This is a genomic window from Azospirillum canadense, assembly GCF_025961225.1.
In the GTDB taxonomy this organism is placed as follows: Bacteria; Pseudomonadota; Alphaproteobacteria; order Azospirillales; family Azospirillaceae; genus Azospirillum; species Azospirillum canadense.
In genome coordinates, this window is the sequence record NZ_JAOQNG010000003.1 from 1 (window position 1) to 56,036 (window position 56,036).

The window sequence follows — 56,036 nt, forward strand, 5'->3', positions numbered from 1 at the left end:
AAAACTCCAGCTGAGGCGCTGGACGAACTGTGCCAATCCATCGATAAGGGAGGGCACCAAGAGGCTGTTGCGACGACCGCTTGAATCCGCCTTCGGTCCCGCGGCTTGAATGAGTCCGAACCCGGCGATTGCGCAGGCAACAAACGCTTCGGTGTCGTTTACCAGGATTGCTGGCCGCATTTTGATGACACGATCGTCCCCCCCGTCGAGCATATGCCAGTCGATCGTACGCCGGCCCTGTCCAGAGAAATAAGTGACCGCCCTATGCGCCGAGAGATCGTCAAGGGACCGGGGAGTCCCGTGCTTGGCGAGGTATTCCGGTGACGCGCAGGTCACCATCGTCACGTGGGCCACAACGCGGCTGATCATGCTGCTGACGGGCAGAGCGCCGAGACGAAGGACGCAGTGAATCCCTTCGGCAAGGAGATTTGCCGGCTGATCGCTAACACCAGGATGATGTCAATGTCGGGGTAGGCGCGGCAATTCCGGCAGGTGAGGGATGATCAAGAGCCGGGCCAGGGCCACTGGAATGTCGACGCGAAGCCGGTCGCGTGGGGGCTTGACCGATCCTCCAAAGAGGTTTGGCTCTTGTCGGAAAGCGGGTTGGTGAGTGTCAGCGTGAGGACGAGCGACGTCTTCGGTTGACGTGAGGATCGCCCCTTGTCGTGGTTCTTGCGATGCCGTCGCCCCTTCTGGTGAACCTGACGTCCCTGCTGATCGTGCCCCGAGGCGTGGTGTCTGAGGGGGCCTCTGTGCTCTTCGGCGGGTTGAGGCCGCCGGTCTACTCCGCTGCGATGGACAGCGGATCAGGGGTGTGAGGGTGGCACAGCTCGGCCAGGCTTTCCATGGTCATGTAGCGCCGGGCCACCGCCCATTCATCATGCTGCTCCAGCAGCAAGGCGCCGACGAGGCGCACAACCGCCCCTTCGCCAGGGAAGATGCCGACGACGTTGGTGCGCCGCTTGATCTCGCCATTCAGCCGCTCCAGAGGATTCGTGCTGTGCAATTTGGTGCGCAGGTCCTTGGGGTACTTCATGTAGGCCAGCACGTCGAACTCCGCCTCGTCCATCAGCGCCGCCAGCTTGGAAAAGCGCGGCCGCAGGCTGTCGGCCACCCGGCGCCACTGCTCATGCGCCGCCTCAGCGGTCTCCTGGGCAAAGGCGGTGCGAATGGTGGCCGCGACCATCGTCTGGTGCGCCTTGCCGACGCAGGCGAGGAGATTCCTCATGCAATGAACACGACAGCGTTGAAGTGTGGCGCCCAGCACCTTGGAAGCGGCGGCCTTCAGCCCGAGATGCGCATCGGCGATCACCAGCTTTACGCCGCGTAGGCCCCGGCGGGTGAGGGTGCGCAGGAAATCGGTCCAGAAGGTCTCGGCTTCCGACAGCCCGAGGCCGAGCCCCAGCACCTCGCGCCGGCCATCGCTGTTGACGCCGATGGCCAGTATGGCGGCGAGCGAGACGATGCGGCCGTCCTGGCGCACTTTCACGTAGGTCGCATCCAGCCACACAAAGGGCCAGTCGCCTTCCAGCGGCCGGTTCAGGAACGCCTGCACGCGCTCGTCGATGTCCTGGCACAGGCGGCTGACCTGGCTCTTGGAGATGCCGGTCATGCCCATCGCCTTGACTAGATCATCGACGTTGCGCGTCGAGATGCCCTGCACGTAGGCCTCCTGAATCACCGCGATTAGCGCCTTCTCCGCGGTGCGGCGCGGCTCCAGGAAGGCCGGGAAGTAGGAGCCGCGCCGCAGCTTGGGGATGCGCAGGTCGATGGCCCCGGCGCGCGTCTCCCAGGTCCGCTCCCGGTAGCCGTTGCGCTTGGTCTGGCGGTCCTCGCTGCGTTCGCCATACCCGGCGCCGCACAGGCTCTCCACCTCCAGCTCCATCAGGCGCTGGGCGGCGAAGCCGACCATCTCGCGCAGAAAGTCGGCATCGGCGCTCTTCCCAATCAGCTCCTGAAGAGCGATCCTGTCCTCGGTCATCGTGGTCTCCGTCTTGGTTGATGGTCGTTAAGCAACCTCAACTTAGCCGAAGAACACGGTGACCGCCGCTCCCGAACGGCCGGCCCGCCTGCGCCAGCTATGGGGGAGCGCTCCGGCGGGCCAGCCTCACGCCTCAGACACCACGCGGTGGGACGCGATCTCCCTGCTCGACGACGCCAAGTGCTACGCGCTGGTGCGCCGGTTCTGTTGCAAAGTTCTGACGGAGACAAAATCGCTGTGGTTTTGCGCCGTTCTCAGGTGGCAACGTCGAACAACGCGTTCACGAAGGCAGCCTGGGCGACGATGTCGTCCCCAGCGATTGCTTTCACCTGCCCTTTTCTCATCGTCGCCAAAGTCTCATAGCCAACCAGGGTGCGCCACGCGGTTCGGAAGCTTTTGAAGCCGAGCCCTGGCCGGACCAGCCGCTTTATTCGCCGATGATCTTGCTCGACAATGTTGTTCAGATACTGAACCTGGCGCAGTTTGGCGAAGCGCCAGAGCCGCCGGTTCCGCTTCATATCGGCCACCGCCTTGGGGTAAGCGGCGTTCTTATCGACCGTGATGGTGCGGGGATTGACCGTGTTCGGCCGGGCCAGCGTTTTTTGGAAGAACCGCTTGGCGGCTGCGGCATCACGCCGGGCGCTGAGCCGGAAGTCGATGGTCTGGCCGCGGCCGTCGACCGCCCGGTACAGATAGACCCAGCGACCCTTCACCTTGATGTAGGTCTCGTCGACCCGCCACGAGCCGGTGGTCGGGCGCAGGTGCGGCCGCAGCCGCCTCTCCAGTTCCACCGCGTAGGCCTGGATCCAGCGGAAGAGGGTGGTGTGGTCGACCGACACGCCGCGGTCCCGCAGCATCAACTCGAGGTCGCGGTAGGAGATTGGAAACTGCAGGTACCAGCGCACCGCCCACAGGATCACCTCCGCGGTGAACTGCCGGCCCTTGAACGGCTTCTTCCCGCTGCCCATTACCCCGTCACCCCAGCTGCCGAAAGGGGTTGGGTTCTACCCGATCTCCGTGCCGTCGAAAACGCTGCAACAGAACCGCGCGCAGCACGTTGAGGGCGAAGGAAGGAATGCGGGCCATGCTGCCCGGCCGGTAGCGAATGCGGCTGGCCGTCAACGGCGCGCAAGGCTTTATCAGTTTGAGAGAGATCACCTGTTGGTGGTTCCAACCCTCATCCTTGTCCGGAAGGCCAAACCGGCCGTATGATTCGCTCTGCGTTGTTGATGCGGTGAACAGGTCCAGCTTACTGCCGCGTCGCCGAGCAGGGGCGATCCATATGGACGACGAACGCAAGACCAAGGCTCAACTCATCGACGAACTGGCCGACCTGCGCAGGCGCGTCGGCGCCCTGGAGGCATTCGAAGGCGAACGAGCGGCGATCCAGACCGAACTGAGCGGCACTCGCCAGCGACTCCAATACCTGCTCGCCGTCAGCCCCGCCATCATCTACACCACCCACGCCTCGGGCGACTACGCGTGCACCTTCGTCAGCGAAAATCTTCACACCATAATGGGTTACAGCGCAGAGGAGATGACCACCGACCCCAAATGCTGGCCCGATCGCCTCCATCCGGAGGACGCGCCGCGTGTTTTCAGCGAGTTGGCGCCGCTGATCGGACAGGGCGGCGGCAGCGTCGAATACCGATTCCGTCATCGTGACGGACATTACGTCTGTATTCAAGATACCTTCAAGGTGATCCACGACGCGACGGGGCAGCCCTTGGAACTGGTGGGTGCCTGGGCCGACATCACCGAGCGCAAGCGCGCCGAGGAGGAGGCGCTGCAGGTCAACGCTGAGATGCAGGAGACCAAACGCTATCTCACCCTCCTGATCCAAAGCTCGCCGGACGCCATCATCTCCACCGACCGCGCCGGAAACATCGTGCTGTTCAGCGAGGGTGCCGAGACCCTGCTGGGTTATCAAGCCGAGGAGGTGATTGGGCACGCCGTCTCGGCCCTTTACGGCAGCCAAGAGCGGGCGGACGAGGTCGTCCGAGAGATCCGCAAGCGGGGTGGCACCGTCGCCGGCTTTGAAAGCGTGCTGTGGGCGAAGGACGGCCGCAGCATCCCGGTGCTAATCTCGGCCTCCTGCCTCCTAGACGACGAACGGCGGGAGGTGGGGACGGTTGCCTTCCACACCGACCTCCGTGAGCGCAAGCGCGCGGAGGAGGCGCTGCAGCTGGGACGCGACGAAATGGAACGCCGCGTCGAGGAGCGCACGACCGAGCTGAAGGCGGCCCGCGAGCGCCTGCAATACCTACTTACGGTTACGCCCGGAATCATCTACACCAACCAGCCATCGGACTACACCTGCACCTTCGTCAGCGAAAACGTCGACCCCGTCATGGGCTTCGCACCCTGGGAAATGCTTGAAGACCGCGATTTCTGGTCCAAGCGCCTCCATCCCGAGGATGCCAAGCGCGTGTTTGAGGAAATGGCGCCGTTGATCGAACAGGGGGGTGGGGCGATCGAATATCGCTTCCGGCACCGTGACGGCCACTATGTGTGGATCCAGGACACCTTTAAGGTCGTCAGAGACGACGCCGGCCGTCCTCTGGAGATCGTCGGCTCTTGGGCGAACATTTCCGACCGCAAGCAGGCGGAACAGGCTCTCGGCGAGCGCATGGCGCTGATGAACGATCTCCAGAATCTCGTGGCTGCCAGCCCGGCGGTCATCTACACCACGAAGGTGTCCGGCGATTACGCCTGCACCTTCGTCAGCGAGAACCTGAAATCGACCATGGGCTATGCCCCTTGGGAAATGCGCGAAGATGCGACCTTCTGGTCGAAGCGGCTTCACCCCGACGACGCCAAGCGCGTGTTCAAGGAAATGTCCCCGCTGATCGAGCAGGGCGGCGGGGCGATCGAATACCGCTTCCGCCACCGCCGCGGCCATTACATCTGGATTCAGGACACCTTCAGCGTGATGTACGACGGCGATGGCAAACCCAGGGAAATTGTCGGCTCGTGGGCGGACATTTCCGACCGTAAGCGGGTGGAGACCGAACTGCAGCGGCTTGCCGACCAAGTGGAGCTGCGCAACCGCTTCATCCGCCAGACCTTCGGCCGCTACCTCACCGACGAGGTCGTTGCCACCCTGCTCGAGTCTCCGTCCGGCCTTCGAATGGGCGGGGAGAAGCGCAAGGTCACCATGATGATGGCTGACCTACGCGGCTTCACCGCGCTGTCAGAGCGAACGGCTCCGGAACGGGTCGTTACCCTGCTCAACCGCTATCTGACGACCATGGTCAAAATCGTCAAGGATTTCGAAGGCACCGTCGACGACTTCATCGGCGATGCCATTTTCGTCCTCTTCGGCGCTCCGCTGTGGCAGGAGGACGATGCGCAACGGGCGGTGGCTTGCGCCGTGGCCATGCAACAGGCCATGGCCGAGGTGAATGAGCAGAACTGGCGGGATGAACTGCCCGAGGTGGAGATGGGCATCGGCATCCACACTGGGTCTGTGGTCGTGGGGAACATCGGCTCACCCGATCGGACGAAATACGACGTGGTGGGAAGCCACGTCAATCTCACTTTTCGCATTCAATCCTACACGACCGGCGGGCAGATCCTAGTGTCCGATGCCACTTATCAGGAGCTGGATCGCATTCTCAGCGTCGGCCGGCAGATAGAGATCAAGGCCAAAGGGATCGAGCAGCCGGTGCTTGCCTTCGAGGTGCTGGGTATTCGCGGACGGTACAAGCTTTTCCTTCCCGAGACGGTGGAGGCCGTTCTCCCTCTCAGCGAAGAGATTCCGGTCACCTACGCGCTGGTAGACGGTAGCCATCTGACCGGCGAGGTGTTCAAGGGCGTCATCACTAAGCTTTCCTCCAGGGAAGCCGAGGCACATCTTGAAACTCCGGTGCCGAACTTGAGCAACCTGAAGATAAACCTGCTCGGCGCCGAGGGCCATGAACTTTCGGGCGCACTCTATGGGAAAGTGGTTGGCAGGGTGGAGGGCAGCAGCACGGCCTTTTCAGTCCGTTTCACCGCCATGTCGCCCGAGGTCGAACAGGCTTTTCGACAACATCGCAAGTCGGGGCGCTCTGCCGTGGCTCCCTGACAACTCGTTCTCAAGCTTGGAGTCACCGCAACACTGACGTGGAAGAATGCGTGTTCGTCTTCGGCCATCTGCCTCGTGGGCATCGTCACCTCAATGATGGTGGCCCGGCGGCTGTGACGGTATCCTCCTCGGATGTCGCCACTCTCGTTTGCCCGCCACCAATTCTCGCCCGCGATCATTCAGCATGCAATCTGGCTCTATCCCGGTTCACGCCGAGCTACCGGGATGCCGAGGAACTGCTGGCCGAACGCGGCATCGACGTGTCTTATACCAAGTCCTGCGGAGTACGACTCATGCGGCGATTCCCGCTGAGCCGGGCGGTGTGATTCACCGGAGGGACCACAGCGACGAGGTCCCCCTATGGCCGCTCCGGTCCCGCTGCGCAGCGATTACGATGCCGCCGCCCTGCGCCGGCTTGCTCGTTCCTCTCACGATCCCGGCCAAGCCCGCCGGCTCCTCGCCCTGGCAGCGATCTATGACGGCGAACCGCGATCGGCCGCGGCGCAGATCGGCGGGGTCGGCTTGCAAACGGTGCGCGACTGGGTGCTGCGCTTCAACGACGCGGGACCGGCGGGCCTGCTGACCGGCAAGGCGCCGGGCCCGCAGCCGCGCTTGGCCGAGCACCATCGGGCGGCCCTGCGGCAAGCCGTTGAAGATGGGCCGATCCCGGCGGTGCATGGGGTGGTGCGTTGGCGGATTGCCGACCTGCTGCACTGGCTCTGGGACGAGTTTCGCCTCCCGGTCTCCAAGCAGACGCTGAGCCGGGAACTGCGCGCTCTAGGCTTTCGCAAGCTGTCGGCCCGTCCCCGCCACCACGCCAAGGATCCCGACGCCGCCGCGGCGTTCAAAAAAACTTTCCCGCCCTGCTGGCGCAGGTCGCGGCGCACAAGGCTGCCGGCAAGCCCGTAGAGGTCTGGTGGCAGGACGAAGCGCGGATCGGCCAGAAGAACAAGATCACCCGCCGCTGGGCACGCCGCGGCACCCGACCGGCGGCGCCGCACGATCAGCGCACGCGCTCGGCCTATCTATTCGGCGCGATCTGCCCGGCTCAGGGCAAAGGCGCGGCCCTGGTGCTGCCGCGCTGCACGAGCGAGGCAATGGCGCTGCACCTCGGGGAGATCGCCCGCGCCGTGGCGCCCGGTGCCCATGCCGTCGTGCTGCTCGACCAGGCCGGCTGGCACACCTCGGCCAAGCTGCCGATCCCCGGCAACATCACCCTGCTGCCGTTGCCCCCGAAGTCGCCCGAGTTGAACCCGGTGGAGAACATCTGGCAGTACATGCGCGACAACTGGCTGTCCAACCGCGTCTTCGCCTCCTACCAGGACATCCTCGATCACTGCTGCTTCGCCTGGAATGCCCTCGTCGAGCAGCCCTGGACCATCATGTCCATTGGACTGCGCGACTGGGCTCATCGGTCATGATCCGTGAGTCTTGGTATTAGAACATGTTTGTAGCCGAGGCATCCCGGCCGGCGCGCAGCGGTATGCTACTTTCAGCTGAACAGGGTGGTGCGATGGCGGAGCGATCTGGTAGCTCTGCGGGCTTCGATCGGACCGCTTGGAAACGTAGTCTATGGGCACCGCCGTTCATCCCGCAAGCACCACGCCGGCCTCGTGGGACGCGTTCTCCGGCATCGACGCCTTCGTGGATGAGGTAATGACCGAGCTGGCGGCCATGGCTGCGGACAGCAGGAGGCCGACGCGGTCTGGACCGAAGCTGGCGCTGACCGGGGTGGCCTTGCGCAAGGCGATCATGGCCATCTGGTGTGTCGGTTACTGCGGCATGCAATGGCGGGCCATCGGCCAGCTCTCGGGCATCCCCTTTGGCACATTGTACACATTGTTCGCCCGGTGGACCCGCCTTGGGCTGTGGCGTCGGCTGCTCGACCGCTTGCGGCGGACCTGGCGCGTGGTCTGCGGCGACACGGCGGAGCCGAGCGCAGTGGTGATCGACAGCCGGACCTGTCGCTCGGCGCCGAGCTGCCCTCTGTGCCAACGTGGAGTGAGACAGCCGCCTCCTGAAATGATCGGTCGAGGGCGCTGTTGAGGACCCGATGAGCACACCGACACTCTCCCACGTTTCTACCGCCCTGTCCGCTCCCGACCCGGAGGTGAGCGAGCGCCCGCAGCGGCGCACCTTCAGCGTTTCCGACAAGCTGCGCGTGCTGGAGGAGATCGACCGCGCCCGCCCCAAGGAGGTTGGCGCCATCCTGCGCCGTGAGGGACTGTATTCCTCCAATGTCACCCGCTGGCGCCGCCAGCGTGATGCCGGACAGTTGGGCGGCCTCGCCCCGGCCAAGCCGGGGCCGAAGAGCCCGCCGGCCAATCCGCTGGAAAGCGACGTGGAGCGCCTGGAACGGGAAAACGCGCGCTTGCGTGATCAACTCTCCCGCGCCGAGGCGGTCATCGAGCTTCAAAAACGTATGGTCCGCCCCATCGGCAAGCGGTTTCTGATCCAGCGCTGAAAGTCTGCCCCAACGTATCCGGCCTCGGAGCACAGCTCCCGGCCCAGATGGAGATCCGCGCGGTCCGGTCCTCATAAAAGTCACGGCATCGACGCGCCGCATTTTGAACCAGGTTTCCGGGCCGCCGTTCGACTGTTCAGGCCATCTCGCTCAACCACCCGCAGACATCACCGTCCGGGACGATCGGCCCCGGACAATTCTATCCCTTCCGCCTGACCCCATCCGGCATCCGATGGTGGAACAGGGCGCCTGGAGGTCGTCCCTGGTCAAGCCCGCAGCCGCCGTAGGCGGTGGCCCGCTAGGGCCAGGCTTGAGGAGGGGCGGCCGAAGGCGGATCATCGCTTGCGGATGCCCGGTGGGCTGAAGGCGGCTCGGTTCATGCGTGTGCATGGTGCGCCTCATAGGTCGTCTGGCGCACCAGCACCGCCCAGGCGATCCGGGCCAGCTTGTTGGCGAGCGCCACGACCACCGTGTTGACGTGGGCGCGGGCGGACAGGGCGCGCAGCCAGGCACCAAGCGGTGTCGCCTTGCGACTGAGCGCCGGCAAGGCGGCCCGGGCGCCGTGGATCAGCAGGGTTCTGAGGTACACGTTGGGTCACGTCCGTCAAGGTGGTGGAAATTGGAAGGTGGTCATGTGCATCCGTCAGTCAGGCCGCCTTTGCTGAGGGAAGCGGTGTGATGGCGGGCTCGTCGGCGGCGGCGATTCCGGCCATGGTTTCGAGTGTCAAGTAACGGTGCTGGAGCTGCCAGTCATCGTTTTGCTCCAGCAAGATCGCTCCGACCAGCCTTCGAACACTTTCCTCGTTCGGGAATATCCCAACAACATCGGTGCGGCGTTTCACTTCCTTGTTGAGACGCTCAAGAGGATTCGTCGAGTGTAGTTTGGTGCGGTGCGCTTCGGGATAGTCCATGTAAGCGAGCACGTCGTGCTCAGCGTCGTCGAGCAGTACTGCCACCTTGGGAAAGCGCGCCCGCAGCTGATCGGCGACATGGCGCCAGACCGCACCGGCGCTCTTGCGGTCGGGCTGCACGAAGACTTGGCGCACGGCGGCCGACACCACGGTCTGCTGCCCCTTGGGCACGTGGCAGAGCAGTGAGCGAAGGAAATGAACACGGCACCTCTGCCAGGTGGCGCTCAGCACCTGACTGATCGCCGCCTTCAGCCCCTCATGGGCATCGGAGATCACCAGCTTCACCCCCTTCAGCCCGCGGCGCACCAGCGAGCGCAGGAACGCGATCCAGAAGATGGCCGCTTCCGACAGGCCGAGCCCGAGGCCGAGGATTTCACGGCGGCCATCCTGATTGACGCCGGTGGCGATTATCGCGGCGATCGAGACGATGCGGCCGTCCTGGCGGACCTTCAGGTAGGTCGCATCCAGCCAGAGGTACGGCCACTCGCCCTCCAGCGGGCGCTCCAGGAAGGACTGCACGCGGGTGTCGATGTCCTGGCACAGCGCCGAGACCTGGGACTTGGAGATGCCGGTCATGCCGAGTGCCTGCACCAGGTCATCGACCTTGCGCGTGGAGACGCCCTGAATCCACGCTTCCTGGATGACCGCGGTGAGCGCCTTCTCGGCGGTCTTGCGCGGCTCCAGAAAGGCCGGAAAGTAGCTGCCCTGGCGCAGCTTGGGGATCTTCAGGTCGAGCGTGCCGAGGCGGGTGTCGAGCTGGCGCGGCCGCGAGCCGTTGCGGTAGGTGGTGCGCGTGTCGCTGCGCTCGTGGCGCGCCGCGCCGATCAGCGCCTCGACCTCGAAGTCCATCAGCCGGTGTAACGTGTGCTCGGCGACGGCGCGCAGAAAATCGCCGTCTGTGCTCTTCTGGATTTGCTCGATCAGTGCCATTCTGTCGTCGGTCATCGTCGTGTCCTTGGTTGTGATCGCGTGTCGCAACTCGACCTTACCAAAGATGCGCGATGACCACCTCCTGCCGCCGAACACACCGCCTGCGGGGCGGAGGATCGGGCTGGGGCCGGGCTACGCTGTGTGGGAGCTTCGCCCGGCCCCAGCCCGATCCTTCATGGGCGCTTTTTCCACCACGCCCCTGGACGTTACCTACACGTTGCCTCGCTTGCTGATGCCCAGCAGCTTCGCCTTGCCTCCGGTTGTCCTCTGCCGGGGCACCAAGCCAAGCCACGCGGCGAAGTCGCGGCCGCGGGCGAAGGCGCTCGCGTCGCCCACTGCCGCCGCCAGCGCCGTGGCGTTCAGCACGCCGATGCCGGGAATGGTGGCCAGGCGGCGCGCGCTGTCATCGCTGCGGGCGCGTTCCGCGAACTCGTCATCGAGCGCAGCGATGCGCTGGTCGAGATCCTGCCATTCGGTTTGCATATCCACCAGCAACTGACGGATTCGGGGGCTGAGATCAGCCGTCTCAGTTCCGGTTAACAGCTCGGCCAGAGCTTGTTCGAACTGTCGCCGTCCCTGTGGGAACACGAGGCCGCGTTCAAGCAGCACCGCACGCAGCTGGTTGATCAGCGCCGTTCGCTCCCCCACGAGCCGCGAGCGGACCCGATGCAGGATTTGCGCGTCGAGCTGCGCTTCGGTTTTCAGAGGAACGAAGCGCATGGTCGGCCGCGTCGCCGCCTCGGCGATCGCTTCGGCGTCGCGGTCGTCGTTCTTCTGCGCTTTGACGTAGGGGCGCACGTACTCCGGCGACATCAGCCGCACGGTGTGGCCCTGCGCGGCGATCTCGCGTCCAACGTGGTGGGCGCCGCAGCAGGCCTCCATGGCGACGACGCAGGTCGGCAGCCCAGCGGTGAACCCGATCACGTTCGTCCGCGCCATCCGGCGACGCAGGACGACGCGCCCCGCCGCGTCCAGTCCGACCACACTGCACGTCCGCTTGCCAAGGTCGATCCCCAGTACGGCAATCTGCATGTCGCCCTCCTTTCTCAGCTCAGTCCGCCGCTTTTAACGGCGGAGCGTGAGGGGCGGGCCATTCCATAAAAGTCGCTCAATTGCTGGAGACCTCGCCGGACCGCAGCGAGCGCAGGTGATGGCCGCCATCGAGCAGGCGGCCCCCGCGGTGGACGTCGCCACCGCCTGCCGCGCCTTGGGCGTGCCGCGCGCCAGCTTCTATCGGCATCGCGACCGGCAGCGCCGGGTTGGTCCACCACGTCCACCCAGCCGTCGTCTCCCTCCACCACGCGCTCTGAGCGGCGGTGAGCGACATTGCGTTCTTGACCTGCTGCACAGCGAGCGCTTCGTCGATGCCGCCCCGGCCCAGGTCTACGCCACCTTGCTCGACGAGGGGCAGTACCTGTGCTCGGTGCGCACCATGTATCGCCTGCTGGCGGCCAATGACGAAGTGCGCGAGCGCCGCCAGCAACGCCGGCATCCGGCCTATGCCAAGCCCGAGCTGCTGGCCACCGGCCCCAATCAGGTGTGGAGTTGGGACATCACCAAGCTGAAGGGCCCGGTCAAGGGCACCTGGTTGTGCCTGTACGTCATCCTCGACATCTTCAGCCGCGCTGTGGTCGGCTGGACGGTGGCCTACCGGGAAAGCGCGGCTTTGGCCGAGCGGCTGATCCGGCAAACCGTACGCAAGCACGGCGTCGCGCGGGACCAGCTGACGCTGCACGCCGACCGCGGCGCGGCGATGAAGGCCAAGGCGGTGATCGAGTTGCTGGCCGATCTCGGCGTGACGCGCAGCCACAGCCGCCCGCAGCAGTCCAACGATAACCTCTTCTCCGAGGCCCAGTTCAAGACACTGAAGTACCACCGCGACTTCCCCGAGCGGTTCGGCTCGATCCAGGATGCCCGGGCCTTCTGCCGCGCCTTCTTCGCCTGGTACAACACCAAGCACCGCCACTCCGGGCTGGCGCTGATGACGCCGCATCAGGTCCATTACCCGGCGACACCGGCGCGATCCGCGCCGCCCGCCAGGCGGTGCTCGATGAGGGGCACCGTCGCCATCCTGAGCGCTTCGTGCGCAAGCCACCTGAGGCGCCGGCGCCGCCTGCCGCCCGCCGCCGTGTGGATCAACCCGCCGGCTGACCGGACGGTGAGCTGATGCCCAGTCCTGTCATCCCGTTGTTCGGCGGAAGACCGGCCATCCCGCTGTCCCGGCCTGTCATCTCTCACGCCGGCGCGCGAGAGGGCGGGCAAGGCCCTTCCCGAGGGACCCGCCCTCAGGGGCGGGACGGAAGGGCCTTGCGCGACCCGAGCCCGCCGGCATCCTGCAAGCAGACCGGCGCGGCGACCTCGGCGCGGGCACCTCTGATCACGGGAGCTTGCCGAGCCTGAACTCCAAACCCGGCTGTCTCATTCGCGTTGACACGTACCGCGTGGGCTCTGTGGAGGCGGCGATGGCGGCGCGCCCCGCCGGGGTGGTGCGGGCGTTGGGATGGATTTGGTCCATGGCCGTTCCTCCCGGCCGGGGCCGAACAGGCTCGGCGTCGCCGCCACGAGGGATGATGCCCGCCGCGGCCGGCCCGTCAACCCTGGCCCTGACGGGCCACCGCCGAAGGCGGCTGTGGGGTTGACCGGCCGTCGCGCGGCGGGCGCTTCTGGCTCGTCATGGCGACGACGGACGGGACTGCGCCGATCGCTTGTTTACTGAGGCGCAGGGCCCAGACGCCTTTCGATCCACCAGCCATGCTCTTGGATGGCCCAACACACCGGGGCCCAACAACGTTCCGCCATCACACAGGTACGATGGCGAGCCGGTCTATCGCGCCGTGATCGCCCACAGTCCTGACGCGGAAGTGATCATTCCGCCGCGCGCGACCGCCGTGCCGAGCGACACCGCCGGGAGCGCTCCCACACAGCGTGACGACCACATCCAGATGATCACCGAGCGTGGTCGGCTCGGCTGGCAGCGGGCGGTCCACTACGGCCGGCGCTCTCTCGGCGAGGTGGCGATGTTGCGGTACAAGACGCTGATCGGCCGCAGCCTGCGCGCTCGGACTCCGCCGGCGCAGAAGGTTGAAGCGGCCGTCGGCGGCAAGGTCCTCAATATCATGACCAGCTTGGGCATGCCAGTCTCCCGCAAGGTCGCCTGATCACCGATCGGACAGAGCCAACTCTGTCAGCGCGCCGAGTTGTGCACCAATGTCGCCCTTGGGGCTCGTTTCGGCAGGACGAAAAAGCGGCGTCCTAGGGCGGGAACCAGGACGCCGGGATTTATGGAGGATCCACTTCATGAAAGCGCATGAGTGGGGGCCTCATGCATCTCCATCAATACCACGCCCTTGCTGTTGGTGAGCCGGTTCACCCGGCGTATCCCACACGACGCGTCAGGGTATTGCGATGGGGGCGTGTCTTGGACGGGTATACCCAAGCAAGCCGTCTCAGCGAGACAGTCGAACCCAGGCTTTCCGCGTCCTATTGGGATTGCCTTTCCGATTTCGAGACAAGACCAGGGAGGGGTCTAAGCCCAAACGAGACGCAAGGGGGCGGACCATGGCGACTTACGGCTATGCGCGGGTGAGCACCAACGATCACGACCTTACGGTTCAGGTGGAAGCGCTGAAAGCCGTCCGGTCCGAACGCTCCGCCGTCGCGGTCGAAGAGCAGTGCGGGCAGCGCATGCGTCACCCCCAAAAGCGGAGGTGACCCTCTACGACAGCTCCAGTGCGACGATCAAGCTGGCGCGAGCCCTGACGGAACCGCCAAACACGCCTGCATCACCGTCGCCCGCTTGTAACTGGGCCGCCACTGCACGACCGCGCAGGAGATGGAGCACTGCATCCGCGCGGGATGCTCGACCACGGTGATGTAGATCGCGGCTCCCGTGAACAACGCCGTGGCCAACAGCGCCAGTTTCGCTGCCGTCATCGTCCCCTCCCTGCTCCAACCCCAAAAGAGAATACAAGGAGGCCAGCGAGGTTCCCGGTCGACCACCTGCCCCTTTCACCCCGACGGCGCCGCAGCGTGGAAGGACGCCGTGCGTTCCGCCATGATTTTTTGCCGACGACCGCCAGCAAAGAAAATCTGCCCGTCATGAAAAGGATTTAGACTCTTCACTGCTTGTTGACCAAAGCGTTATCTGCCCTTCCGGCCTTTCGTTACACTTTTGCCGATATCACCATTTCTATATTGCCGGAGCAGCAAGAGTTCAAATATCGTCCGGTGCAGCACAGCCCAAAGAGGAAACGCACACAGAAAAAGACGGGCTGAGCATCGGCAGATCGCCCCACTGAAGAATGCCGCCACCAAAAAAGCACAAGCACGCGGCGCCTCCATTCGGAGACCAAGAGCATCTTCAGCGGGGCTGATCTTTACGAAATTCATTCTGCATTCAACAGAATAATACGAATCACGAGGAAGGGGACGTCATGGCTCGAGTTGCAGTCGTCACGGGCGGAACGCGCGGTATCGGTGAGGCCATCTCCGTCGCGCTGAAGAACGCCGGTTACACGGTCGCCGCCAACTACGCCGGGAACGACGAAAAGGCGAAGGAGTTCTCCGCCCGCACCGGAATTGCCGTCTACAAGTTCGACGTCTCGGACTTCGACGCGGTGCAGGACGGCATCGCCACGATCACGGCCGAACTGGGCCCGGTCGACGTGGTGGTCAACAACGCGGGCATCACCCGCGATGGCGTGCTGCAGCGCATGACGCCGCAGCAGTGGAACGACGTCATCGCGACCAACCTGACCTCCTGCTTCAACCTGTGCCGCAACGTCATCGACGGCATGCGCGAGCGCGGCTTCGGCCGCATCGTCAACATCGGTTCGGTGAACGGTCAGGCCGGCCAGTACGGCCAGGTGAACTACGCCGCCGCCAAGTCGGGCATCCACGGCTTCACCAAGGCCTTGGCCCAGGAGGGGGCGGCCAAGGGCATCACCGTCAACGCGATCGCCCCGGGCTACATCGACACCGACATGGTCCGCGCCGTGCCGCCGAACGTGCTGGAGAAGATCGTTGCCCGCATCCCGGTCGGCCGCCTCGGCAAGGCCGAGGAGATCGCCCGCGGCGTGCTGTTCCTGGTCGGCGACGACGCCGGTTTCATCACCGGCTCGACGCTGTCCATCAACGGCGGCCAGCACATGTACTGAGCGCAAGGAGCACGCCCGCGAGCGTCGTTTGCAGGCAACGGCGCTCGCGGGCCGTGCTGTGGGGGAGATGCCTATGATCCTTGACGAGAACAGGTCGCCCGACCGGTCCCCCGCCCCTTCAGGCCGAGCGCTGTGGACCGACGACCTCCTGCACCTGCTCGGAGCGGCCCACGAATGTCTGGCGGGTACCGCAGTCCCGGACCTCGACGCCGAAATTGATCCGGCGCTGGCCTACTGCTGCGCCGGGTGATTGGAGGCTACGCCGGGAAAAGGTACGATTGAGTATCTTCCTGGCGCACCGGAGTATGGAGACGTCGCGGCCAGGGCGCCAGCGCTCGGCGTCATCAGTGATCGCTGCCGCGTTGTTCCGTAGGTCGGTGGGCAGCCCGGTCGCCGTCTGGACCAACTGCGGCAGACCGGGATGCCGGCTATCCAAGGCGGCAACCGTCACCGCCACGCCCTCGGTGCCGACCGTGGCCTCGCCGGCTTATGCATGCCGGAGCCGCCATGTGATGAAGGGATCACGTCAGCGTCTCGAGCATTGCCTGGGCATCTTGGACGTCGGGTGTCCAACACCCGTCGGCGAACCATGCGCGGACGGGCGCGAGCAGGGCACGGGCGTCCTCCCGCTTGCCCCGCTCCCGCCAGCACCCGGCCAGGCGTGTCGCGGCGCGCAGCTCAAAGGATTTCGCCCGTTGTCGGCGCGCGACGGCAAGCGCGTCGGTGAAGCACCGTTCCACCGCGGGCATGGGCGCCCCGGCAAGCCGGAGCAGATCGCCCTCGATCCGGTGCATGTCGGCTTTCCAGACCCGTTCGCCGCTCCGCTTGGCCCAGTCCATGGCCTCTTGGATCGTGCGAAGGCCCGCGGCGCTGTCGCCGCGCTCGGCATGCAGTGTCGCCAACAGGGCGAGGTAATGCGGGCGGTGAAAGGCGGTGCCGATGGCCGCGAGGTCCGCGATGCCCCTCTCCATAAGCGCAATCCCCTCCCGCAGCTGCCCCTCCTGGGCGCACACCCAGCCACGGATGATGCTGCTGTGCCCGCGCCACGAGGCGAGACGGTGCCTGTCGGCCCAGGCGATGGCCGCGTCCGCGTGCTCACGGGCGGCGTCGACGTCGCGCAGCAGCTCGGAGAGTTGCGCCCCCGCGTAAAAGCGGACGTGATTGACCGTGTTGGCGTGCTCCAGTTCGACCGCGCAGCGGAGGGCCTCAGCGGCCGTGCCCTTTGCCTGGTCGGGATAGCCCAACGCCCACAGCACCAGGGACAGGAAGGCCAGGCCGGATGCCCGTGGGTCCGTCACCGAGCGCGCGGCCAGCTCACGGTCGCGCTCCGGGTCGTAGAGCGCCGGGATCGCCTCGAATTCCCGTCGAGCGTGCGCGAAGGCGCCGGCCTGCATCAAGGCCGCGCCGGTGGCGCGATGGCTCAACAGCAGAGGCGCCGGCAACCCGGCCCTGAGGGCCAAAGCCCGGCACTGCTTGGCCAAGCGCAGCGCCACCAAGGTCTCCCCCCGCACCACGCGATTGCTGGCCAGGCCGAAGAGGGTCGGGATCAGGCGGTCGGTATCGCCGAGCTGCTCACACAGCCCCTTGGCCCGTTCGTAAGCCCTCGCCACCTGCGGGCCGGTCCACCCGGAAATGGAGATCAGCGGCGTCCCGAGCGCAAGCTGGAACTCGAGCTCCATCCGGTCGCGCTCAATCGAGGCCGGCCGGGCCATCAGGACCTCCAAGCCTCGGTTGAGTTGACGGACCGCCTCCCAATCGGCCGAGCGCTGCGCCGAGCGGCACCCAGCCTTCAACCAGTAGGCCGCCGCGCGCTCGGCCTGCCCCGCTTCCGTCAAATGGCGGGCGACCACCTCGGGTTCGACCTCCGCCTGCTCGGGAAACCGCTCGATCAGCGCCTGCGCGATGGCACCGTGGAGGTCCTGCCGGCGACCGTGCAACAACGTGCGGCACGCGGCGTCCTGAACGAGGGCATGCTTGAACAGAAAGCGCGCGTCCGGCGGTTCGCCACGGCCGAACAGGAGTTCGGCCTCGGTGAGCCGGTCCAACGCGTCCTGCAAAGCGGCGTCGGACCATCCTATGACCGACGCCAGCATGTCGTAGGAGAACTCCCGCCCGATGACCGCGCCGACCTGCGCGACCTCCTTCGCCGCGGGGCCGAGCCGGTCAAGGCGGGCGATGAGCGAGGCGTGCAGCGTTGTGGGAAACGCGGATGTGTGGAACGCTGGTCGGGGTGGGCCGACATCCCCGCTGGGCTCACCGCCGATGCACGCTTCCAGAACCGCTTTGGTCAACTCCTCGATGAACAGCGGCACGCCGTCGCTGCGCGCCACGATGGTGTCTATGGCCTCGCCGGGCAACGCGCGATGACCAAGGACCTGCTGCACGAGCGTGGCCCCCTCTCGCTCGTCCAGCCGGTTCAGCCGGAGCAATGCGACATGCCGTTGGCCAATCCAGGGCGGTTGGAAGTCCGGTCGGAAGGTCACGATGAGCAGCACGGGAAGGTGCTGGACCTTGTCGATGGTGCGGTCGAGCAATTCGCGTGAGGTCGGGTCGATCCAGTGCACGTCCTCGTAGATCATCAGCAGTGGGTGTGCGGCCGCCAAGCATTCGAATTGATGGAGGAGGGCTGTGAAGGTCTTCTCCTTCTTGCGTTGTGGCGTCCAGTTGAGCGCCGGATAACGCCCGGTCGCCGGCAGCGACAGGAGTTCGGCAATGAGCGCCACGTCGGCGAGGGTCGGATGCGCGGGCGCGAGAAGCGCTTCCAGTTTGCTCAACTTGACGGTCGGCGGGTCGTCCCGTTCGAACCCGGCGGCCCGCGCGAGCTGGGCGATCACCGGGTGCAGCGGGCTCTCCGCGTGGTATGGGGAGCAGAACTGTCGCAAGCGTGTGTGTGGTTCGCCCGCGACCATGTCCTGCACGGCGGCAGCGAGGCGGGATTTGCCGATGCCCGCTTCTCCCGCGATCAGGGCCACTTGGCCGTGCCCGTTCTTGGCCGGTTGCCAGAGCGCCGCCAACTGGGCGATGTCCGCCGCGCGGCCGACGAGCGGGGCCAGGGACGTGGGATGGAATGCCTCAAACCGGCTTTCGATCGCGCTGGGCCGCAACACCTCGAAGGGGTGGATGGGGGTCGCGAACCCCTTGACCGCGATACTGCCGAGATCACGGCAGTCGAAAAGAGCGCCAATCAAGAGACGGGTTTCGGTGTCGATGACAACCGTGTTCGGCGCCGCGAGCGCCTGGAGGCGCGCGGCGAGGTTGGGCGCCCGTCCGACCACGCCGCATTCGTGCGCGTCGCCCGAACCAACCTGGGAACCGACGACGACCAGACCGGTGCCGATGCCGACGCGGACCTGCAGGCGCTCGGGCGTTGCGAGGCGGCCGACCCTTTCGGCCAAGCTCAGGCCCGCGCGCACCGCTCGCTCGGCATCCTCCTCGTGGGCTTGCGGATAACCGAAGTAGACCAGGGCTCCATCGCCCATGTACTTGGCCACGAACCCGCCAAAGCCGGCGACGGTGTCGGCGATGCAACGATGATACGCCGCAAACACCGCGCGCAACTCCTCCGGATCAAGCCGGGAGGCCAGCGCGGTCGAGCCAACGAGGTCGCAGAACATGACGGTCAGGTGCCGTCGCTCCGCGGCCGACGTGCTGCCGCGCCCGAACGGCGATGCCGCATGCCCACCGCCCGGAGTTGGCGCTGGAGGCCGCAGCGTCGCCGCCGCCTTCAGGAGCCGTTTGCGGTTGCCGAGCGACAGGCCGAGTCTCTCCAAGTCCGTCTCGGTCAAGTCGGGCAGAATGTCCAGACCGATGTCGTTGCCGCGCAGCACGGCGGCGAGGCCCTGCAAGCCGACGAGCGACAACCATTGTTCGAGCTCACCCACGGCCTCCTCCCTGGAAGGGGGCAGTGCGTTCCAACTGCCACTTTGCAACGCACGGCTGCGAAATGGACACCGATCTCATGGGGATCAACAGTCGAGGGTCGCGTGTTGCACGGCTGTCGTTTCACTGCGGGGCAAGGAAGCGGAGCTCCCCTCTAATGATCAGATTAGGTGTGGGCCTGTGTCCGTCCGCATTGAAAGCAGTCCTGTTGACCGCGGCGTATGAGAGCGGACCAAACGGTTCTGTCAGCTCTCGGGGCAGCTTGCCGGGAGGGGCGTTGACGGATAGGTTCCCAGGCCGCGTTTTGAGCGATCAAGAGAGCCGCCATGAACTGCCCGCATTGCCACTCGTCGGCGACCACCGAGCGGGCGGGGCGAACGGTTCATGGCTTCCGGCGCTTCCGGTGCCGGGATTGCGGGCGGCGGTTCAATGAGCGAACCGGCCCGGTGCTGAACCGGGTCTAGGTGCCGACCGACATCGTGTTTCTTGTCGTCTTCTGGAGGTTGCGCTACAAGCTGAGCCTGCGCGACTTGGCCGAAATGTTTCTGATCCGGGGCCTCGTGTTCACCTACGAGGCGGTGCGGGACTGGGAAGCCAAGCTGGCGCCGCTGCTCGCCGAGGGGCTGCGCAAGCGCCGGGCTGGCAAAGCCGGCCGGTGCTGGCACGTCGATGAAACGTACGTCAAGGTCGCCGGCGCATGGTGCTATCTGGACCGGGCGATCGACCGCGACGGCAATCTGGTCGACGTTTTCCTCAGCGAGACCCGCGACATGGCTGCCGCCAAGGCGTTCCTCCGCTCCGCCAGGTCCGTCACCCAGGTCGAGCCCGAGCAAGTCACCACCGACGGCCATACCAGCCACCCCAAGGCCGTCGCCGACGAACTCGGCACGGATGTCGACCACCGCACCAGTCAGTATAAAAGCAACGTGATCGAACAGAATCACCGGGGCATAAAAGGGCGCTACCGGTCGATGCGCGGGTTCAAGAATTTCGATGCGGCTCATCGCTTCTGCCGCGCCTTCGACGAGGTCCGTAACTTCCTGCGTCCGGCTACCTACATCAACCAGACCATCTCGCCCGCCCGTCGGCGGGTCACCCACGTGCAGCGCGTGGCCGCGCTGCGGGACCTGATCTGTGCCGCATGATACAGCTTCTGGCAGTTATTCGTCTGCCACGGCACAACTCTCCCCAAAAGCTGACAGAACCGCCTTGATGGGACGCCTGCACGGCCCTGTACCTCTACACGCAGATCGTGGGCAAGTACCGCCTTGCTCGGACACCCTGGGTGAACCACTCCTGGCACGCCACGCTGTACGTAAACGGACGGGGGCTGACAACCGGACCGGTCCCCGACGGACCGGGCGGCGTGGAGGTTGCCTTCGACCTGATCGATCAAGAGGTGGTGGGGTGCGCCACTGATGGCCGATCCGGCCGCGTCGCCCTCGGCCCGACGACGGTCGCCGACTTTCACCACCCGCTTCATGGAGCTGCTCGCGTGGCTCGGGGCCACGCCCCGGCTGGACGGACGTCCCAACGAGGTGCCTAACCTGGTGCCGTTCGCCGAGGACCGGATTGAACGTCCCTAGGATGCGGATGCCGTGCAGCGGTTCTTTGGCGCTCTGGTGGCTGTTGACGGCGTGCTGAAGCGGTTCCGCACGGGATATCTCGGGAAGGTCAGCCCGGTGCATTTCTTCTGGGAAAGCTTCGAATTGGCGTTCATGCGCTTCTCCGGGGCCGCGGCGCCCTTTCATCCCGGTGGGATCCCAGCCCTGCCGGATGAGGTCCGGATGAGGTCGCCCGCGAGGCTTACAGCCACGAAGTGTCTTCAGCAGGCTTCTGGCCGGGCGGCAGGATGATCGAGTATTCCGCCTTCTACTCCTTTGCCAACTCGGCGCCCGAGGGATTCGCCGAAGCCAAGGTCGAGTCGGAGGACGCGCATTTCAACCGTGACCTCGGCGAGTTCCTGCTGCCTTACGATGCCGTGCGTCGGGCGGCTGACTAGGATGCGACGTTGATGGCGTTTCTGGAGAGCACCTACCGTGCGGCCGACGTCGGCGGCTGGGGACGCGGACGTCTTGAATACGCGCTTGGAGAACCACGTCGGCCACGCTCGCTGTGACGGTCCACCGACTCACGTTTTCCAGTGTAGCAGAAGGGGTCGGACGTCATGGCGCGCTCCTAAGGGTTGATCCGGGGCGGGTTCGATCCAGGGCGGCGGCTTCGGTCCTCAGCAGGCTCAGCACGTCTGGGACGCATTTCCCGCACTGCGGCGCGCAGCCCAGGTGGCGGTAGACGCCAGCCGTGCGGCGGGCGCCGTTCCCGATGGCGCGGGCGACTTGCGTTTCGGTGATCCCGTTGCAAATGCAAACATACATCGTCCGCGCTCCCGCCTGTCCGGGGCAAAGGGTGAAGGGCCGGAGGACAAACGGCCGCCTGGCCCTTTCTTCCGTCGGTCACGCCCGTCAGCAGAAGGCCGGGGCGACACCGGCGACCATATCCGCGGCCTTCGGGGTGAGCGTCGTCAGCGTCTGCACGAACTTTGGGTGGGTCATGCCGCTGCCGATGTAGGTCCAGCGCATCGCCTGCCACTGCACCATGGCGATCTCGTCCCGCTCGGTCGGGGACAGGGGCTCGCAGTTGCGTCCGGTAGCGCGGTGCAGGCCGTCCAGGTTGAAGTCCATCTGGGCCTGAAGGCCGCCGTCGATCATGGCGCCGATCTCCAGATACTCCGCCATGGCGGCCATGATCGCGTCTTCGCTGCGCCCCGCGGCCAGCGCTTCGACCATCAGCGTGTCGAGTTTGGCGTGCTGGGCCTCCTCCATCCAGTGGTGGCGGAGCATGCTCTTGAACAGCGGGTCGAGATTGTGGTCCTCCTTCACGCTGTGCAGGTAATGCTGCTGGGTCATCCACTCGATGTGCAGGATCAGGATGGCAACAGCCAAGGCATCGTGGGCCAGGACGGCCTTGGCGATCTCGGCCGGCGGGCCGATCACGTCCACGGTCGTGCCGAAGTCCTTCTGGAATTCGTCGCGGAAGCGTTTGAACAGGTGGATGTGTTTGGCCTCCTCGCTGGCGAATTGCAGGAAGGCGCGGGTGCGCCAGTCGTTCTCGTCGAGATGCGGGCGGGCATGGTCCAGCACAAAGGGCAGGATGAATTCCTCCACCAGCCCGAAGATGCACAGGTACTCGTAGCCGCGGATCTGGTTCAGAGTCAGCCGTTCGCGCGGGGTCAGGAAGGTCAGCGCCTCGGTGCGCGCCAGCGCTTCGGGCATGAAGGGCTTGGTGAAGTCCAGGCGGCGGTCGCCCCCGATCAGGTCTTCCACCCGCCAGTTGATCCGTTCCGACGCCGCCAGGACGTCCTGATAGGTGTAGCCGTGAGCCGTGTCGAACGGGGAGCGGTGCTGTCCGTATGCCATGTCGCGATTCCTTTTTTGAAGAGATGCGGGGAGCGCTTCAGCGCCGCGCGGAGGTGGTGTCGTAATGACCGTCGCGGATCGCCCAGAGGTCGGTGCGGCACAGCCCGACGTCCTTCAGCGCGCGCTCGGTCATGGTGTAGAGCGCGGCCATTTCCCGGCGGCGGTGCCGTTCCGCAAGACCGCGCATGGCCGCGGCGGTGAGCGTGAAGATCCGCTCGAACTCGCTTTTCCAGAAGCGGCGCCGGGTCGGTGTGCCGGTGACGGCGATGGCGGTGGCCGTGGCGGTTGATGTGTCGTTCATGGGTTCCCTCCGTTGGTTTGCTGCACCGCAGGTCCGACCGCGGCATGGACGGACCTTCGCGCAGGGCCGTGGAGGCCAGCGTTGGAACCACTGTGGGAATGACACGGAAAAGGCATGGAAACGGCGCGCCGAGCGCGCCGCCGGACGCTTCATCAAGGAAATCATACGGTCGGCGGATGAACACTTCCAGTGCCCGCCGATCGTCAAGTCCTGCACATCAATGCTTTAGCATTGATCAAGAGGGTGATGCAGACGACGCCTTCAGGCGCCGTCTGCATCAGGCCGTGAGCACGGCCCGCGCGTCCCTCAGGTCGGGGGTGTCCGCCCCATCCTCGAACCGCGTCAGCAGCGGTGCGATCATCGCCGCCGCCGCGTCCGCCCGGCCGCGTCGTTGCAGCAGGCGGGCGAGACTGGTCGCCGCCCGCAGTTCAGGCCCCAGCGCGCCTTGCCGCCGCGCCGCCGTCACCGCCTCCACAAGGCAGGCCTCGGCCGCCGCAGGAACCGCATCCTCGCCGCAAAGCAGCAGGTCGCCCTTCAACCGCAGGATCTCCGGGGCCTGGAAGTTGGCGCCGTGCCGCGCCGCCGTTTCCAACGCGCGGTCCATCGCCCGCAGGCCGTCGGCCCGCCGTCCGGCCTTGCCGTAGGCTTCGCCCAGCAAGGCGACCAGATAGGGAAGCCCCATCTCCGCGCCCGTCGCGCGGATGGCGGTCAATCCCTCCTCCATCCGCGCGATGCCCTCGGCAAGGCTGCCGAGTTGGGCCAGCGCCCAGCCCAGTTGGAACAGGCCCTGGGACAGCAGCAGCGGCAGCAGGTAGCGTTCGCACACGGCGATGGTCTGCTCGGCCCATTCCTGGGCCTCCGCCGGTTCGCGCCGGAACAGGTGGACGTAGCCGAGCGCCCATTCCGCCAGCGCCAGCGTCAGCGGGTGCCCGGTCTCCTCGGCCAGCGCGTAGGCCTCGCGGCAGCGGCGGACCGCCGCATCGGGGAAGCCCCGCTGCCACAGCATCAGGCCGGAAAAGGTGCGGCAGCACACGCCGGGATCATGCCCGGAATAGAGATAGGTCAGCTGGTGGTGCCGGTCGCAGCGGTACAGCGCCATGCCGCGGCTGGCGTGCTGCCCGGCGTCGTCGTAGTCGCCGCGGAAGAAGCTGTTGCTCCAGAACAGGTGGTGCATCTCGATGTGGACGCCGGGGTCGCGGCTTTTCGCGAACAGCGCGATGCAGCGCTGGCCAAGCTGGCGGGCGATGTCCAGCTCGCCGCGGATCATGTGGAACTGCCCCTGGCCGCGCAGCACCGCGAACAGCTCCCGCTGGTCGTCCAGCCGTTCGCACAGGACACGCGCGCGGGCATAGGCGTCGGCGACCTCCGGCGCGCCCCAGCCCCGGGCCGCCATCATCGTGACGCCCAGGGACTTCTGGTAGGCAAGCTCCGTGCGCAGCCGTTCCGTGGTTTCCGGCAGCCGGGCGAGGATCCCCAGCCCCCGCTTCAGCAGATCCGCCGCCTCCAGGTGCGCCGACCGCCGGATCGCCTTTCCGGCGGCTTGGAACAGGTAACCCACCGCCTTGTCCCACAGCTCCCCCGCCGCGGCGTGGCGAGCCAACTGGTCGACCTGCTCGTCCAGCCGGTCGGCCGAGTTTTCCTCAATCCGGTGCAGCAGCTCCACATGCAGCGCCCGGCGCCGTTCCCGCAGCACGCTGGCGTAGGCCACCTCGTGCGTCAGCGCGTGCTTGAAGGTGAACTCCAGGTCGGGCGGCAAACGGGTCTCGAACAGGAACTCGGCCGACTGGAGTTCGGACAGCCCGTCATACAGCTCCTCCTCCGTCAGTCCGGCGACCGGCCGCAGCAGCGCCACCGGCACGTCGCGCCCGATCACCGACGCGATCTGGAGCAGTCCTTTCAGCCGCGGCGGAAGCCGGTCGATGCGCGCCGCGATCACCGCCTGGATGGAGGAGGGCAGTTCGAGCCCGTCAACCGGCCGGGCGAGGTGGTAGCGTCCGGGCTGGCCCTCCAGCGCGCCGGACTCCGCCAGCGCCCGCACGGCCTCCTCAATGAACAGCGGCGTGCCCTCGGTGCGGATGGCCAGCGCCCGGCGCAGCGGCAGCAGGCCCGGATCGCCGCCGAGCAGCCGTTGCAGCAGCGTGTCCGCGTCCTCTGCCACGAAGGGGTTGAGCCGTATCTGCGAGAAGTAGGACTTGCCGGCCCAACCGTGCCGGTATTCCGGCCGAAAGGTCACCAGCATCAAAATCGGCAGGGCGCCCAGGCTTTCCACGATGGTGTCCAGGGCGGCTTGGGTCGGGGCGTCGATCCAGTGCAGATCCTCCAGCACCAGAACCAGCGGCTGCCGCCGCGCCTCGCGCATGACCAAGGCCTTGACGGCGTCCAGCGTCTGGCGGCGGCGCTGCATGGGGCTCAGCGTCTGCCAGCGCGGGTCGTCAACGGGCAGGTCGAGCAGGGTCAGAAGGGCGGGCAGGTGGGGCAGCAGCTCCGGATGGCCAGCGACGATCTTGACCTGCACACGATCAGCGACCTCCGCCTGCACGTCGCGCTCTCCGATGCCGAACCAGGACCGCAGCAGGCCGCTGATGGGCAGGTAGGCGGCGTGGACGTCCTGCGGGCCGGCGCTGGTCTCCAGCACCATCCAGCCCTGCGGCACCGCCGCCTGGAGAAATTCGTGCACCAGCCGGGACTTGCCCATGCCCGGCTCCCCCACCACGGCAACCACCTCGCCGTGCCCGGTGCAGACGCGGGAAAGGGCGCGGCGCAGGCCGTTGCATTCCGACCGCCGCCCGACGAAGGCCGAAAGCCCGCGCGCCGACCGGATCTGCCAGCGCGACCGCGGCGGCGCACGGTCGTCCAGGGCGAACAGGTCCACCGGCTCCGGCCCCAGATGCAAGGCGGGGAAGGGGCGCACGCGGACAAAGCCCTCGGCGCGGCGGAGCGTTTCCCGCGTCAGCGCGATGGTGCCGGGATCGGCGGCCTGTTCGACCCGCTCCGCGATCTTGACAACCGGCCCCACCGGCTCCACGGCGGGGGAGCGCTCGTCACCCGCCGGGCGCACGACCACCTCGCCGGAATGCAGCCCGATGCGCAGCGTCAGCGCCGCGTCGGACGGCGGTTCCAGCACCGCCCGCATGGCGAGCGCCGCGTAGCAGGCGCGCACGGCGTCGTCCTCATGGGCCACCGGGGCGCCGAACACGGCGGTCACGCCATCAGTCCGCGACGCGCCGAGCGCGCCTTCGAAACGCACAACGGTCTGCTTGATCGCCTCCAGAGCGGGATCGAGCCGTTGCAGGCTTGTCTCCGGGTCGTGGGAGGCTTCCCACGGCAGCGCTTCGGCGATGGAGGCGACCAGCACGGTGACGTGCTTGCGCTCCGTCCCCGCCTGCGGCGGTGGGACGGGCGCACCGGGTGCGGACACGGGTGCCGGGGGAGGGGAGGGGGGCGGCTCAGGGACCTGCGTTACGGGTCGTTTGTACCGGATCGGCACCGCCGTTCCGCGCACCTCCTGCCAAGCCTGCCGCAGCGTGACGTCCGGCAGGCCGCCCTCGCGCAGAATGTGCAGGCCGCTGTTGTAGTGCTGCTCCGCCTCCTCCCGGCGGCCGGTGGCGGCCAGCAGGCGCACCAGATCGGCGCGCGCCGCCACGCACTCGGGATCAAGCCGGACCAGCGCGCGGGCGTGGGCAAGCGCGTCCTCCGGCCGGGTCCACAGGCGGTGGACGAGCGTGGCGAGCACGGCGGCATGGACACTGCGCACCTCCTCGCGCTCCGCCACGCACCAGGCCTGGAAGTCGTGGTTGTTGGCGAGGTCGAGGTCTTCCAAGAACTCGCCCCGCACCGCGCGTGCGACCCTCAGCAGCCGTTCGGTATCCGCGGACTCCACCCCCTCCGCCGCCAGCGCGCGCAGGTCGAACAGGTCCACCTCCACGCCGTCGCCTTGGAAGGCCACGCTGTCGCGCCCGGCCAGGATGCGCGCCCGGTCCGGTTCATCGATGAGGCGCCGCAGCTTGCTCAAGGACCAGCGCAGGGCGCCCCGCGGGTCGTCGGGAACCTCCCAAAACAGGGAGCAGAGATGCTCCCGCCGGAGCGGCCGACCGGTCGCCACAAGGTAGGCCAGCAGTGCGCGGGTTTTCTTCGACTGGGGCAGGGGCAGCCGCTCGGCGCCCCGCGTCACCTCAAGTTCCCCAAGCAACCGGATGGACAGCATGCCTTCCCCCGCCATAATCACGGGTTGGGAAATGCCCCGGGAGCACGCGGTCTGGTCGTCAAGCGGCCTTCAGGTGGCCTTTTCGGGGCGGTACCGGCCACCGTCCCATCGTCGCCGGACACGGCGGTGAGGCGATGCTGTGTTCATAACACCGCAACGCCGACATTGTGACGCTCGCGGCGGATTCCGGTGTGGGTTCCGGTGCCGGCTACGTCAGGCCGGGATGGGAAGCGCGCTGTCCTACCGGCGGGCGCGGACGTTGCTGGCCGAGTCGCTGCCGTTGGAGACAGCCCCGGAGGTAGAAACGATCCGCCGGCACACGCTCCAGGTCAGAGCCCGGCTCGAACGGGCGGCGCTTGTCCCGCCAGAGGAGGTAACAACGCTGCTGCGCGCCCTGGAAACCTACGTTGCCGGAAAGGCCGACCTGATCATCGACTACGCCGCCGCCCAGCACCGGGCGAGCCCATCTCCACGACGACGACCGACAGCACGGTCCAGCGTCTGCTGCACCGGCGCATGGGCGCCAGCCAGCCGATGCGCTGGTCTCCGCGGGGCGCTCACCGAATGCGGACGGTGCGCACCGCCGTGATGAACGGCACGCTCGCCTCCGAGCCCGCAAAGGCCAGCGCAGCTCCCACGCTGCCGAACCCTATGCCCGCTGACCTTTTCACCACGCAGCGTGAAGGCTCCCAGAAGCCCTTCTCGCGCCCGTATCCGCGGCGCCGTCGGACCGCTTGCCGGATGGACGCCTTCCAACCCGGCCGGCACGGCGCACGCAGCCGACGCGGTTGTGCCCGTGACGTGCCGCGGGCCATGGCCGGCCCACGCCACGCGCGTGACGGTGTCGCGAGGGCATCGTCAAGTTGTTGGGCGGGAGCCGAGGATTGGGCGAGCTTGACAGCGAACAGGACGGATGCGGGCTATGCGGCTTGCTTGATGCCGCAGACGTCGTGTCACGTCTCGACGGCGCGGACCCGCTCGGCGCGGTAGCCGGTTGCGGGCCTCAGGTGGCGGGGCAGGAGGAAGAGGTTGTTGATCGGATCGTGAGCGGACAGGAAGCGCCGGGCCGACTTGAACCGCTTCATCTGGCGTTCTCGTCGCCTTGTTGGCTGGTGCGAGTTTTCCGCCCTGTTGTTCCGCCCTGTCAAACGACTTCAGGAATGGGTCCTTCCGCGCACTCGGTGCAGCGGCATGGCTGGAGCGCTGCCGTTCAGGCGGCCTCCAGGACGCGATGACGCAACAGGTCAAACTTCGCGCGGCCGCACATGGACCTTTTGATCGTCTTCAGATGGCTGATCCGCCCCTCCACTGGGCCGGTACTCCATGGCGACGACAGGGCTTCCCGGATGGCGGCGAGATCGCGCGCGATTCCATTGGCAAACCCGCCAGTGCGGTCCCTTTGCTGAGGCCAACCACGGGTCCAGTTTGTCGGCCTGTTGGTGACGCACCATGGCGCTGAACGCGCGCGCCAAACTGATGATCCTGGCGAGCTCCGTGGATCCGGCGATCAGCGCCTCGACGAACCGCTGCTTGGCGGCGTCGATCGTCTCCGCATCAGCCACCACCAGCCACGCTGCCCGGCGTTTCGAAGGCATCTTCCACAGCCACGCCGATCGGGCCGCGCTGGATGCGGACGGGTCCGCGGCGCGCAGGCGGCGGACCCACCGCTGAACGGTCCGGAGTTGTCCGCGAAAGCCTCGCCCCTGAAGCTCCTGCCACAGCCGGGCGGCGTTGTGGCAGCCCTGGTCCCAGCGTTGCTGCAGGTATGCGGCATGGACATCGACCGCGCTGCCGCGGGACCGCTGGGTCCAGAGCGGCAGTCGGCCGGACTGCACCCAGCCGCGCAGGGTCTTGCGATTGACGCCGAGCGTGCGCGCGATCCGCTTCATCGGCCAGCCTTGGCCATGCAACGCCATCGCCTCCGTGAACCGGGCTCGCCGATCGGCATGGCGGTCCGTGGCGGGCAGTTCGGCCTCTACCGCTGGGATGGGCGCAGGCGTCGTGGACGGCACTGTCACCGCACCGGTGCCGCCGGTCTCGGCAGCCGCTGTGGCTGCCGCGCGCAGCTCTCGGTGATGGCGGTCGAGGATCCCGGCCAGGGCGTCGCCGAGATTGCGCAGAAGGTGCCACCGATCGGAAACCTGGACGGCGTTCGGGGCGCCAGTCCGGATGCCGTCGGCGTAAGCGCCGGCCCGGTCGCGGGCGACGACCTCCACGCCGGGATGCGCCTTCAGCCAAGCGGCCACCGTGTCGGCCTGGCGGTCGGGCAGCAGGTCGATGGGGCGGTTGCGCTCCAGATCGACGATGATCGTGCCGTAGCGGTGGCCCTTGCGCCACGCCCAATCGTCGATGCCGATGACGCGCGGGGTCGACCCCACCGGCAGAGGAGCCGCCCGGATCAGGCGCAACAGCGTATCGCCGCTGACCGGCATGGCCAGGCGCGCCGCCAAGCGTGCGCCGGCCTCGCCGCCGGCACTGAGGGCGATGCGCCGCTGGGCCTCGGCGAGCCGGGCCGTTCGTCGAACCCTCGGCGGCGCCACCGTCGGCAGGCGTTCGGCGAAGATGCGGCGCGGACAATCAGAAGCGGCGCAACGGAACCGGCGGACCTGAAGGTCGAGTTGGCCGACCCGCCCCTGCCAGGGAAGGTCGCCGAGACGGCGGAGGTAGCGACTGTGAACGTGGTGCGACGGACGCCGGCACACCGGACAGGCCGCCGTGGCGGCGCGGGCGCGTACGGCGACAAGGACGCGATCGTGTGTGACGGTGACGTGAGCAACGGCCAAGCCGGCCGGGAGCAAGGACAGCAGCGATTTGGACAAGGAAATCAGAGCACTCAGTAGGGGATGCGGTTCTCCCTATGTGCTCACTGCCGCCCTTCAATGCATTCACGCTGCACCGGGTTTGCGGAAGGACCAGTTCGGGATGTCGTTTGACACCGCATTGTGCTGGCGGTGCTCGACGTTCAGCATGATCTCCTTCTCGGCCGCGCCGTATGAGCCCAGCTTGTCCGTGATCATGGCGCGAGGAGCCCGGCCCTGCCGCTTCAGCAGCTTGCGCAGCAGGCGTTTGGCGGCCTAATCGGCGCGGCTTCGTCCGGTGCTGGGCATGCCGATCGGCGCCGCCCTCGCTCACGCCGGCGAATCCGAGCGCCGTGACGGGACCTTCGAACGGGCCGATTTCACCTACGACCACGAGGCCGATGCCGATGTCTGCCCGGCCGGCAAGGACCTCCGGCCGCGGCAGAAGACCTATCGGACGCCGCGCACGCTCGCCGACACGGACGGCCTGATCCACTATCGCGCCAGCACGTTGGACTGCGCACCCTGTCCGCTCAAGCCGCGCTGCTGCCCGAACACCCCCGCCCGCAAGGTGCCGCGCTCCCTCCACGAAGGGGCCCGCGACCTGGCGCGCGCCCTCGCCGCCACCGACGCCTACGCCACCTCGCGACGCGAGCGGAAGAAGGTCGCGATGCTGCTCGCGATGCTGCTCGCCCACCTCAAACGCATCCTGCGGCTCGACCGGCTGCGATTGAGGGGGCCGAACGGGGCCCGCGACGAATTCCACCTCGCCGCCGCTCAGAACCTCCGCAAGCTCGCCAAGCCCATCCCGGTGCCGGAACCCAGGCCGGCATGAGGCGGACCTCCGCCCGCCAGCTCCTCGCGATCGGCACAGCGGCACTCGATCAACACCCGACTTTTTCAACGATATCGGCGCAAAGCGGACGATCCGACCACCAGGGAAAGGGCGGCATCCGCCGATAGGAGTGTGGTGAAAGGGGACAGCGGCATTAGTGCCGGCGGCGTCTTCGCTTGCCTTCGTGCGTGCCTGCAGCAAACGCCAAAGTTCCTTTTAGGCAGGCTCAACTGCGGTTCCTGGTGCAAGAGCCTACGCCCGCTTTGCCCAGCCTGTTGGTCTCGCCGCCTTTGGTTTGCGCCATAGGCCAATCCTCCTGGCAAACTCCGACCATTGGTCCGCATAGGCGAGTGTTGTCTTCGGGTGCCGGGGCACCCTCCAGCGGCCGCGGTACCCGTACGAGGTGAGGTCATGGCTACGACCGAGGAGCCGCTTCAGCAACTGCTGTTCCTTCCCGCATTCCAGGCGGACTATGGCGCCGCAAGGCACGCGTCCCATGGTGCCGGCGAGGGAAAAACGTCGTCGAGGAAGGCGAGGAACGCCCGGACGTTCGGGCTGCCGCGCCGGCTCTCGGGCCAGAGTGCCGTGACGGCGAAGCGATCAACCGCGAAGTCGGCCAGAACAGGCACCAGTTCGCGGCGTTCGACATAAGGGGCGGCGATGTAGGTGGGCGAGATGCCGATGCCGCCACCGGCGGCCAAGGTTGCCGCCACAGCGTCGCTCACGTCGACCGTGATCCCCGCGTTGGGGATGATTTCGACGACCCGTTCGCCGATGCGGAAGGGCCAGCGAAGCGCCAGACCGGAACTCTGGTAGCGGAAATTCACGCAGTCGTGGTCCACCAGCTCGTCCGGGTGCCGCGGCACGCCCCGCCGGGCGAGATAGCCGGGAGACGCGAAGGCGGACAGGCGATGCGGGGCGAGCCGGCGGGATATCAGGCGCGAGTCCGCGAGGTCGCCGACGCGGATTGCGACGTCGATGCCCTCGTCGATGATGTCGGCGACCCGATCCCCCAGGCGCAGGTCAACCGCCAGCTTGGGGTGACGCTCGCGAAACCGGGGGAGCGCCGGCGCCAGAAGATGCACGCCGATGGGCAGAGGGGCCGTCACCTTCAGCGTTCCCGCGGGCTCCGCCCGGGCCGCCATCGCGGCCTGCTCGATCTCCTCGGCCTGTTGCAGCAGGCGCAACGCGCGCTCGTGCAAATCCCGCCCTTCCGGCGTCAGGGTCAGGGAGCGCGTGGTGCGCGTGAACAGCGACAGCCCCAACTGCTGCTCCAGCCTCTGCACGCTCTTGCTGACGGCCGACGGCGACACGGACAAGGCGCGCGCCGCCGCCGTGTAGCTGCCGAGCGACGCCGAGCGGGCGAAGGCGATGAGGCCGGTCAGCCTCTCCAAACCGATTTGTTCCATCATGGCATCAGTAAAGCGAAAACGAGCCGGATTATCAACAGTGCGCAGGGCGGGTAGCGTCTCTCCATCGGCGCCGCTGGGGCGCCCATCGCTCAGGAGCCCGCCATGCCTCAGACCACTTCCGCTACCCCGTCGGCAACGCCCTTTGGCCCCGCCACCCTGCACGACCGCACCGTCGTCATCGTTGGCGGCACCTCGGGCATCGGCCTGTCCGCCGCGATCCAGGCGAAGGCGGCCGGCGCCAAGGTCATCGTCATTGGCGTCGACCGCGACCGCGCCGCCCGGGTGGCGGCGGACCACGGCTTTGCGGGCTGGCGCGCCGCCGACGTGACGAATAGCCAAGCCATTGAAGCGGCGCTGGCCGACATTCCCCACGTCGACCATCTCGTGCTGCTGGCCGGGACCTTCGTCGCCGGCAAGATCATGGACGCCGACGTGGATTACCTGCGCCGGGCGTTCGACGAACGCATCTGGGCGGCGGTCGCCGCGATCCGGGCCTTGGGCGACCGGCTCGCCTCGGATGGCTCCATCACGCTCATTTCCGGCGCGCTCGCCGACCGGCCGAACGCCTATGGCACCGCCATCCTGGCCGCGGCGTCGGCCGCCATGGAGGCTTTCGCCCGCGGGCTGGCCCTTGAACTGGCGCCGCGCCGCGTGAACACCCTGTCGCCCGGCACGACCGACACGCCGCTTCTACTGCGGACGCTCGGCAACGGGCGCGACGCCTATGTGGCGTCCGTGACGGAGAAGCTGCCGCTCCGCCGCCTGGGAACGGCGGAGGAGGTCGGCGCGGCGGTGGTCTTCCTGATGAGCAACGGATTCATGAACGGCGAGACGCTGCACATCGACGGCGGCGGGCGCCTGGTCTGATCACCGACAGCCGCCGATCCGTCAAGGTGCCGGGCCGGCGGATGCCGGCCTGTGGCCCGCATCGTGAGGAACGATCCATGCCGACCCTGTTCGATCCCATCACGCTTGGCGCCATCCAGGCGCCCAACCGCCTCCTGATGGCCCCGATGACCCGCGCCCGCGGAACGCGGGACCATGTGCCGACGCCGATGATGGCCAACTACTACGCCCAGCGCGCCTCCGCCGGCCTCATCATCAGCGAGGCTATCGGAATCAGCCAGCAGGGGCTGGGTTGGCCCTACGCCACCGGGATTTGGTCGGCGGAGCAGATCGCCGGCTGGCGCCGCGTCACCGAGGCGGTGCACGGCGCCGACGGGCGCATCATCGCCCAGCTCTGGCACATGGGCCGGGTCGTCCATCCGAGCTTCCTCGGCGGCGCCCAGCCGGTGTCGGCCTCCGTCACCACTGCCCCCGGCCACGCTCACACCTACGCCGGCAAGCAGCCCTACACGGCGGCGTGTACCCTGCGCCGCGATGAGATCCCGGGCCTTCTTGCGGACTTCCAGGCGGCCGCCCGCAACGCGATGGCAGCCGGCTTCGACGGTGTCCAACTCCACGCCTCCAACGGCTACCTCATCGACCAGTTCCTGCGCGACAGCGCCAACCACCGCGACGACGCGTATGGCGGCCCGATTCCCAACCGGATCCGCTTTTTGCGCGAGGTGACGCAGGCCGTGGCGGATGCGGTTGGCGCCGATCGGACCGGCGTGCGCCTGTCGCCCAACGGTGAGACGCAGGGCGTGCGCGACAGCGACCCCTTACCACTGTTCATCGCCGCGGCGGAGGCGCTATCGGCCATCGGGATCGCCCACCTGGAGCTGCGGGAACCGCCGCTCGACGGCACCTGCGGCGTCGGCTACCCGCCGCCGCTGGCGCCGTTGATCCGCCCGGCCTTCAAGGGACCGGTACTGCTGAACTCCGATTTCGACGTGGCGCGGGCTCAGGAGGACCTGGGCGCGGGCACGGGCGACGCCGTGACCTTCGGCCGCCCGTTCATCGCCAACCCCGACTTCCCGCGGCGCATCGCCGAGGGCCTGCCTCTGGCCGCTGACGACCGCGAGACCTGGTTCACGCAAGGACCCGACGGCTATCTCGACTACCCCTCAGCGGACGGTTCCGCTCGGCGGCAGAGCGCCTGACCCACCATTCACGAAAGGACAGGACCATGACACAAACGCTTTCGGGCAAGGTTGCCCTCGTCACCGGCGGTTCGCGGGGCACCGGCGCCGCCATCGTCCGTCGGCTCGCCCGCGACGGTGCGGACATCGTGTTCAGCTACGGCTTGTCGAAGGAGCAGGCCGAGCGGGTGGTGCAGGAACTCGAAGCCCTCGGCCGGCGCGCCATCGCCATCAAGGCCGACCAAGCGGTCGGCTCGGAGGTCGAATCCCTGGTGAAGGCCGCGTACGGGGCGTTCAACCGGCTCGACATCCTGGTCAATTCGGCCGGTGTGTTCGTGACGGGCGTTGCGGGCGATCCCGCCGCCGACCCGGTGGCGTTCGACCGCCAGTTGGCCATCAACGTGAAGGGCGTGGTGAGCGCCGTCCGGACAGCCATTCCGCTGCTGAGCGACGGTGGCCGCATCGTGTCCATCGGCGCGGCCGGCGCCAGCCATCGCGCGGCCTTTCCCGGGATCGCGGACTATGTCGCCTCGAAGGCGGCGGTTGCGGCCTACACCCGCGGATGGGCGCGCGATCTGGGCGCGCGCAGGATCACCGTGAACGTCGTCCAGCCCGGCCCCACCAACACGGGCATGGCCCCCCAGGAGGGGCCTGTGGCGGAGATGCTGCGGGGCATGTCGGCGCTTGGCCGATACGGGGAGCCTGAGGAGGTCGCCGCAGCGGTCGCCTTCCTGGTCGGACCGGAAGCCGGCTACATCACGGGCGCGACGCTCACCGTTGATGGCGGCCTGTCCCTCTGACGTCAACGGCGCACTCATCCTAGTGCATCGCCGTTCCTCGCTTCCGCGTGCCGGGTGCACAGTCCTTGGGCTACGGTGTGGCTGGCAATCGTTGGGCGAGGCTCTGTTGGTCACCGCGGCGCTTCTGCTCGGCAAGGTCGCCCCGGTGCCGATGTGGAAAGGCCACTATACCGCCATGATCGGCATAATGCCTTGGGGTGGCCGATCCATTTTGACGTCCTCGTAGGCGCTGAATGCCGGCGCCCCGCATCTTGAACGGTACCAACAGCCTGCAGCCTACAGGGACGCCCAACCGCAACAGGCTCCATGATGGTGTATTCGCACGCTGTCGCCGGATTCCACGCGCACCTTGGCGTCCGCAAACGTCCTGTGATGACGCATGGCGGTGTTGCAGAAGGGGACGGCGGCCTTCGGATCGCCGTCATTGCTGGCTGGCTCAGATCGGCTTGTTTGCGCGACAGCTCGGGATGCCAGCTCCCGGTCCGATGCTGACCCGGCTGTCACTCGTTGAGCTTCACCCCGAAGGCGCTCCAAAGTGCCATCTTCCCTTTTGGCGTGATGTCCAAGGTCCGGCTCCCGCCAACCCGCCGGACCCAAGCTTGCTCAAAAGCATGGGTGCAGATGGCTGCACCCAACTGACCGGCGATATGCGGGCGCCGCTCGCTCCAGTCGAGGCAAGGGCGGCAAATCGGACGTGCGATCCTCTGCGGTGAGCGCCCAGGCAGCGCGATGCCGAGCGTCGCCATCAGGGTCAAGCCATGCTGCGTCACAAGCCCGTTGTCGCCTTCGATCTCCACGGCGCCCATGGCAATGAGCGCGTCCGAGATGCGGACACCGAGCTGACCGGCAAGATGATCGTAACAAGTCCGTGCCGCCCGCAAGGCCGCGTCGCTTGGGCCAACACGCACGGGCTTCCGCAGCGGTGTTTCCCCGCCACTGATCCGCATCATGCTCTCAATCAGGGCCGCCACATCGGCACCGGCCAGCCGATGGTATCGGTGGCGCCCCTGCTTTTCACTGACGATCAGTTGCGCGCTCACCATCCGCGCCAGATGACCGCTTGCGGTCTGTGGGGTGATCGACGCCGCGTCCGCGAGTTCGCTCGCGGTCAGCGCACGTCCGTCCATCAGCGCCACGAGCATCGCGGCGCGGGCCGGTTCACCGATGGCGGCAGCCACCTCGGCAATCTGATTGGGTGTGGACATCCTGTCTCCTCCGGTCCGCACAGCATAACCCAAGGCGGCCGCATGATCCTTCGGCTCAGACCGAACCATTCACCAGCTCCCTTCGGCCATAAGCAGGGCGACCCTTCCTGGAGAGCCGCGAACCATGGCAGCCGTTTCCATCCAACGTCCGTTCCTCGGCTGGCGCGTCGTCGCCGCCGCCTTCGTGCTGGCAGTGTTCGGCTGGGGGGTCGGCTTCTACGGCCCGCCGGTCTATCTCTATGCCGTGGTCGAACGCACCGGCTGGCCGGTGTCTTTGGTTTCGTCAGCGGTAACGGTGCATTTCCTGTGCGGCGCGCTGGTGGTGGCCAACCTGTCGCGGCTGTACCGGACGCTGGGAGTTCCCCGCGTGACCTGCCTGGGCGCCGCGCTCCTCGCGCTCGGGGTCGTCGGCTGGGCCACGGCCGATGCGCCGTGGCAGCTGTTTGCCGCGGCGCTGACCAGCGGCGCCGGATGGGTGGCGATGGGGGCTGCCGCAATCAATACGATCGTCTCCCCCTGGTTCGTCCGCCGCCGCCCGGCGGCTCTCGGATTGGCCTATAACGGTGCCAGCATCGGCGGCGTCATCTTCTCGCCGCTGTGGATCACCCTTATGTCCAGCGTCGGCTTCTTCCCCGCATCCCTTGCCGTGGGCTTGGTGATGACGGCCGTGGTCGGTCTCCTCGCCGCGCTGGTCTTTTCGAAGACGCCGGAGAGCCTCGGTCAGGAGCCCGATGGCGGTATGCCGGACCAGCCCGCCGTCACCCCGGCGGTGCGCGACGCTCGCCCCCTTCCAGGCCACAGCCTTTGGCTGGACCGCCGCTTCGTCACACTTGCCTGCGGGATGGCGCTTGGTCTGTTCGCGCAAATCGGTCTTCTCGCCCACCTGTTCTCACTGCTGGCGCCGGTGCTCGGCGAATCGAGCGCCGGGCTGGCGATGGGCGGGGCCACCCTGGCGGCAATCGCCGGCCGCAGCGCCGTCGGCTGGATGATGCCGGTTTCTGCCGACCGCCGCCTCGTCGCCTGCCTGAGCTACGCAGGGCAGTTGCTCGGTACGGTGGCCTTGGTAACGGCGGGTAATGATGGCGGTCCGACGCTGGTGGCGGGGATCCTGCTGTTCGGCCTTGGGATCGGCAATGCGACGTCGTTGCCGCCCCTCATCGCGCAGATGGAGTTCGCGAGCGAGGATGTGGCGCGGGTTGTTCCGCTGATCGTGGCCATCGGGCAGGCGACCTATGCCTTTGCCCCCGCCGCCTTCGGGCTCCTGCGGACCGGGGTCGATGGGGGAACTGAGCCGGGAGCCTACCTGTTCGTTGCCGCTGGCACGGTCCAGGCAGCCGCCATTGCGTGCTTTCTCCGGGGTCGGCGACCTCATTGAGGCTCGTTATCTGGCCACCGCTCGGGCGGCGCTGCACCATTGTCGGATGTACCGGTCGGCCCGGAGGGTCGGGTCGCGCTCAACGACGTCCAAACACCATGACGTCAGGCCATCCCATGAAGAACCGGCCTGCTCTGGGCGGAGTGTCCACCCGAGTTCTGACAGCAGAAAGTTCGCTTTGGCGGTGTTCGCCAGCATGGACGCGGTCACCCAGTTGGTCGCGCCATCGGCGCCGCCACGGCTTACGGGAACAACGTGGTCAATGGTGGGGAGCCGCTCCCAATAGGCGAAATGACACCGGTCGCTCTTCCAGTTGGGATGGCAAGGGAAATTCTCTGGCATCAACTTGGACAGGAGCCGAAGCGTTCCCGGAAATACCAACCGCCGTCCGGAATACCGATCGAGAAAGCCGTCTCGTCGAAAAATCACCATGCATTGGCGAGGTGTGTAGTCCCGGCCTGTAGGGTGGATTGGATTGAAAGGATAGTGGGTGTGAAGGAGCTGCTGCGCGTCAGCGACCGTCCCGGTTGAGAGGGCGGCGCAGACGGCCGATAAGATCTCATCTGGTTGCGGAATCCCTTTGGCCATCTGATGCGTCTTGGCTTCATTCTGTGGCGAGGGCAACTGTTCGCAGACCAACGGTGCGGTAGATAGGGTGACCAACACCGCATCTGAGGATTATAGTGCGATGCAGGCTGCATTTATCGTCCAGACGGATGATCGATTCGTATTCGGTGCCCGTCATTGGCTGGCGGAGAAGGGAGTCAGCCATGAGAGCGTTCCGATCGACGTGCCCGGCTGCGGCCATGTTCCGGGCACTCGGCATTGGAAGCTGTCGTTCGTCCGTCATGAGGACGCGGCCGCGTTCAGAACGTTGTTTGCCGGCATTATCGTAGCCTGACAGTGGCCCCTACAACTCGGGTGCGCCAAGGCGACGGCTCCTTTCTGCTCACGTTGCTTATCATGGGTTGGAGGCCGTCACCGAAGAGGGGTCGTGACCGGTGGTCCGCCCACTTGCACGCGATGGCACCCCGGTGACGGCGGGATCCTGATGCCGCTGGCCGGGATGATCAGCCGCCCTCGGCCGACCCCGGCACGGCGCGCGCCGCCGCTTGAAACCCAATTTTGGAGTGGGTGCCGTCACAAAACGGCTTCTTCGTCGAGGCGCCGCAGCGACAGAGCCAAACCTTGCTTTTGGTTGGCAGAACCTTGCCGTCAGCATCGTGCAGTTCGATCATGCCCGTCACCAGATAAGGCCCGTTCGGCGTGGCTTCGATCTTGACCTCGGCCATTGGCAGCCCTCCGTCCCCTTACACTCGCGTCCTGGGGGCGAGCCCAGTCCGCTCCATCGCCTGTTAACAGTGCCGGGCGTCACTTCTCCTCAGTCGGCTCCAAGCGTCAGGATAGGTCGGTGGACATCACGCGATGGCGGCTTGGTCGACGCCTGGAGAGACCAGAACGCGCCGCCCGCGCCAAGCGACTGCTTTGCCGGCTCAACGCCCTCGGCTACGACATGCTGCGGTGGCACAGGCCGGACCCGGACCGCACTCCAACACCTCGTCCCAGTCGGATGTTTGTTCAGACCAGCCAGGTATTTCTGGCCAGGGCGGCGCTCTCCTTCCATTACCGAGGCGTCGTTTGTGCATTGCTCGTCCAACGCAGACGCCCGCACCGCAAAAAAAGAGAAGATGGCAATGCTGCATTGCGGAACAAAGCGCGAACACCTAGGGTTGCCGCTGTCGTTTTGTTTAGGAGAACTGACTGATGCTTGGGGAAGCCCCCCCGCTGAAACTGACCGGCTGGGCGTGGCTCCACACTGGGATCGACCGCCGCATCATCGGCTGGGATGCCGAGGCCGGCGCGTGGGTGGCGTCGCCGCCGGTGGCCTCCGTCGGGTCGAGCGCGCCAGGGACGCCACCGAGCTGGGCCATGACCGCGAGCCACCGGGCTCTGCAGCTGTCAGATCCAGCGCGAACGCTATTGGACGACATGCTGGGAGCCATCGATCAATTCCGGGCGGAGCATCCTTTCGTCGCCGGCCAGAGCAACGCGGCAATTTCCGTCCGCCTGTGGCGGCCGCGATCCAATGGCCGATCGGGGCCGGTTTCGCGCCGATCCGCATGACCTGGCAAGGAGTGCAGCTGTTGGCGCTCCGCCCTCCGCCACTCACCGGCAAGCGGCGGTTAGGCTATTGAACCTGTCTCCGTTCTTCTGAGGGGCATACGCGAATATGCACTCTGAGCGCGATCTTACGAAACATGCGCAACTTTCACGGTTATCCCTGTTGGATGGGGTAGGATACCGGGGAGGGGGCGTTGAAGGTCTATGAATACGAGCTGCCGCTGGCAGTGGAGACCGCCGCCGTCCGGTTCATGCGTGAGGCCGGCGAGTTTCGTGCCGAGGGCCTGCGGGCAGAGCTGGAACGCTTGGGCGTTCCTCGAACCCTGTCCAAATGGCGCCCGGCGTCCGCTCCACTCGCCACCAACCTCCTCCAGCGCCATCGCTTGGCCGGCGACCTCCGGCAGGTCAGGCGGCGCGTCTGGTGTTGGTCTCGGTGCCCGGGCGCCAGAGTTTGAGAGTGGCAATCAGCACTACCTTGGCAGTTTCCCGGTGAGGAGGCGAGCTGAGCTCTGTTGTACAGCGCAGGACGTGATCTGGGCTGGAGGCGATCATGCTGGAGGTGCGGAGCAGAGAAGCCGAGCTGGACGCTTGGCTGGAGCCGTTTCTGGACGCTCTGGGCCACAAGACCCGGCGGCGCTGGGCCCCGGTGTACATCCGCGGTCTGTACGGCCGGACGGCCCACAAGAGCGTGCAGCCGATCGCCGCGGCGTTGACGCCCGGCGACTACAACCAATTGCACAACTTCGTCGCCAGCCGCTCTTGGGACACGGCTCCGCTCGAACCGATCCTGGCGCGAACGGCTGATCAGCTGGTCGGCGGCCCGGATGCGATCCTGGCCATTGACGACACCGCCGTGCTGAAGAAGGGCGAGCATTCCGTCGGGGTCGCCGCGCAGTATGCCGGCGTCGTGGGCAAGACCGCCAACTGCCAGGTCCTGGTCACCCTGACCCTGGCCCGCCGCGAGGTGCCGGTCCCGCTGGTCATGCGCCTGTTCCTGCCCGAGAAGTGCTAATCCCGTAGAACGGTCACCCCTGCTTTGTGAATGGGCAGCGTTGCCTGAGAGCATGCGGCAGCCCACATAATATTGGGACGAGCACGGCGCTGGAGGGCGGGGCCATGCAAAGCATTCTGGTTCCCATCGAGGAAAGCGACGTTTTGCCTTCGATGCTGCAGACTGCGGCGTTGGCTGCCCGTGCCTGGGGCAGCTATCTGGAAGGTTTGTATGTGCGGCGCGAGTACGCGGGAACGGTCCCGGTGATCGGGGGTGTTCCAGTCGTCATCGAGGAACTCCGCCACGACGAATGGGAGCGGATACGCCGAGCCCACGCTCAGTTCGATGCGGTCATGCGGGAAATGAACATCCCCCTGGTCGAGGCCGCGGATGGCGGTGGCTTGGCCGCCCACTTCCGCGCCGAGGCGCCCCCCGGCGATACGTTCGTGGCCCAGCACGCCCGCCTGTTTGACCTCACTGTAATCGGCCAGCCGGCCCGTGGTGACGCGGCACCGCGGCTGTCAACTGTGGAAGCCGTATTGTTCGAGAGCGGTCGGCCACTGCTGCTGGCGGCGCCGCAGCCGCCTGAGCGGTTGGGCGAGACCGTCGTGATCGCCTGGAACGGCAGCACCGAGACGGCCCGCACGCTGGCCTTGGCCCGTCCTATTCTGGAGCGAGCCCACCGTGTCGTTGTGCTGTCGGTGGAGGGCGGAATGGTCGATGGGCCAAGCGGGGAGGAGGTTGTCCGCTACTTGGCCCGGACGGGACTCACCGCGCAGGCCCGCCATGTGCCGCAGCATCATGGGACCGGCGAAACCATCCTCGAGGAAACTCGGGCACTGGGCGGCGATCTCCTGATCAAGGGCGCATACACGCAAAGCCGTCTACGGCAGATGATCTTCGGTGGCGCCACCCGCCATATCTTGGACATGGCGCACGTGCCCGTGTTCCTGGCGCACTAGATGCCGTAATGGGCCTTGCACCAAGCGCTGGCTTGGCCGGGCGACTGTCCCCACAGTGATGGTTTGAGACACGGGGTGTGCGTGTTGCATCGAGGAGAGAAGGGTCGGATGGTGCCCCAGCCCCACCCTTGATCAGATGACGCGGACGGAGTTCGGGCGTCCAAGATCGAGCATGCGGTTGAGGACCGCGACGCCAATGGCGACCTCCGTGGCCTGCGCCTGATCGGAGTGGAAGCGCAGCGCCTCGCCGAGGACGCCCTTCCAGCGCGCCATTTGGCTTTCCACGCCGGCGCGCTTGTTGTACCCGCTGCTCCGCTGCCAGGCCAGCCGGCCCTTCTCGGCGATCGTCTGGATGTGGCGGTCGCGTTGCGTGGGCGCGGTCTCGGCGGTGGCGCTGAGCACGGCATCCACGCGCGGCGTCACCACCGCGGCCCTGGGATGGCGCTCGTGCACGGCTGCGTAGACGCCGCTCCGGTCGTACGCGCCATCGCCGGTCACCGAGGCCACGGGCTCGGAGACCTGATCGAGCAACGGGCCAACCTGGGAAGCATCATCGACGCCACGGTCGGTCAGCGTGGCGGCGACGACCCGGCCGCTGCCCACGTCCAGGCCGATGTGCAGGGCGCGCCAGGAGCGCCGCTTCTTGGTTCCATGTTTCTCGATCAGCCATTCGCCGGGGCCACACAGCTTCAGTCCCGTGCTGTCGACCAGCAGGTGAAGGGGGCCGCCGCTCGAGCGCGGCGGTGATGGTAGCGTCACCGTCCGGGCGCGGCGGGCGATGGTGGAGTGATCGGGCACCGGCAGCTCAAGCCCGAGCAGCTGGAGGACGGAGCCGATCAACCCTTCGGTCTGGCGCAGCGCCAGCCGAAACACCGCGCGCAGCAGGAGCGCCGTCGTAATCGCCAGATCCGAGTAGTTGGGCTGCCCGCCCGGCGTGGTGCGGGGCGCCGCCTTCCAGCCCGCGATTGCCTCCTCGCTGACCCAGACGGTGAGGCTGCCGCGCTGGCGCAGGGCGGCATCGTACTCGGCCCAATTCGTCACTTTGTGCTTCGGCCGGGCAATGTGATGGCGACGAGCGGCATTGGCCTTGTGCGGCATAGCGGGCGACCAGAACGGAGACGGGTGCTTGACCTACGACACCCACCGTATTCATGCTACACGGCGCTCGGAGCCATAAAAGACGCCTTGCCGCGAAGAGCGGCTAATTGACGTTGCTTAAAGGTGTGCGCCCCCCCGTATGCCAGTTTGCGTCGGCTTCCCGAAAAGTGTGAATTCAAAAAGCAGGAGAGCTTTGGGGCTTTCGACGACCGCGAAGCCGGCGGACCGTACGAACTTCATTGCTTGCTCCGGGGCGTCTCCTTGCTCATGGCTTGGAGGTGAGTATGAACGGGTTGAAGGAGCGGCTTCGGACTGGCACGGGCAGCCTATCCGGCTTCATCAACGTCATTCCATCTGTCGTGACGACCCAAGCCATCGCAGCCGCTGGTGCGGACTGGGTGATCCTCGACCAGGAGCATGGTCCGATTGGGCCGGAGAGCCTGCACGCCATGATCGCCGCCACGGCCGGCACGGCCTGTTCGCCGCTGGTGCGCGTCCCGCGCCGGGATGAGGCTTACGTCAAGCGCGCCCTCGATGCCGGAGCGGAAGGCATCGTCTTTCCGCTGGTCACCACCGCCGAGACCGTTGCCGACTGCGTGGCGCTGACCCGTTACCCACGCCAGGGCAAGCGCGGCTGGGGCCCCTTCGTGGCCCATTCCCGCTGGGGCGCTGAACTGCTCGACTACCTGCCGCGGCACGGCGACCAAACGGTGTGCGGCGTCCTCATCGAGACGCGCAGCGCCGTCGAGAACATCGCGACGGGCGGCGTATCCGACGCCGATCCTCGCACACCACAACGTTCGAGACGTTAGGGCAGCGGCGAGGAGCCGCGAGGAGGGCCCATGGAGGCAGACACGTCCATCCTCGACGCGGCGGTGGTTGGGGCGGGCTGGGCCGGACTGGGGGTCAGCCATGCCCTGAGCCAGGCTGGCCTGCGCCATTGTGTGTTGGAGCGCGGCCGGATCGGCGAGACGTGGCGGACCCAACGCTGGGATTCCTTCCGGATGAACACGCCAAACCGCGTGACCGTCATGCCGGGGGACCACTATGAGGGCGCCGACCCGGAGGGCTTTCTGACGCGCGACGGGTTCGTTGCCCTGCTTGAACAGTTCGCGGCGCGAAACCGCTTGCCGATCAGGACGGGATCTCCCGTGACCGAACTTGTTCAGGACGAGGAGAGTGGCGGCTATCGTCTGGCGACACCGGACGGCACGCTGCGGGCACGAAACGTCATCATCGCGAGCGGCAGCCTCAACCGGCCACGCCGCCCGGCGGTGGCTGACGCCTTGCCGCCCGGCCTGATCCAGGTGGATGCATCCGATTACCGCAACCCGGCCGCGCTGCCCGTCGGAGCCGTGCTGGTCGTCGGCAGCGGCCAGTCCGGTGGTCAGATCGCCGAGGATCTCGTGCTGGCGGGGCGCCGCGTGTACCTCGCCACCAGCCGCATCCGGCGTTTCCCTCGCCGTTACCGGGGGCAGGACATCGTGCAGTGGCTCCTGCAGGCCGGATGGATGGATGTTCCGCGCAGGGATTTCGTTGAACCGTCGGGCCGCATTCCACCGCGACCGCTGCTTGGCGCGGTCCACACGATCAGCCTGCAATCGCTCAGCGCACAAGGGGTGGTGCTCCTCGGCCGGTTCACCGGTGTCGCGGACAGCGTCCGCCTTACCTTCGCCAATGACCTGCCGGACAACATGACCTTTGCCGACGAGGCCTCGGACAAGCTGAAGCGCAAGATCGACGACTTCATTGCGCAGAACGGTCTGCAAGCACCGGCCGCCGAGCCCGACCCGGCCGAAATCGTCGCTCCCCGGCTTCCAAACCCATTGATCCGTTCGCTCGCCCCGACCGGGCAGGGCATCACCACGGTGATCTGGTGCACCGGCTTTGAAGGCGATTACCACTGGGTGCGGCTGCCGGGGGTGCTCGACGCCCGAGGCCAGCCGGTGCATGAGGAGAGCGTGGCCAACCTTCCCGGCATCTACTTTGCTGGCCTGGATTTCGCCGTTACGCGCCGCTCCGGCACGATCATGGCGATTGCCGAGGAGGCGCGACGTGTTGTCCAACACATCACCGCAAGGCGGCCATGATCGACCACGCCGATGTCGTTGTCGTTGGCGCCGGTGGATTGGGCGCGGCCACAGCCTTTCACCTCGCCAAGCGCGGTGACTTGTCGGTCGCTCTCCTCGACAAGCACGCCATCGGCTCGCAGACGTCGCCGCGGGCTGCGGGCATGGTGAGCTGCCTGCGGAAAAGCGATCTGATGATCACGCTGATCAAGCGTGCCTGTCAGCAAATCGAGCGTTTCACCGAGGAGACCGGCCAGCCACTGGATTGGGTCCTGTCCGGCAGCCTGAAGGTCGCGCGACGCTCTCAGGATGCCGAGGTTCTCGCCGCTGATCGGCAGCGTGGCCGGCGCATGGGGCTTGATGTCGAACAGATCACGGCTGCGGAAGCGCATCGCCTCAATCCGTTCTTACAGACGCAAGGCGTTGAGGCAGTGCTGCGAATCGGCGACGACCGCTATTTCAATCCGGCGCAGGTCGCTGTCGGGTTTGCGGTCGCGGCGCAGGCATGGGGCGCTGCGCTTCTGCCGAACACCGACGTCACGCGGGTGGACATAGAACGCGATGCCGTCGTTGGTGTTCAGACCACGTGGGGAACGATCCGTGCATCCGTCCTCGTCGATGCCGCTGGAGCCTGGACACGGCAGGTGGCAGAAGCCAGCGGCATCCGCGTTCCGCTTGTCCCCACGCGCCTGCAGCTGATCGTGACGGAACCTCAAGCCGGTGTGCGCGCCGATTTGCCGATGGTGCGGATCATGGACGCGGCCGTCTACATGCGGCCGTGCGAGGGCGGGTTGCTGTGGGGCGTGTACGAGGAGGAGCCCCGTTTCTTCGACATGAACGCGTTTCCCTCTGACTTCGACGTCAAGGATCTGCCGCTTGACGCGGCGGTGCTGCGGGCTGCCGCTGAGGAGGTCAGGGCTCAGCTGCCGGTCCTGCGCGTGGCGAAAGCACGCGAACTGCGCGGCGGTCTTCCGACCATGACCGCGGATGGCCAGCACATTCTCGGGCCATCGCCAGCGCTGCGGGGCTTCTATTTCGCCAGCGGATGCAACGTGGCTGGGCTTTCGATCGCCCCAGCGGTGGGCGAGGCGCTCGCCATGTGGATTGCGGAGGGCCAGCCTCCAACCGATCTCTCACCGCTGTCGGTCGCACGCTTCCGCGACGCATCCTGGCCGGAGGACCAGCTGAGAAAAGAAGCGGCGTGGCAATACCGCCACTTTTATGGGGCCGTTTAGGCCGTGTGATGGCCATGGTTGCTGGAATGAAGCGCGGCGACGGTTGCCATTGATGGGCAAGTGTCCGCGGACCGCCGCGGTACCGAACGATCTCCGAAGGGGGCAATGAGCATGGGTGCCTTGGACATCTCCAATCAGGAACTGGCGCTTCTGGTGGACAAAGCCATGGACCTCGCCAAGAGCTACTGGGGTTCCATCGACGAGCGGCGCTCCTACCCGGTGACCGGAGGCGAGCAGACCACCAAACTCTTCTCACGGCCCTGGCCTGAAGCCGGGCTCGGCGAGGCCGTCCTGCAAGATTTCGCGACGATCGCCGACCACGCGCGTCCATCCGGGGGCCGGTTCTTCGGCTATGTTTTGGGTTCGGGAGAGCCCGTGGGAGCGATCGGCGAGCTTCTCGCCGCGGTCCTGAACCAGAACGTCACGTCCTGGCGCTCCGCCCCTGCGGCGACGGCGATCGAGCAGGCGGTCGTCGGCTGGCTGGCGGACGCGGTGGGCTGTGCGGGCTATCGAGGCAGCCTGTGCGGTGGCGGTTCGACGGCGAACCTGATGGCACTGGCGATGGCCCGCGAAGCCAAGCTCCCCGCCAACGATACAGGCGCCCGTCCCGGCATCGTCTACGCGTCCGAGCAGGTGCACATGTCTGTTCCAAAGGCCATCGCGCTGTTGGGCCTCGGCCGAAGCAATCTGCGCCTGATCCCCGTCGATGGCGCGTTGCGGATGCGGACCGACGCGCTCGCGGCGGCCATCGCCGACGATCGGAAGGCAGGGCAGACGCCCATGGCGATTGTCGGAACCGCCGGCACGGTCAACACCGGCGCGATTGACCCATTGTCGGAGATCGCCGACATCGCAGAACGCGAGGCTCTATGGCTGCACGTCGATGGCGCCTACGGCGGCCTCGCGGCCCTGGCGGCGCCGGACCAGTTCCGTGGATTGGACCGGGCGGACTCCGTGTCGCTCGATGCCCACAAATGGCTGTACCAGGTGTTGGAGTGCGGTTGCCTGCTCTATCGCGATCGGCACGTCGCGCCTGAAACTTTTTCGCACAGCGGCGACTATGTCCGGACCTTCAATGAGGATCCCACGGAGGGATTCGCGTTTTTCGAGGAGTCGATGGAGCTTTCGCGCCGCTTCCGCGCGTTGAAGCTCTGGCTGTCGCTGCGCTACCACGGCCGTCGCGCCTTTCGCGATGCCATCGCGCAGGATCTCGGCCACGCCCAACTGCTGGTGCGCGAGCTGCAAGCGCAGCCGGCCCTGGAAGTGCTGGCGCCGGTTCCGCTCAGCGCGGTCTGCTTCCGCCATCGCGCGAAGGACAATGCCGAGATTCTGCGGGGCGTGATTGGACGCGGCCGTGTCTATCTATCGAACGCGATGATCAACGGCCAGTTTGCGTTGCGCGCCTGTTTCGTCAACCATCGCACGACGGACGACGATGTGCGGGCGATCGTCCGCGAAGTCCTTGCCGCAGCAGAGGAGATCAACGCGTGAATGACTGCGGGCGCGACACGTGGGCCGGAATCCTGAGGGCGGTGTAACGGAGCACGTTGTGGCCATTGCCATCGGCCTTCGGAGCAGCGGCTTTCCCCAATCGGTCGCCAAAACCGGCCGAAAGCGGTGTGGTAAAAGGGGAGGACCGGTAGAGCCTCATGGCTCGTTACGGCCGTGCGCCGCGCGAAACCAATGCTCCGCGTACTGGCGGCAGGTTTCGGCTTCGACGGAATCGCCGGCCCGCTCGGCATCGCTGGCGCGGGCCAGCCATTGCGCGTGCTTTTGCTCGGCCGAACCGTTCACCTTTGGACGCGCTCGCGCCGCAGTTCCCTGTGCGGCTTGCTGCTGGGCCGCTTTGCCGAACCGCGGCAGCCGACGGGCTCGACCGCTCGCCGGATGGTCAAAAGGCATGAACGTAAATCCTCGGATGGTGAGTGGGCTGCGATGGGGGCGATGCCTCCTTCCCGAACGCCTAATCCTGGCGCTCTTGCGTCACGCCGGAGAAGGCCCTAAATGCGTCGGCCACATCATTCATAACCTGCGGGAAGAACGCAACCCGACCGACAAGCGGGCCCTCGGTGATTCGCGTGGGCCGAGGGAGAGCGCGGGGCAGGGGCGGCGGTTTGCCACGGTCCTGTTCCTCCGCGCGCGGCGGCTCGTAGAAGTGGAGCGCGAGTTGCCCATCAGGTTCGGCGGCATAGGGAATGCCGGGCACGGTCCGGCGCTCCGCGCCCGGAAGAACATACTGGTCGCCTTGGGCGGTCCGTTCCGTCAGCGGCATCCAAAACACCCGGTTACCGGTCACGGTCAGGCTTATCCTATCAGGTTTCCGCCGATCCGCGTCAGAAAAAGCGGATCAGCGCGCCCGCTGCGACGCCCCGAAACGCCCATTCCAGAGGACCGTAACGGTACCTCAGCGTCCAACGGCCATAGATCGCCCGCCCACGCTTCTCCATGGACCGACACGGCTGTTCCGAAGACCCCGCGGTCGATCATCCCACGCTAATGCCGGCAAATTCCAGCTGACGCGCAACCTTGGACAGCCGATGGCCATCGGTGGGTTCCTCGCTCAACAGGAAGGGGCCGAAATCGGCGTCCGCCGTGCGACCAATCAGCACCACGTCGGTTGGCAACACGATCACGTCCCAGGAGACCTCCCCAGCCTCCCGGCTGGCGGTGATGGGATCGATGCCGCTGGCGCTGTGCGCCGCCATCCGAACGAACATCACCATGCCCGCGGCGTCCTGCATCGCGCGCCGGTAAGACGGATGCTGCGTGATGGCAACCTCGCCCATCGCGGCGGGCACGGCGAGGGTGGCCACCATCTTGGGCCCATACAGCGTGTCGCGGATGCCTCCCTCGATGATGACGGCCGGGGCGCCGATGTCGCGCATGAGCGCCCGGCAGTTCGCCAGAATCGGCGTCCAGAGCGGGGGCGGGGCGGGCAGGGGGACCGGAGTAACCATGGGCATCGGTTGTCGATAGGACCGGCTCTCTGAGGATCGACGCTCACCCCGAGCGAGGACGCACAGAAGCGCGCATTTCCGAGGGGACAGGGGCGATCACTGATAACCGCCGTTCTCCGCGCGCTCCTGAGCAGCCTCCTCCTGGGCTTTTACCAGCTCGTCCTTCGTCCCTGGCGGCGGGGCGTCGGGCTTGTTGGTCGCACCGTCGCTTCTCGCGTGGTCCGGTTTTGCGTCGGTGTTGCGGTTTTCGTCCATCGCGTCATCCTCGCTCGTGGGACGGGCCGATGCAGCCCGCCAATGGCTCTCCAACACGCGTGCGCGCCGGCCGTCCCGTCGTGGTGAACGCTCCCCGTGCTGGTGGAGATGGCATCTGCTGGTGTCCCTGTCCCGAAAATCGATGGTGGGCAACCAATCCTCTCGGGCTCCTTCTCTTCCCTGAACCGGCACGCTACATCTCAGCGCCGCTTTGGACCTCTCGTGAGCGACGATGACCGACACCCCCGAGTTTCTGCCCAAGGAGCGCGACCTGATCCGGCGCGAGTTCATGCTCCGGCTCAGCAGCGCCCGGTCCCTCCACGACGGCGTCCTCGTGAAACGCTGGGCAACCGGTCCGCACAAAGGCCAGCCCAAGCCGGCCGCGGCGGTGCAGAGCATGATTGAGCGTGGACTGTTGTCCCTGGTGGACGACGGCGCGCACTGGCTCAAGGCGACCTTCACGCCGGCGGGCATCAAGGCGCTGCGCCGCATGGCCGCGGACCAGCGGGCGCTGCCGCCCAGCCAGTACCAGCAGCTGCTCGACGAGCTCGCCGGCCTGCCGTGAGGGGAGGGGAGATGGTACGCGCTTCGGTTCAGGTCGGGGACCGCTTCACCCGGGCGGCTGGATCGCCCAAGGTCTCCGTCGTCACCGCCCTCATCGACAAGCCGGGCCATCTCCCACATGCCCGCCTGCTTCTGGAGACCGGCATGCCTAGTGGTGCGGGCCAGACGGATGTTGTCCTTTGTAGTAGATGGCTGAGGAGATGATGAGCTTCCATGTCCCGGTCGGTCTCCGACATTCAACCGGTGGGACTCATTTGAGCCAATGTACCATATTGATGTGAAAAGCTTTATCCCGCAAATGCCAAGCTTCCTGATTCTGCGGGATAACCCCGTGTTAGTTGTTTCCCCATGTCAAATCCCCTAACCTTCGATGGCCGAGCCACGGCGTTCGACGAGGTATAAACGATAAGCTCCGTCTGGCCCGCACCACGAACGACGAACTCCTCGTCAACGTCGATGCTCTGGGCGACCGCAAGCATTGGCGCCCAGTCCCGTGAGCTGCCTCTGCCACACGCGTTGACACCCCTCGGGTCCGCGCCCACAATCGGCCCATGTGCGGACGCTTTGCTCTTCATTCGCCAGCCAGCCTCTTGGTTGACCGCTTCGCTGCCACGGTCCACGGCGATGCTCCGGAGCCGCGGTACAACGCCGCGCCGATGCAGAACTTGCCGGTCGTTCGGTTCAACCCCGATACCAGAGAGCGGCGGCTCAGCCCGTTGCGGTGGGGCTTGGTCCCGGTGTGGTCGAAGGACCCGTCCGGCGCGGCCAAGATGATCAACGCACGGGCCGAGGGCGTGGCCGAACGGCCGGCGTTCCGCTCCGCCTTCAAGAAGCGCCGGTGCCTGGTGCCGTTCGACGCCTACTATGAGTGGCGCAAGGTTGACGGGGCGAAGATCCCGCACGCCATTGCCACGGACAGCAACGGGCCGGACGCCTTCGCCGGGCTCTGGGAGGGGTGGAAGGATCCGGCCAACGGGGAGTGGCTGCACACCTTCACCATCATCACCACCGAGGCCAACGACGCGACCCGCGCCATCCACGACCGCATGCCGGTGATCCTGCCGCCCGCCCGCTGGAGCGCCTGGCTGGGCGAGGAGGAGGCCAGCCCTGGCGAGTTGCAGGCGATGCTGGTCCCGTACCCGAGTGCACACATGCGGGTCTGGCGGGTCAGCAAGGACGTCGGCTCGGTCAAGAACGACCGCCCCGACCTGATTGACGCCGTGGACAGCGGGCCCGCCATCAATCCGGCGTGAGACCGCCACGGCGCGCTCGGGCCGTTGCCAATGCGCCGTCGCGTGCTCATTTTGCTGAGGACTCAGCAATTCTGAAAGGCATTCCATGGCGCGGCGGCGGATCGTCCGGCGCGACGAGGCGGCGGAGGTGCTCGACGAGGCCCGCCGCATTCTGAGAAGCTGTTTGCAGCGGGCATGCCCCAGCCGATGCTGACCGGGATGCTACTTTGAGCTGAAGAGGGAGGTTGCGCGGCGGGCGCGGTCTGATAAGGCTGAGGCTGTCGCCAACAGCCATCAGGCACCAGTCTATGGGCACTGCCGTTCATCCCGCAAGCACCGCGGCGGCGTCTTGGGACGCGTTCCCCGACGTGGACGCGTTCGTGGACGAGGTGCTGGCCGAGTTGACGGCCATGACGACGGACGGCACGCGACCGACACGCCCCAGCCCCCGGGCGCCACTCACCGGAGCCGCGTTGCGCAAGGCGATCATGGCAATCTGGTGCGTCTGCTTTTGCGGCATGCAATGGCGCGCCATCGGCCAGCTCTCGGGCATCCCCTTCGGCACGCTCTTCGCCCTGTTTGCCCGCTGGACGCGCCTTGGGCTGTGGCGCCGCTTGCTCGACCGGCTGCGCCGGACCTGGCGTGTGGCGTGCGGCGACACGCCCGAGCCGAGCACCGTCGTGATCGACAGCCGGACCTGCCGCTCGGCCCCAAGCTGCTTCGCGCGGGGCGTCGACGGCGGCAAGAAGATCCGTGGGGTGAAGGTCCATATCGCGGTCGAGAAATATGGCCTCCCGCTGGCGGTTGATGCCTCCCCGGCCAATGTACACGATACCAAGGGCATCGTGCCGGTGCTGCGCCAGCTCGTCGGGAAAGGCTTCCAAGGACCAGCCATTGGCGATCTCGGCTATCGCGGCAAGCGCCTGGCCAAGGCCGGCGAAGACCTCGGCATCACCATCCAGCCGATCGCGCGAGGCCGCGACGGCGTGTTCATCCCGACCGAGATTGCCTGGGTGGTGGAAGTAGTCTTTACGCAATTGACAAAACCGGACGTGCTCGCTTTCCGTGCTGGTGGGCAGCACGTAGCGGATCTCAACATCAGCATCGGTAACGACGACACGGTCGATGAGCAGCAATACGAGTTGCCGACGCTGCTCGAAGGTCGCGGCGGCAAGCCCGTGCTGGACACGCGTGCGGAACGCCTCCAGTGACGCTGCCACGCCGGCCAGATGCTGCTGGCGCGCGGCATCATTGCGCAGCAGCTCCTCCTGGCTAGCCAGGGCCTGTATCTGCTGCTCCCGGTCACGCCGGCGTCGCTCATACTCATCGAGCGGAATGACCGCCCGTAGATAGGCGTCGGTGAGCCGCTCGAGCTGCTGGCCGAGGTGGGCCTGGGCGCGGTGCAGCGTCTCGCGACGCGCGAGCAATTCCTGCGGCAGCCACGCCCCGCCATGGGCGCGTGCCACCGCGGCGGCGAGCGGTTCCGGTTCCCTCAGCAAGGCGCAGAGATCGTTCCAGACCACCTCGTCGAGCTGGTCAGCCGGGATAGAGCGAGCGGGGCAGCATGCCGCGCGGGACGCGCTGCTCCTTCGCCCCTTCCCGGTGCACAAATAGTAGGAGGTCCGGCCATTGGCCACCCGCGCCGTGCAGGCCATGCCGCAGCACCCGCAGCTCACCAGCACGCGCAAGAGGTACGGGTGGGCGGTGTTGTTCCGCCGCGCGAAGGAGCGGTTGGTGGCCAGCTTCGCCTGGACCTCGTCGAAGTGCGCTTGGCTGACCACGGCGGGGACCGGTCCGACCGGGATCCAGGTGTCGGCGGGTTGCGGCACCGCCGTGTCGTGTGACCGGCCGATGGGGTGCGTCGCCGAGCGCCGGTGCGTGGGTGGGCGGCAGCGCGTGCGTTGCGCATAAACCTGCCCGGTGTAAGTCGGGTTGCACAAAATCCCCCGGATCGTCGGGCCGGACCAGCACGGTTTGCCCGAGGGGGTGGGTACGCCGCGCGCATCGAGATGGCGGGCGAGGTCCATCAGCGAGGTGCCCGGCTCGCGGTATAGGGCAAACAGCTCGGCCACGACGGCGGCCTCGGCCGGCTCGAGGGTAACACCACGCGGGTCGCGCGGCCGGTCCGGGTGCAGGCGATAGCCGTAGGGCGGATACGTCCATGGCAGCAGCAGACCGGCGCGCAGCTTGGCCAGCCGGCCGCGGCGCATGCGTTCGGCAATCAGCGTCCGCTCGTACTCCGCCACCGCCCCGCGGATCTGCAGCAGCAGATGGTCATGAGGGTCATCGCTCATCGGCCGGTCCAGAAACTCGGCGATGCAGCCAAACCGGGCCCATTCCTCCAGCAACACCATCTGGTGCACGTCGTTGCGCGCCAGACGGTCCGGCGCGGTGACGAGCACGCGGTCACACTCGCGGCTCTTCACGGCGTCACGCAGGCGGTCGAGCCCCGGGCGCGCCAACGTGGCGCCGCTGTAGCCATCGTCGCGGAAGACATGGCCCGCACCCAGCCTTCGGCCGTGTGTGCGTGCACATGCGCGGTCAGGCGCTCGAATTGCTGCTCAATGGTCTGGTGGTCGACTTGGTGGCTGGTCGAGACGCGACCATAGATCGCTACGCGCATGACACACCTCCGGCCGGATCGGGGGCGCCCACGTCGGGGTTGGCGCCGGTGCGGTCATCGCCCACTGCAGAAGGAGTTGATCGGCCCGGTCCCAACGCTGCTGACTGGTTGGCGTCGACACACCGGTGCGCCGAACGCGCCAAGGACACCGCTTTTGCCGCCGCATCCTTCCCTCCTTGGTGAGTGACCTCACCGCAGAGGTAGGACACAACCGCCTCCCACCCGCCGCCCCGCACGTGTGACAAGCTCAGCTGAAGATGCCCTGTGCGCGTCAGGCAGAACTTGTCATTTGTGATTAGACCATTGAGCGCTCGCTATCTTGGCTCTCCCGCTATCGACGGTTGAACGTCATTTTCGAGCGCACCAAGGCCCATCTCATCGGCTTCGTCGAGATCGCCTTCGTCTCGATCCTCTCACGCCGCCTCAAACGGCTCGCTGCCGAGACCGTCAACGCATGACGTCTACAAACATGCTCTCAGATCTGGGGTCCATCTCAGCCTCCTTGCTCCAGCGGAAGGTGGTGCCAATCCCCCATCCACGTACCACGCTGGCGCTACCCGCCGACGCCGGGAACCGGTGCGGTATCCGGCGCGCTCTTGTGGAACACGCGTTTCCCGCGTCCTGCCTGCTTGGCTCTGTACATCGCGGCGTCGGCCGCGTTGAGCAGCGCATGGGCGTCTTGTCCATCCGAGGGATATAGAGCGATTCCGATGCTGGCGCCGATGACGGCTGTTCGTCCGTGCACTGGAATGGGCACGGAGACCGCGTCAATGATCTTGTCCGCCACGCGGCTTGCATCGCTTGCCAAGGCGACATCTTCCAAAGTGACGGTGAACTCGTCGCCGCCGATTCGGGCCACCGCGTCACTCTTGCGCAGGCAGTCTACTATCCGGGCTGCCGCGATGCGGAGCACATGATCCCCGCAGTCGTGACCATGCGTATCGTTCACCTTTTTGAAACCGTCCAAGTCGATGAACAGAAGGGCCACGCTATGGCCGCACCGCTGGGCGCGGGCCATTGCCAGGTCGAGGCGGTCGAAGAACAGGCGGCGGTTGGGCAAGCCGGTCAAGGCGTCGTGATGGGCCATATGCCCCTTCTCGGCCTCGCTGCGGCGCAACTCGGCCTCTATTTGCTTGCGCTTGGTGATGTCACGGCCGATGCCAACGAGCCCGAGAAGATCGCCATCATCGTCGTAGATGGGAACCTTGATCATCTCCACATCAACGGTGTCCCCGGTCGCGCGTGGAATGGTCATTTCCTTACGCAGCGCCTGGTTTTCCGTAAGGACCAAGGTGTCTTGGCGGCGAACATCCTCGGCCAATTGCGGAGGCCAAATATCATCGCCGGACAAGCCAGACAGATTCTCGGGCGCGAGGCCGAACCATGCCGCAAAGGCTTTGTTGACCTTGCGCATCTGGCCATTCGGTTCTTTGAACAGGATGGCGTCTGGGATGGCGTCGATCAACCCCTGAAGGAGCGTCCGTTCCTGGCGGAGTTGGTCCTCGGCCCGTCGACGCTCTGTGATGTCACGTGCGATCCCGACCACGCCCAGCACGGTGCCGTTGGCATCCCGGCAGGGGGCTTTGACCGTTTCCAGCAGCACTTTGCGGCCATCGGGATAAACGGACCACTCCTCCGACCGTGTTGATCCCTGCTCCATGGCGACTTGGTCACCGCGCCGCCGGCGCTCGGCCGTCTCAGCGTCAAACAGATCGCTGTCGCGCAGGCCCAGCGCGTTCTCGGCCGCACCACCGGCGTACTCCAGCGCGGCGTGGTTGCCGTTGAGGTACGTGCCGCTGGTGTCCTTGAAGAAGACGATGTCCGGGATCGACTCGATCAGGCTTTGCAGCATGGCGCGCTCGCGGCGGAGCGCTTCGGTGGCGGCCCGATGGTCGGTGACGTCCTGGATCAACCAGACCTCGCCGTAATCGGCGAAGTAAGCCGAGAACAGAAGCCAGCGAAGCGCCCCATCCTTGCGCCGGATCTGCAGTTCAACGGAAACCGGAGTGCCAGCGTTCCGGGCCGCACAGTATCGGTCCCGGATGCTCTCATGATTGTTCGGGTACGCCGCCTTGAACCAGACGTCGAGGGTGGGGATCTCATCGCGCGTGTAGCCGCAGATCTCCTCGGCCGCCCGGTTCAGAAATATCGTTTCGCCCTCAACATAGG

General features: G+C 66.7%; 47 protein-coding genes and 11 pseudogenes (1 of these 58 running past the window's edge). 29 read left to right on the forward strand and 29 right to left on the reverse strand.

Features of this window, described 5'->3' with window-relative positions; genetic code table 11:
- The 3 genes and pseudogenes from M2351_RS17970 to M2351_RS17980 form a co-directional block, all read right to left on the reverse strand.
- Positions 1-438 (reverse strand): annotated as a pseudogene (locus M2351_RS17970) (LysR substrate-binding domain-containing protein); the annotation flags it as partial.
- 343 nt (positions 439-781) lie between these two features.
- Complete coding sequence (locus M2351_RS17975; protein WP_264654291.1) at positions 782-1,981, reverse strand: IS256 family transposase; 1,200 nt, start codon at positions 1,979-1,981, stop codon at positions 782-784.
- 254 nt (positions 1,982-2,235) lie between these two features.
- Positions 2,236-2,949, reverse strand: coding sequence for an IS6 family transposase (locus M2351_RS17980; protein WP_264657497.1), 714 nt, complete (start codon positions 2,947-2,949; stop codon positions 2,236-2,238).
- 314 nt (positions 2,950-3,263) lie between these two features.
- Here M2351_RS17980 and M2351_RS17985 point away from each other — a divergent pair, with 314 nt between their 5' ends.
- The 4 genes from M2351_RS17985 to M2351_RS18000 all read left to right on the forward strand — a co-directional run bounded on the left by M2351_RS17985 (position 3,264) and on the right by M2351_RS18000 (position 8,514).
- Entirely contained in the window at positions 3,264-6,050 is a 2,787-nt protein-coding gene (locus tag M2351_RS17985) for a PAS domain-containing protein (protein ID WP_264657498.1), read from the forward strand.
- Positions 6,051-6,410: 360 nt separating this feature from the next.
- Positions 6,411-7,471 (forward strand): IS630 family transposase gene (locus M2351_RS17990; RefSeq protein WP_264657499.1). Its coding sequence is split into 2 segments (ribosomal slippage): positions 6,411-6,912 and positions 6,912-7,471, totalling 1,062 coding nucleotides; the frame shifts between segments, so codons are not numbered across the junction.
- A gap of 151 nt (positions 7,472-7,622) precedes the next feature.
- Positions 7,623-8,096: a hypothetical protein gene (locus M2351_RS17995; RefSeq protein ID WP_264657500.1), complete on the forward strand. Its 474-nt coding sequence runs from the start codon at positions 7,623-7,625 to the stop codon at positions 8,094-8,096.
- Between the two features lie 7 nt (positions 8,097-8,103).
- The gene (locus M2351_RS18000; RefSeq protein ID WP_264657501.1) at positions 8,104-8,514 is read left to right on the forward strand and encodes a hypothetical protein; all 411 of its coding nucleotides are present in this window, start codon (positions 8,104-8,106) and stop codon (positions 8,512-8,514) included.
- Between the two features lie 376 nt (positions 8,515-8,890).
- On the opposite strand, the gene M2351_RS18005 is transcribed toward M2351_RS18000, so the two are convergent.
- The 3 genes and pseudogenes from M2351_RS18005 to M2351_RS18015 all read right to left on the reverse strand — a co-directional run.
- Positions 8,891-9,103 carry a hypothetical protein gene (locus tag M2351_RS18005; protein ID WP_406567399.1) on the reverse strand — a complete coding sequence of 71 codons (213 nt, stop codon included), beginning with the start codon at positions 9,101-9,103 and terminating at the stop codon, positions 8,891-8,893.
- Positions 9,104-9,161: 58 nt separating this feature from the next.
- A complete protein-coding gene (locus M2351_RS18010) occupies positions 9,162-10,370 on the reverse strand; it encodes an IS256 family transposase (protein ID WP_264658082.1) in 1,209 nt (402 codons plus the stop codon).
- Between the two features lie 201 nt (positions 10,371-10,571).
- A pseudogene (locus M2351_RS18015) lies at positions 10,572-11,387 on the reverse strand (IS110 family transposase); the annotation flags it as partial.
- A 79-nt stretch (positions 11,388-11,466) separates the two neighbouring features.
- Here M2351_RS18015 and M2351_RS18020 point away from each other — a divergent pair.
- The 3 genes and pseudogenes from M2351_RS18020 to M2351_RS18030 all read left to right on the forward strand — a co-directional run bounded on the left by M2351_RS18020 (position 11,467) and on the right by M2351_RS18030 (position 14,066).
- Positions 11,467-12,522 (forward strand): annotated as a pseudogene (locus tag M2351_RS18020) (IS3 family transposase).
- A gap of 640 nt (positions 12,523-13,162) precedes the next feature.
- A pseudogene (locus M2351_RS18025) lies at positions 13,163-13,513 on the forward strand (IS5/IS1182 family transposase); the annotation flags it as partial.
- A gap of 400 nt (positions 13,514-13,913) precedes the next feature.
- Complete coding sequence (locus M2351_RS18030; protein WP_264657502.1) at positions 13,914-14,066, forward strand: recombinase family protein; 153 nt, start codon at positions 13,914-13,916, stop codon at positions 14,064-14,066.
- Between the two features lie 27 nt (positions 14,067-14,093).
- Here M2351_RS18030 and M2351_RS18035 read toward each other — a convergent pair whose 3' ends face one another.
- Complete coding sequence (locus M2351_RS18035) at positions 14,094-14,288, reverse strand: hypothetical protein (protein ID WP_264657503.1); 195 nt, start codon at positions 14,286-14,288, stop codon at positions 14,094-14,096.
- Between the two features lie 500 nt (positions 14,289-14,788).
- Here M2351_RS18035 and phbB point away from each other — a divergent pair, with 500 nt between their 5' ends.
- Positions 14,789-15,511, forward strand: a complete 723-nt coding sequence (gene phbB, locus M2351_RS18040; RefSeq protein ID WP_264657504.1) for an acetoacetyl-CoA reductase — start codon at positions 14,789-14,791, stop codon at positions 15,509-15,511.
- 521 nt (positions 15,512-16,032) lie between these two features.
- Here phbB and M2351_RS18045 read toward each other — a convergent pair.
- The gene (locus M2351_RS18045) at positions 16,033-19,392 is read right to left on the reverse strand and encodes an adenylate/guanylate cyclase domain-containing protein (protein ID WP_264657505.1); all 3,360 of its coding nucleotides are present in this window, start codon (positions 19,390-19,392) and stop codon (positions 16,033-16,035) included.
- 324 nt (positions 19,393-19,716) lie between these two features.
- On the opposite strand from M2351_RS18045, the gene M2351_RS45095 reads away from it, so the two are divergent.
- The 5 genes and pseudogenes from M2351_RS45095 to M2351_RS18060 form a co-directional block, all read left to right on the forward strand.
- Complete coding sequence (locus tag M2351_RS45095) at positions 19,717-19,854, forward strand: IS1/IS1595 family N-terminal zinc-binding domain-containing protein (RefSeq protein WP_406567400.1); 138 nt, start codon at positions 19,717-19,719, stop codon at positions 19,852-19,854.
- Positions 19,855-20,535: an IS6 family transposase gene (locus M2351_RS18050; protein WP_264657506.1), complete on the forward strand. Its 681-nt coding sequence runs from the start codon at positions 19,855-19,857 to the stop codon at positions 20,533-20,535.
- A 107-nt stretch (positions 20,536-20,642) separates the two neighbouring features.
- Positions 20,643-20,936: a DUF5996 family protein gene (locus tag M2351_RS45100; RefSeq protein WP_406567401.1), complete on the forward strand. Its 294-nt coding sequence runs from the start codon at positions 20,643-20,645 to the stop codon at positions 20,934-20,936.
- A 52-nt stretch (positions 20,937-20,988) separates the two neighbouring features.
- Positions 20,989-21,246, forward strand: a complete 258-nt coding sequence (locus M2351_RS45105; protein WP_406567402.1) for a DUF5996 family protein — start codon at positions 20,989-20,991, stop codon at positions 21,244-21,246.
- Positions 21,186-21,392: pseudogene (locus tag M2351_RS18060) on the forward strand (DUF5996 family protein); the annotation flags it as partial. The gene M2351_RS45105 and the pseudogene M2351_RS18060, both read left to right, overlap by 61 nt.
- A gap of 163 nt (positions 21,393-21,555) precedes the next feature.
- Here the strand turns inward: M2351_RS18060 and M2351_RS18065 are convergent.
- From M2351_RS18065 to M2351_RS18080, 4 genes are all read right to left on the reverse strand, one after another.
- Positions 21,556-21,765, reverse strand: coding sequence for a (2Fe-2S)-binding protein (locus M2351_RS18065; RefSeq protein WP_264657508.1), 210 nt, complete (start codon positions 21,763-21,765; stop codon positions 21,556-21,558).
- 87 nt (positions 21,766-21,852) lie between these two features.
- Complete coding sequence (locus tag M2351_RS18070) at positions 21,853-22,806, reverse strand: diiron oxygenase (RefSeq protein WP_264657509.1); 954 nt, start codon at positions 22,804-22,806, stop codon at positions 21,853-21,855.
- A 37-nt stretch (positions 22,807-22,843) separates the two neighbouring features.
- Positions 22,844-23,107, reverse strand: a complete 264-nt coding sequence (locus tag M2351_RS18075; RefSeq protein WP_264657510.1) for a DUF1127 domain-containing protein — start codon at positions 23,105-23,107, stop codon at positions 22,844-22,846.
- A 277-nt stretch (positions 23,108-23,384) separates the two neighbouring features.
- Entirely contained in the window at positions 23,385-27,311 is a 3,927-nt protein-coding gene (locus M2351_RS18080; protein ID WP_264657511.1) for an AAA family ATPase, read from the reverse strand.
- A 334-nt stretch (positions 27,312-27,645) separates the two neighbouring features.
- Here M2351_RS18080 and M2351_RS18085 point away from each other — a divergent pair.
- A pseudogene (locus tag M2351_RS18085) lies at positions 27,646-27,935 on the forward strand (ISKra4-like element ISAzba1 family transposase); the annotation flags it as partial.
- Positions 27,936-28,264: 329 nt separating this feature from the next.
- Here the strand turns inward: M2351_RS18085 and M2351_RS45110 are convergent.
- The 3 genes and pseudogenes from M2351_RS45110 to M2351_RS18100 all read right to left on the reverse strand — a co-directional run.
- Entirely contained in the window at positions 28,265-28,396 is a 132-nt protein-coding gene (locus tag M2351_RS45110; RefSeq protein WP_406567403.1) for a hypothetical protein, read from the reverse strand.
- A gap of 125 nt (positions 28,397-28,521) precedes the next feature.
- Positions 28,522-30,139 (reverse strand): annotated as a pseudogene (locus tag M2351_RS18095) (ISL3 family transposase).
- Between the two features lie 99 nt (positions 30,140-30,238).
- Positions 30,239-30,385, reverse strand: a pseudogene (locus M2351_RS18100) (DDE-type integrase/transposase/recombinase); the annotation flags it as partial.
- Positions 30,386-30,449: 64 nt separating this feature from the next.
- On the opposite strand from M2351_RS18100, the pseudogene M2351_RS18105 reads away from it, so the two are divergent.
- Positions 30,450-30,944 (forward strand): annotated as a pseudogene (locus M2351_RS18105) (transposase); the annotation flags it as partial.
- A gap of 252 nt (positions 30,945-31,196) precedes the next feature.
- Here the strand turns inward: M2351_RS18105 and M2351_RS45115 are convergent.
- Together M2351_RS45115 and M2351_RS18110 are read right to left on the reverse strand one after the other, a co-directional pair.
- On the reverse strand, positions 31,197-31,442 hold the full coding sequence (locus M2351_RS45115; RefSeq protein ID WP_406567404.1) for a MucR family transcriptional regulator: 246 nt from the start codon (positions 31,440-31,442) through the stop codon (positions 31,197-31,199).
- Positions 31,415-32,356, reverse strand: coding sequence for a LysR family transcriptional regulator (locus tag M2351_RS18110; RefSeq protein WP_264657512.1), 942 nt, complete (start codon positions 32,354-32,356; stop codon positions 31,415-31,417). The genes M2351_RS45115 and M2351_RS18110 overlap by 28 nt, the downstream gene beginning before the upstream one ends.
- A 102-nt stretch (positions 32,357-32,458) precedes the next feature.
- Between M2351_RS18110 and M2351_RS18115 the strand changes: the two genes are divergently transcribed.
- The 3 genes from M2351_RS18115 (at position 32,459) to M2351_RS18125 (ending at position 35,180) form a co-directional block, all read left to right on the forward strand.
- Positions 32,459-33,223, forward strand: a complete 765-nt coding sequence (locus M2351_RS18115; RefSeq protein WP_264657513.1) for an SDR family oxidoreductase — start codon at positions 32,459-32,461, stop codon at positions 33,221-33,223.
- 77 nt (positions 33,224-33,300) lie between these two features.
- Positions 33,301-34,401 (forward strand): alkene reductase, encoded by a 1,101-nt coding sequence (locus M2351_RS18120; RefSeq protein ID WP_264657514.1) that lies wholly within the window; start codon positions 33,301-33,303, stop codon positions 34,399-34,401.
- A 26-nt stretch (positions 34,402-34,427) separates the two neighbouring features.
- Positions 34,428-35,180, forward strand: a complete 753-nt coding sequence (locus tag M2351_RS18125) for an SDR family NAD(P)-dependent oxidoreductase (protein ID WP_264657515.1) — start codon at positions 34,428-34,430, stop codon at positions 35,178-35,180.
- A gap of 500 nt (positions 35,181-35,680) precedes the next feature.
- On the opposite strand, the gene M2351_RS18130 is transcribed toward M2351_RS18125, so the two are convergent.
- Positions 35,681-36,385: an ArsR/SmtB family transcription factor gene (locus M2351_RS18130; RefSeq protein ID WP_264657516.1), complete on the reverse strand. Its 705-nt coding sequence runs from the start codon at positions 36,383-36,385 to the stop codon at positions 35,681-35,683.
- A 124-nt stretch (positions 36,386-36,509) separates the two neighbouring features.
- On the opposite strand from M2351_RS18130, the gene M2351_RS18135 reads away from it, so the two are divergent.
- Positions 36,510-37,760, forward strand: a complete 1,251-nt coding sequence (locus M2351_RS18135; RefSeq protein ID WP_264657517.1) for an MFS transporter — start codon at positions 36,510-36,512, stop codon at positions 37,758-37,760.
- Positions 37,761-37,766: 6 nt separating this feature from the next.
- Here the strand turns inward: M2351_RS18135 and M2351_RS18140 are convergent, their stop codons facing one another.
- Entirely contained in the window at positions 37,767-38,348 is a 582-nt protein-coding gene (locus M2351_RS18140; RefSeq protein WP_264657518.1) for an HNH endonuclease, read from the reverse strand.
- A gap of 67 nt (positions 38,349-38,415) precedes the next feature.
- Here M2351_RS18140 and M2351_RS18145 point away from each other — a divergent pair, with 67 nt between their 5' ends.
- Positions 38,416-38,661: a hypothetical protein gene (locus M2351_RS18145; RefSeq protein ID WP_264657519.1), complete on the forward strand. Its 246-nt coding sequence runs from the start codon at positions 38,416-38,418 to the stop codon at positions 38,659-38,661.
- A 169-nt stretch (positions 38,662-38,830) separates the two neighbouring features.
- Here the strand turns inward: M2351_RS18145 and M2351_RS18150 are convergent, their stop codons facing one another.
- Both M2351_RS18150 and M2351_RS18155 read right to left on the reverse strand, forming a co-directional pair.
- Complete coding sequence (locus tag M2351_RS18150; RefSeq protein WP_264657520.1) at positions 38,831-39,052, reverse strand: CDGSH iron-sulfur domain-containing protein; 222 nt, start codon at positions 39,050-39,052, stop codon at positions 38,831-38,833.
- A 456-nt stretch (positions 39,053-39,508) separates the two neighbouring features.
- Positions 39,509-39,691 (reverse strand): hypothetical protein, encoded by a 183-nt coding sequence (locus M2351_RS18155; RefSeq protein WP_264657521.1) that lies wholly within the window; start codon positions 39,689-39,691, stop codon positions 39,509-39,511.
- A 740-nt stretch (positions 39,692-40,431) separates the two neighbouring features.
- Between M2351_RS18155 and M2351_RS18160 the strand changes: the two are divergent.
- Positions 40,432-40,884: pseudogene (locus M2351_RS18160) on the forward strand (IS701 family transposase); the annotation flags it as partial.
- Between the two features lie 113 nt (positions 40,885-40,997).
- A complete protein-coding gene (locus M2351_RS18165) occupies positions 40,998-41,834 on the forward strand; it encodes a universal stress protein (protein ID WP_264657522.1) in 837 nt (278 codons plus the stop codon).
- A 132-nt stretch (positions 41,835-41,966) separates the two neighbouring features.
- Here M2351_RS18165 and M2351_RS18170 read toward each other — a convergent pair whose 3' ends face one another.
- Positions 41,967-42,932 (reverse strand): IS5 family transposase, encoded by a 966-nt coding sequence (locus tag M2351_RS18170; RefSeq protein WP_264657523.1) that lies wholly within the window; start codon positions 42,930-42,932, stop codon positions 41,967-41,969.
- Positions 42,933-43,216: 284 nt separating this feature from the next.
- Between M2351_RS18170 and M2351_RS18175 the strand changes: the two genes are divergently transcribed.
- From M2351_RS18175 to M2351_RS18190, 4 genes are all read left to right on the forward strand, one after another.
- A complete protein-coding gene (locus M2351_RS18175; RefSeq protein ID WP_264657524.1) occupies positions 43,217-43,744 on the forward strand; it encodes an HpcH/HpaI aldolase family protein in 528 nt (175 codons plus the stop codon).
- Positions 43,745-43,774: 30 nt separating this feature from the next.
- Positions 43,775-45,022 (forward strand): flavin-containing monooxygenase, encoded by a 1,248-nt coding sequence (locus M2351_RS18180; RefSeq protein WP_264657525.1) that lies wholly within the window; start codon positions 43,775-43,777, stop codon positions 45,020-45,022.
- Positions 45,019-46,236 carry an NAD(P)/FAD-dependent oxidoreductase gene (locus tag M2351_RS18185; protein ID WP_264657526.1) on the forward strand — a complete coding sequence of 406 codons (1,218 nt, stop codon included), beginning with the start codon at positions 45,019-45,021 and terminating at the stop codon, positions 46,234-46,236. Before M2351_RS18180 ends, M2351_RS18185 begins: the two co-directional genes overlap by 4 nt.
- A 105-nt stretch (positions 46,237-46,341) precedes the next feature.
- The gene (locus M2351_RS18190) at positions 46,342-47,727 is read left to right on the forward strand and encodes a pyridoxal phosphate-dependent decarboxylase family protein (RefSeq protein ID WP_264657527.1); all 1,386 of its coding nucleotides are present in this window, start codon (positions 46,342-46,344) and stop codon (positions 47,725-47,727) included.
- Positions 47,728-47,883: 156 nt separating this feature from the next.
- Here the strand turns inward: M2351_RS18190 and M2351_RS18195 are convergent, their stop codons facing one another.
- The 4 genes from M2351_RS18195 to M2351_RS18210 form a co-directional block, all read right to left on the reverse strand.
- Entirely contained in the window at positions 47,884-48,138 is a 255-nt protein-coding gene (locus tag M2351_RS18195; protein ID WP_264657528.1) for a DUF4167 domain-containing protein, read from the reverse strand.
- Between the two features lie 61 nt (positions 48,139-48,199).
- Positions 48,200-48,532 (reverse strand): hypothetical protein, encoded by a 333-nt coding sequence (locus M2351_RS18200; RefSeq protein WP_264657529.1) that lies wholly within the window; start codon positions 48,530-48,532, stop codon positions 48,200-48,202.
- A gap of 187 nt (positions 48,533-48,719) precedes the next feature.
- The gene (locus M2351_RS18205) at positions 48,720-49,121 is read right to left on the reverse strand and encodes a hypothetical protein (RefSeq protein ID WP_264657530.1); all 402 of its coding nucleotides are present in this window, start codon (positions 49,119-49,121) and stop codon (positions 48,720-48,722) included.
- A gap of 168 nt (positions 49,122-49,289) precedes the next feature.
- Entirely contained in the window at positions 49,290-49,448 is a 159-nt protein-coding gene (locus tag M2351_RS18210; protein WP_264657531.1) for a hypothetical protein, read from the reverse strand.
- Between the two features lie 232 nt (positions 49,449-49,680).
- On the opposite strand from M2351_RS18210, the gene M2351_RS18215 reads away from it, so the two are divergent.
- The 3 genes from M2351_RS18215 to M2351_RS45120 all read left to right on the forward strand — a co-directional run bounded on the left by M2351_RS18215 (position 49,681) and on the right by M2351_RS45120 (position 52,455).
- A complete protein-coding gene (locus M2351_RS18215; RefSeq protein WP_264657532.1) occupies positions 49,681-50,013 on the forward strand; it encodes a hypothetical protein in 333 nt (110 codons plus the stop codon).
- A 550-nt stretch (positions 50,014-50,563) separates the two neighbouring features.
- A complete protein-coding gene (locus M2351_RS18220; protein ID WP_264657533.1) occupies positions 50,564-51,265 on the forward strand; it encodes an SOS response-associated peptidase in 702 nt (233 codons plus the stop codon).
- 497 nt (positions 51,266-51,762) lie between these two features.
- A complete protein-coding gene (locus M2351_RS45120) occupies positions 51,763-52,455 on the forward strand; it encodes a transposase (RefSeq protein WP_406567421.1) in 693 nt (230 codons plus the stop codon).
- A 306-nt stretch (positions 52,456-52,761) separates the two neighbouring features.
- Here M2351_RS45120 and M2351_RS45125 read toward each other — a convergent pair.
- The 3 genes and pseudogenes from M2351_RS45125 to M2351_RS18235 form a co-directional block, all read right to left on the reverse strand.
- Positions 52,762-53,706: pseudogene (locus M2351_RS45125) on the reverse strand (recombinase family protein); the annotation flags it as partial.
- Positions 53,667-53,867 carry a hypothetical protein gene (locus tag M2351_RS18230; protein ID WP_264657535.1) on the reverse strand — a complete coding sequence of 67 codons (201 nt, stop codon included), beginning with the start codon at positions 53,865-53,867 and terminating at the stop codon, positions 53,667-53,669. The pseudogene M2351_RS45125 and the gene M2351_RS18230, both read right to left, overlap by 40 nt.
- A gap of 553 nt (positions 53,868-54,420) precedes the next feature.
- Positions 54,421-56,036: the 3' portion of a PAS domain S-box protein gene (locus M2351_RS18235; RefSeq protein ID WP_264657536.1), read on the reverse strand. It continues 832 nt past the right edge of the window; only the last 1,616 of its 2,448 coding nucleotides appear in the window; its start codon lies off the right edge, out of view — the gene reads right to left on this strand; it ends in the stop codon at positions 54,421-54,423.

Excerpts from the sequence above, each read along its gene's own strand:
- M2351_RS17975 (WP_264654291.1), bottom strand. The coding sequence starts at position 1,981 with ATGACCGAGGACAGGATCGCTCTTCAGGAGCTGATTGGGAAGAGCGCC.
- M2351_RS17980 (WP_264657497.1), bottom strand. The coding sequence starts at position 2,949 with ATGGGCAGCGGGAAGAAGCCGTTCAAGGGCCGGCAGTTCACCGCGGAG.
- M2351_RS17985 (WP_264657498.1), top strand. The coding sequence starts at position 3,264 with ATGGACGACGAACGCAAGACCAAGGCTCAACTCATCGACGAACTGGCC.
- M2351_RS17995 (WP_264657500.1), top strand. The coding sequence starts at position 7,623 with ATGGGCACCGCCGTTCATCCCGCAAGCACCACGCCGGCCTCGTGGGAC.
- M2351_RS18000 (WP_264657501.1), top strand. The coding sequence starts at position 8,104 with ATGAGCACACCGACACTCTCCCACGTTTCTACCGCCCTGTCCGCTCCC.
- M2351_RS18010 (WP_264658082.1), bottom strand. The coding sequence starts at position 10,370 with ATGACCGACGACAGAATGGCACTGATCGAGCAAATCCAGAAGAGCACA.
- M2351_RS18030 (WP_264657502.1), top strand. The coding sequence starts at position 13,914 with ATGGCGACTTACGGCTATGCGCGGGTGAGCACCAACGATCACGACCTT.
- M2351_RS18035 (WP_264657503.1), bottom strand. The coding sequence starts at position 14,288 with ATGACGGCAGCGAAACTGGCGCTGTTGGCCACGGCGTTGTTCACGGGA.
- phbB (WP_264657504.1), top strand. The coding sequence starts at position 14,789 with ATGGCTCGAGTTGCAGTCGTCACGGGCGGAACGCGCGGTATCGGTGAG.
- M2351_RS45095 (WP_406567400.1), top strand. The coding sequence starts at position 19,717 with ATGAACTGCCCGCATTGCCACTCGTCGGCGACCACCGAGCGGGCGGGG.
- M2351_RS18065 (WP_264657508.1), bottom strand. The coding sequence starts at position 21,765 with ATGTATGTTTGCATTTGCAACGGGATCACCGAAACGCAAGTCGCCCGC.
- M2351_RS18070 (WP_264657509.1), bottom strand. The coding sequence starts at position 22,806 with ATGGCATACGGACAGCACCGCTCCCCGTTCGACACGGCTCACGGCTAC.
- M2351_RS18075 (WP_264657510.1), bottom strand. The coding sequence starts at position 23,107 with ATGAACGACACATCAACCGCCACGGCCACCGCCATCGCCGTCACCGGC.
- M2351_RS18080 (WP_264657511.1), bottom strand. The coding sequence starts at position 27,311 with ATGCTGTCCATCCGGTTGCTTGGGGAACTTGAGGTGACGCGGGGCGCC.
- M2351_RS45110 (WP_406567403.1), bottom strand. The coding sequence starts at position 28,396 with ATGAAGCGGTTCAAGTCGGCCCGGCGCTTCCTGTCCGCTCACGATCCG.
- M2351_RS45115 (WP_406567404.1), bottom strand. The coding sequence starts at position 31,442 with ATGGGACGCGTGCCTTGCGGCGCCATAGTCCGCCTGGAATGCGGGAAG.
- M2351_RS18110 (WP_264657512.1), bottom strand. The coding sequence starts at position 32,356 with ATGATGGAACAAATCGGTTTGGAGAGGCTGACCGGCCTCATCGCCTTC.
- M2351_RS18115 (WP_264657513.1), top strand. The coding sequence starts at position 32,459 with ATGCCTCAGACCACTTCCGCTACCCCGTCGGCAACGCCCTTTGGCCCC.
- M2351_RS18120 (WP_264657514.1), top strand. The coding sequence starts at position 33,301 with ATGCCGACCCTGTTCGATCCCATCACGCTTGGCGCCATCCAGGCGCCC.
- M2351_RS18125 (WP_264657515.1), top strand. The coding sequence starts at position 34,428 with ATGACACAAACGCTTTCGGGCAAGGTTGCCCTCGTCACCGGCGGTTCG.
- M2351_RS18130 (WP_264657516.1), bottom strand. The coding sequence starts at position 36,385 with ATGTCCACACCCAATCAGATTGCCGAGGTGGCTGCCGCCATCGGTGAA.
- M2351_RS18135 (WP_264657517.1), top strand. The coding sequence starts at position 36,510 with ATGGCAGCCGTTTCCATCCAACGTCCGTTCCTCGGCTGGCGCGTCGTC.
- M2351_RS18140 (WP_264657518.1), bottom strand. The coding sequence starts at position 38,348 with ATGGCCAAAGGGATTCCGCAACCAGATGAGATCTTATCGGCCGTCTGC.
- M2351_RS18150 (WP_264657520.1), bottom strand. The coding sequence starts at position 39,052 with ATGGCCGAGGTCAAGATCGAAGCCACGCCGAACGGGCCTTATCTGGTG.
- M2351_RS18155 (WP_264657521.1), bottom strand. The coding sequence starts at position 39,691 with ATGGCCCAGCTCGGTGGCGTCCCTGGCGCGCTCGACCCGACGGAGGCC.
- M2351_RS18165 (WP_264657522.1), top strand. The coding sequence starts at position 40,998 with ATGCAAAGCATTCTGGTTCCCATCGAGGAAAGCGACGTTTTGCCTTCG.
- M2351_RS18170 (WP_264657523.1), bottom strand. The coding sequence starts at position 42,932 with ATGCCGCACAAGGCCAATGCCGCTCGTCGCCATCACATTGCCCGGCCG.
- M2351_RS18175 (WP_264657524.1), top strand. The coding sequence starts at position 43,217 with ATGAACGGGTTGAAGGAGCGGCTTCGGACTGGCACGGGCAGCCTATCC.
- M2351_RS18180 (WP_264657525.1), top strand. The coding sequence starts at position 43,775 with ATGGAGGCAGACACGTCCATCCTCGACGCGGCGGTGGTTGGGGCGGGC.
- M2351_RS18185 (WP_264657526.1), top strand. The coding sequence starts at position 45,019 with ATGATCGACCACGCCGATGTCGTTGTCGTTGGCGCCGGTGGATTGGGC.
- M2351_RS18190 (WP_264657527.1), top strand. The coding sequence starts at position 46,342 with ATGAGCATGGGTGCCTTGGACATCTCCAATCAGGAACTGGCGCTTCTG.
- M2351_RS18195 (WP_264657528.1), bottom strand. The coding sequence starts at position 48,138 with ATGCCTTTTGACCATCCGGCGAGCGGTCGAGCCCGTCGGCTGCCGCGG.
- M2351_RS18205 (WP_264657530.1), bottom strand. The coding sequence starts at position 49,121 with ATGCGCGACATCGGCGCCCCGGCCGTCATCATCGAGGGAGGCATCCGC.
- M2351_RS18210 (WP_264657531.1), bottom strand. The coding sequence starts at position 49,448 with ATGGACGAAAACCGCAACACCGACGCAAAACCGGACCACGCGAGAAGC.
- M2351_RS18215 (WP_264657532.1), top strand. The coding sequence starts at position 49,681 with ATGACCGACACCCCCGAGTTTCTGCCCAAGGAGCGCGACCTGATCCGG.
- M2351_RS18220 (WP_264657533.1), top strand. The coding sequence starts at position 50,564 with ATGTGCGGACGCTTTGCTCTTCATTCGCCAGCCAGCCTCTTGGTTGAC.
- M2351_RS45120 (WP_406567421.1), top strand. The coding sequence starts at position 51,763 with ATGCAATGGCGCGCCATCGGCCAGCTCTCGGGCATCCCCTTCGGCACG.
- M2351_RS18230 (WP_264657535.1), bottom strand. The coding sequence starts at position 53,867 with ATGCGCGTAGCGATCTATGGTCGCGTCTCGACCAGCCACCAAGTCGAC.